The sequence below is a fragment of the Sulfurospirillum halorespirans DSM 13726 genome, assembly GCF_001723605.1.
Classification (GTDB): Bacteria; Campylobacterota; Campylobacteria; order Campylobacterales; family Sulfurospirillaceae; genus Sulfurospirillum; species Sulfurospirillum halorespirans.
On record NZ_CP017111.1, the window covers coordinates 2,928,634 to 2,986,304 of the forward strand.

At 43.1% G+C, this 57,671-nt stretch carries 58 protein-coding genes (2 of these 58 only partly in view); 20 read left to right on the forward strand and 38 right to left on the reverse strand.

Features of this window, described 5'->3' with window-relative positions:
* From SHALO_RS14690 to SHALO_RS14705, 4 genes are all read right to left on the reverse strand, one after another.
* Positions 1–1,165, reverse strand: partial view of a hypothetical protein gene (locus tag SHALO_RS14690; RefSeq protein WP_069479193.1) — the 5' portion only. It extends 113 nt beyond the left edge of the window; 1,165 of the gene's 1,278 nt are visible here — the first part of the coding sequence; it begins with the start codon at positions 1,163–1,165; its stop codon lies off the left edge, out of view.
* A 10-nt stretch (positions 1,166–1,175) separates the two neighbouring features.
* Entirely contained in the window at positions 1,176–3,164 is a 1,989-nt protein-coding gene (locus SHALO_RS14695) for a glycosyltransferase family protein (RefSeq protein ID WP_069479194.1), read from the reverse strand.
* Complete coding sequence (locus tag SHALO_RS14700; RefSeq protein WP_069479195.1) at positions 3,161–5,053, reverse strand: motility associated factor glycosyltransferase family protein; 1,893 nt, start codon at positions 5,051–5,053, stop codon at positions 3,161–3,163. Before SHALO_RS14700 ends, SHALO_RS14695 begins: the two co-directional genes overlap by 4 nt.
* Positions 5,054–5,175: 122 nt before the next feature.
* Positions 5,176–6,639, reverse strand: coding sequence for a flagellin B (locus tag SHALO_RS14705; RefSeq protein WP_069479196.1), 1,464 nt, complete (start codon positions 6,637–6,639; stop codon positions 5,176–5,178).
* Between the two features lie 158 nt (positions 6,640–6,797).
* Between SHALO_RS14705 and topA the strand changes: the two genes are divergently transcribed.
* The 3 genes from topA (at position 6,798) to SHALO_RS14720 (ending at position 11,244) form a co-directional block, all read left to right on the forward strand.
* Positions 6,798–8,870 carry a type I DNA topoisomerase gene (gene topA / locus SHALO_RS14710; RefSeq protein WP_069479197.1) on the forward strand — a complete coding sequence of 691 codons (2,073 nt, stop codon included), beginning with the start codon at positions 6,798–6,800 and terminating at the stop codon, positions 8,868–8,870.
* Between the two features lie 101 nt (positions 8,871–8,971).
* Positions 8,972–9,817, forward strand: coding sequence for a biotin synthase (locus SHALO_RS14715; protein WP_069479198.1), 846 nt, complete (start codon positions 8,972–8,974; stop codon positions 9,815–9,817).
* Positions 9,818–9,957: 140 nt separating this feature from the next.
* A complete protein-coding gene (locus tag SHALO_RS14720; protein WP_069479199.1) occupies positions 9,958–11,244 on the forward strand; it encodes a citrate synthase in 1,287 nt (428 codons plus the stop codon).
* A 46-nt stretch (positions 11,245–11,290) separates the two neighbouring features.
* Here SHALO_RS14720 and SHALO_RS14725 read toward each other — a convergent pair whose 3' ends face one another.
* The 4 genes from SHALO_RS14725 to recA are packed head-to-tail and all read right to left on the reverse strand — an operon-like array spanning position 11,291 to position 14,586.
* Positions 11,291–11,998, reverse strand: coding sequence for an AMIN domain-containing protein (locus SHALO_RS14725; RefSeq protein ID WP_069479200.1), 708 nt, complete (start codon positions 11,996–11,998; stop codon positions 11,291–11,293).
* A gap of 13 nt (positions 11,999–12,011) precedes the next feature.
* A complete protein-coding gene (locus SHALO_RS14730; RefSeq protein ID WP_025346251.1) occupies positions 12,012–12,284 on the reverse strand; it encodes a septum formation initiator in 273 nt (90 codons plus the stop codon).
* Positions 12,281–13,552: a phosphopyruvate hydratase gene (eno, locus tag SHALO_RS14735; RefSeq protein WP_069479201.1), complete on the reverse strand. Its 1,272-nt coding sequence runs from the start codon at positions 13,550–13,552 to the stop codon at positions 12,281–12,283. The genes SHALO_RS14730 and eno overlap by 4 nt, the downstream gene beginning before the upstream one ends.
* Positions 13,549–14,586, reverse strand: a complete 1,038-nt coding sequence (recA, locus tag SHALO_RS14740; RefSeq protein ID WP_025346253.1) for a recombinase RecA — start codon at positions 14,584–14,586, stop codon at positions 13,549–13,551. The genes eno and recA overlap by 4 nt, the downstream gene beginning before the upstream one ends.
* Before the next feature lie 156 nt (positions 14,587–14,742).
* Between recA and SHALO_RS14745 the strand changes: the two genes are divergently transcribed.
* From SHALO_RS14745 to SHALO_RS14755, 3 genes are read left to right on the forward strand one after another with little or no spacing between them, the layout of a single operon-like run.
* Complete coding sequence (locus tag SHALO_RS14745; protein ID WP_069479202.1) at positions 14,743–15,606, forward strand: menaquinone biosynthesis family protein; 864 nt, start codon at positions 14,743–14,745, stop codon at positions 15,604–15,606.
* A 13-nt stretch (positions 15,607–15,619) separates the two neighbouring features.
* Positions 15,620–15,886, forward strand: coding sequence for a flagellar biosynthesis protein FliQ (gene fliQ, locus SHALO_RS14750; protein ID WP_025346255.1), 267 nt, complete (start codon positions 15,620–15,622; stop codon positions 15,884–15,886).
* Positions 15,886–16,659 (forward strand): UDP-N-acetylmuramate dehydrogenase, encoded by a 774-nt coding sequence (locus tag SHALO_RS14755; protein WP_069479203.1) that lies wholly within the window; start codon positions 15,886–15,888, stop codon positions 16,657–16,659. The genes fliQ and SHALO_RS14755 overlap by 1 nt, the downstream gene beginning before the upstream one ends.
* Positions 16,660–16,808: 149 nt before the next feature.
* Here the strand turns inward: SHALO_RS14755 and tsaD are convergent, their stop codons facing one another.
* The 4 genes from tsaD to SHALO_RS14775 are packed head-to-tail and all read right to left on the reverse strand — an operon-like array spanning position 16,809 to position 22,094.
* Complete coding sequence (gene tsaD / locus SHALO_RS14760) at positions 16,809–17,810, reverse strand: tRNA (adenosine(37)-N6)-threonylcarbamoyltransferase complex transferase subunit TsaD (protein WP_069479204.1); 1,002 nt, start codon at positions 17,808–17,810, stop codon at positions 16,809–16,811.
* The gene (locus SHALO_RS14765; protein WP_025346258.1) at positions 17,811–18,557 is read right to left on the reverse strand and encodes a M15 family metallopeptidase; all 747 of its coding nucleotides are present in this window, start codon (positions 18,555–18,557) and stop codon (positions 17,811–17,813) included.
* A gap of 34 nt (positions 18,558–18,591) precedes the next feature.
* Entirely contained in the window at positions 18,592–21,477 is a 2,886-nt protein-coding gene (locus SHALO_RS14770; protein ID WP_069479205.1) for a bifunctional diguanylate cyclase/phosphodiesterase, read from the reverse strand.
* Between the two features lie 23 nt (positions 21,478–21,500).
* Positions 21,501–22,094: a hypothetical protein gene (locus SHALO_RS14775; RefSeq protein WP_069479206.1), complete on the reverse strand. Its 594-nt coding sequence runs from the start codon at positions 22,092–22,094 to the stop codon at positions 21,501–21,503.
* 224 nt (positions 22,095–22,318) lie between these two features.
* Here SHALO_RS14775 and SHALO_RS14780 point away from each other — a divergent pair, with 224 nt between their 5' ends.
* Entirely contained in the window at positions 22,319–22,942 is a 624-nt protein-coding gene (locus SHALO_RS14780; RefSeq protein ID WP_069479207.1) for an SAM-dependent methyltransferase, read from the forward strand.
* On the opposite strand, the gene SHALO_RS14785 is transcribed toward SHALO_RS14780, so the two are convergent.
* The 11 genes from SHALO_RS14785 to SHALO_RS14835 form a co-directional block, all read right to left on the reverse strand.
* Positions 22,921–23,463, reverse strand: a complete 543-nt coding sequence (locus SHALO_RS14785; protein WP_069479208.1) for a hypothetical protein — start codon at positions 23,461–23,463, stop codon at positions 22,921–22,923. The genes SHALO_RS14780 and SHALO_RS14785 overlap by 22 nt on opposite strands.
* On the reverse strand, positions 23,460–24,584 hold the full coding sequence (locus tag SHALO_RS14790; protein WP_069479209.1) for a metallophosphoesterase: 1,125 nt from the start codon (positions 24,582–24,584) through the stop codon (positions 23,460–23,462). Before SHALO_RS14790 ends, SHALO_RS14785 begins: the two co-directional genes overlap by 4 nt.
* A 15-nt stretch (positions 24,585–24,599) precedes the next feature.
* Positions 24,600–25,931: an alanine/glycine:cation symporter family protein gene (locus SHALO_RS14795; RefSeq protein WP_069479210.1), complete on the reverse strand. Its 1,332-nt coding sequence runs from the start codon at positions 25,929–25,931 to the stop codon at positions 24,600–24,602.
* Between the two features lie 9 nt (positions 25,932–25,940).
* A complete protein-coding gene (locus tag SHALO_RS14800) occupies positions 25,941–27,191 on the reverse strand; it encodes a uracil-xanthine permease family protein (protein ID WP_069479211.1) in 1,251 nt (416 codons plus the stop codon).
* Between the two features lie 51 nt (positions 27,192–27,242).
* Positions 27,243–28,313, reverse strand: a complete 1,071-nt coding sequence (gene dxr / locus SHALO_RS14805) for a 1-deoxy-D-xylulose-5-phosphate reductoisomerase (RefSeq protein ID WP_069479212.1) — start codon at positions 28,311–28,313, stop codon at positions 27,243–27,245.
* Positions 28,314–29,078, reverse strand: a complete 765-nt coding sequence (locus SHALO_RS14810) for a phosphatidate cytidylyltransferase (protein ID WP_069479213.1) — start codon at positions 29,076–29,078, stop codon at positions 28,314–28,316.
* 57 nt (positions 29,079–29,135) lie between these two features.
* Entirely contained in the window at positions 29,136–29,471 is a 336-nt protein-coding gene (locus SHALO_RS14815) for a hypothetical protein (RefSeq protein WP_069479214.1), read from the reverse strand.
* Positions 29,472–29,641: 170 nt separating this feature from the next.
* Positions 29,642–30,976 (reverse strand): NFACT RNA binding domain-containing protein, encoded by a 1,335-nt coding sequence (locus SHALO_RS14820; protein ID WP_069479215.1) that lies wholly within the window; start codon positions 30,974–30,976, stop codon positions 29,642–29,644.
* A 132-nt stretch (positions 30,977–31,108) separates the two neighbouring features.
* Positions 31,109–32,254: a glycerate kinase family protein gene (locus tag SHALO_RS14825; RefSeq protein WP_069479216.1), complete on the reverse strand. Its 1,146-nt coding sequence runs from the start codon at positions 32,252–32,254 to the stop codon at positions 31,109–31,111.
* The gene (locus tag SHALO_RS14830; RefSeq protein WP_069479217.1) at positions 32,251–32,706 is read right to left on the reverse strand and encodes a methylated-DNA--[protein]-cysteine S-methyltransferase; all 456 of its coding nucleotides are present in this window, start codon (positions 32,704–32,706) and stop codon (positions 32,251–32,253) included. Before SHALO_RS14830 ends, SHALO_RS14825 begins: the two co-directional genes overlap by 4 nt.
* Position 32,707: 1 nt before the next feature.
* A complete protein-coding gene (locus tag SHALO_RS14835; protein ID WP_069479218.1) occupies positions 32,708–33,160 on the reverse strand; it encodes a GNAT family N-acetyltransferase in 453 nt (150 codons plus the stop codon).
* A 102-nt stretch (positions 33,161–33,262) separates the two neighbouring features.
* On the opposite strand from SHALO_RS14835, the gene SHALO_RS14840 reads away from it, so the two are divergent.
* Positions 33,263–33,664, forward strand: a complete 402-nt coding sequence (locus tag SHALO_RS14840) for a gamma-glutamylcyclotransferase family protein (RefSeq protein ID WP_069479219.1) — start codon at positions 33,263–33,265, stop codon at positions 33,662–33,664.
* A gap of 14 nt (positions 33,665–33,678) precedes the next feature.
* Here the strand turns inward: SHALO_RS14840 and SHALO_RS14845 are convergent, their stop codons facing one another.
* On the reverse strand, positions 33,679–34,212 hold the full coding sequence (locus tag SHALO_RS14845) for an ankyrin repeat domain-containing protein (protein WP_069479220.1): 534 nt from the start codon (positions 34,210–34,212) through the stop codon (positions 33,679–33,681).
* A gap of 1 nt (position 34,213) precedes the next feature.
* Positions 34,214–35,650: a catalase gene (locus SHALO_RS14850; RefSeq protein WP_069479221.1), complete on the reverse strand. Its 1,437-nt coding sequence runs from the start codon at positions 35,648–35,650 to the stop codon at positions 34,214–34,216.
* Positions 35,651–35,847: 197 nt separating this feature from the next.
* Here SHALO_RS14850 and SHALO_RS14855 point away from each other — a divergent pair, with 197 nt between their 5' ends.
* From SHALO_RS14855 to SHALO_RS14875, 5 genes are all read left to right on the forward strand, one after another.
* The gene (locus SHALO_RS14855) at positions 35,848–36,462 is read left to right on the forward strand and encodes a Crp/Fnr family transcriptional regulator (RefSeq protein ID WP_069479222.1); all 615 of its coding nucleotides are present in this window, start codon (positions 35,848–35,850) and stop codon (positions 36,460–36,462) included.
* Positions 36,463–36,538: 76 nt separating this feature from the next.
* The gene (locus SHALO_RS14860) at positions 36,539–36,766 is read left to right on the forward strand and encodes a YgaP family membrane protein (protein WP_069479223.1); all 228 of its coding nucleotides are present in this window, start codon (positions 36,539–36,541) and stop codon (positions 36,764–36,766) included.
* Positions 36,767–36,874: 108 nt separating this feature from the next.
* A complete protein-coding gene (leuC, locus tag SHALO_RS14865) occupies positions 36,875–38,140 on the forward strand; it encodes a 3-isopropylmalate dehydratase large subunit (protein ID WP_069479224.1) in 1,266 nt (421 codons plus the stop codon).
* Positions 38,140–38,715, forward strand: a complete 576-nt coding sequence (gene mobA, locus SHALO_RS14870; protein WP_069479225.1) for a molybdenum cofactor guanylyltransferase — start codon at positions 38,140–38,142, stop codon at positions 38,713–38,715. Before leuC ends, mobA begins: the two co-directional genes overlap by 1 nt.
* On the forward strand, positions 38,712–39,881 hold the full coding sequence (locus SHALO_RS14875; protein WP_069479226.1) for an EAL domain-containing protein: 1,170 nt from the start codon (positions 38,712–38,714) through the stop codon (positions 39,879–39,881). Before mobA ends, SHALO_RS14875 begins: the two co-directional genes overlap by 4 nt.
* Before the next feature lies 1 nt (position 39,882).
* Here SHALO_RS14875 and SHALO_RS14880 read toward each other — a convergent pair whose 3' ends face one another.
* Positions 39,883–41,013, reverse strand: a complete 1,131-nt coding sequence (locus SHALO_RS14880) for a nitrous oxide reductase accessory protein NosL (RefSeq protein WP_069479227.1) — start codon at positions 41,011–41,013, stop codon at positions 39,883–39,885.
* 129 nt (positions 41,014–41,142) lie between these two features.
* On the opposite strand from SHALO_RS14880, the gene SHALO_RS14885 reads away from it, so the two are divergent.
* Positions 41,143–41,433 carry a Dabb family protein gene (locus tag SHALO_RS14885; protein WP_223809734.1) on the forward strand — a complete coding sequence of 97 codons (291 nt, stop codon included), beginning with the start codon at positions 41,143–41,145 and terminating at the stop codon, positions 41,431–41,433.
* On the opposite strand, the gene yddG is transcribed toward SHALO_RS14885, so the two are convergent.
* Positions 41,408–42,313 (reverse strand): aromatic amino acid exporter YddG, encoded by a 906-nt coding sequence (gene yddG / locus SHALO_RS14890; RefSeq protein WP_069479228.1) that lies wholly within the window; start codon positions 42,311–42,313, stop codon positions 41,408–41,410. The two genes, SHALO_RS14885 and yddG, sit on opposite strands and share 26 nt — an antisense overlap.
* Before the next feature lie 50 nt (positions 42,314–42,363).
* Here yddG and SHALO_RS14895 point away from each other — a divergent pair, with 50 nt between their 5' ends.
* Positions 42,364–43,410, forward strand: coding sequence for a phospholipase A (locus tag SHALO_RS14895; protein ID WP_238585258.1), 1,047 nt, complete (start codon positions 42,364–42,366; stop codon positions 43,408–43,410).
* 61 nt (positions 43,411–43,471) lie between these two features.
* On the opposite strand, the gene SHALO_RS14900 is transcribed toward SHALO_RS14895, so the two are convergent.
* Positions 43,472–43,750, reverse strand: coding sequence for an RNA recognition motif domain-containing protein (locus SHALO_RS14900; RefSeq protein ID WP_025346286.1), 279 nt, complete (start codon positions 43,748–43,750; stop codon positions 43,472–43,474).
* A 292-nt stretch (positions 43,751–44,042) separates the two neighbouring features.
* Here SHALO_RS14900 and moaC point away from each other — a divergent pair, with 292 nt between their 5' ends.
* Genes moaC through SHALO_RS14915 form a run of 3 tightly spaced genes read left to right on the forward strand, consistent with a single transcriptional unit; the run spans position 44,043 to position 46,018 of the window.
* Positions 44,043–44,522, forward strand: a complete 480-nt coding sequence (gene moaC / locus SHALO_RS14905) for a cyclic pyranopterin monophosphate synthase MoaC (RefSeq protein WP_069479229.1) — start codon at positions 44,043–44,045, stop codon at positions 44,520–44,522.
* The gene (locus SHALO_RS14910; RefSeq protein WP_025346288.1) at positions 44,494–44,751 is read left to right on the forward strand and encodes an HP0495 family protein; all 258 of its coding nucleotides are present in this window, start codon (positions 44,494–44,496) and stop codon (positions 44,749–44,751) included. Before moaC ends, SHALO_RS14910 begins: the two co-directional genes overlap by 29 nt.
* Positions 44,752–44,764: 13 nt before the next feature.
* Positions 44,765–46,018, forward strand: a complete 1,254-nt coding sequence (locus tag SHALO_RS14915) for a DUF6781 family protein (RefSeq protein ID WP_069479230.1) — start codon at positions 44,765–44,767, stop codon at positions 46,016–46,018.
* A 52-nt stretch (positions 46,019–46,070) separates the two neighbouring features.
* Here the strand turns inward: SHALO_RS14915 and SHALO_RS14920 are convergent, their stop codons facing one another.
* Genes SHALO_RS14920 through SHALO_RS14960 form a run of 9 tightly spaced genes read right to left on the reverse strand, consistent with a single transcriptional unit; the run spans position 46,071 to position 55,076 of the window.
* Complete coding sequence (locus SHALO_RS14920; protein WP_025346294.1) at positions 46,071–46,580, reverse strand: DUF4405 domain-containing protein; 510 nt, start codon at positions 46,578–46,580, stop codon at positions 46,071–46,073.
* Positions 46,581–46,633: 53 nt separating this feature from the next.
* Positions 46,634–46,882, reverse strand: a complete 249-nt coding sequence (locus SHALO_RS14925; protein ID WP_069479231.1) for a DUF3862 domain-containing protein — start codon at positions 46,880–46,882, stop codon at positions 46,634–46,636.
* 48 nt (positions 46,883–46,930) lie between these two features.
* Entirely contained in the window at positions 46,931–47,950 is a 1,020-nt protein-coding gene (locus SHALO_RS14930; RefSeq protein WP_069479232.1) for a 4Fe-4S binding protein, read from the reverse strand.
* Positions 47,944–48,495: a TorD/DmsD family molecular chaperone gene (locus SHALO_RS14935; RefSeq protein ID WP_069479233.1), complete on the reverse strand. Its 552-nt coding sequence runs from the start codon at positions 48,493–48,495 to the stop codon at positions 47,944–47,946. Before SHALO_RS14935 ends, SHALO_RS14930 begins: the two co-directional genes overlap by 7 nt.
* Positions 48,495–48,884, reverse strand: coding sequence for a hypothetical protein (locus tag SHALO_RS14940; RefSeq protein ID WP_069479234.1), 390 nt, complete (start codon positions 48,882–48,884; stop codon positions 48,495–48,497). The genes SHALO_RS14935 and SHALO_RS14940 overlap by 1 nt, the downstream gene beginning before the upstream one ends.
* Positions 48,881–50,065: an ethylbenzene dehydrogenase-related protein gene (locus SHALO_RS14945; RefSeq protein WP_069479235.1), complete on the reverse strand. Its 1,185-nt coding sequence runs from the start codon at positions 50,063–50,065 to the stop codon at positions 48,881–48,883. Before SHALO_RS14945 ends, SHALO_RS14940 begins: the two co-directional genes overlap by 4 nt.
* A complete protein-coding gene (locus tag SHALO_RS14950) occupies positions 50,062–51,165 on the reverse strand; it encodes a 4Fe-4S dicluster domain-containing protein (RefSeq protein ID WP_069479236.1) in 1,104 nt (367 codons plus the stop codon). Before SHALO_RS14950 ends, SHALO_RS14945 begins: the two co-directional genes overlap by 4 nt.
* Positions 51,166–51,168: 3 nt before the next feature.
* Positions 51,169–53,988 (reverse strand): molybdopterin-dependent oxidoreductase, encoded by a 2,820-nt coding sequence (locus SHALO_RS14955; RefSeq protein WP_069479237.1) that lies wholly within the window; start codon positions 53,986–53,988, stop codon positions 51,169–51,171.
* 59 nt (positions 53,989–54,047) lie between these two features.
* Positions 54,048–55,076 carry a sulfurtransferase gene (locus tag SHALO_RS14960; RefSeq protein WP_069479238.1) on the reverse strand — a complete coding sequence of 343 codons (1,029 nt, stop codon included), beginning with the start codon at positions 55,074–55,076 and terminating at the stop codon, positions 54,048–54,050.
* A 225-nt stretch (positions 55,077–55,301) separates the two neighbouring features.
* Here SHALO_RS14960 and SHALO_RS14965 point away from each other — a divergent pair, with 225 nt between their 5' ends.
* Both SHALO_RS14965 and SHALO_RS14970 read left to right on the forward strand, forming a co-directional pair.
* The gene (locus SHALO_RS14965; RefSeq protein ID WP_069479239.1) at positions 55,302–55,667 is read left to right on the forward strand and encodes a hypothetical protein; all 366 of its coding nucleotides are present in this window, start codon (positions 55,302–55,304) and stop codon (positions 55,665–55,667) included.
* The gene (locus tag SHALO_RS14970; protein ID WP_069479240.1) at positions 55,660–56,466 is read left to right on the forward strand and encodes an Mrp/NBP35 family ATP-binding protein; all 807 of its coding nucleotides are present in this window, start codon (positions 55,660–55,662) and stop codon (positions 56,464–56,466) included. The genes SHALO_RS14965 and SHALO_RS14970 overlap by 8 nt, the downstream gene beginning before the upstream one ends.
* A 21-nt stretch (positions 56,467–56,487) precedes the next feature.
* Here the strand turns inward: SHALO_RS14970 and SHALO_RS14975 are convergent, their stop codons facing one another.
* A protein-coding gene (locus SHALO_RS14975; protein ID WP_069479241.1) for a DUF3373 family protein crosses the window boundary here: on the reverse strand, positions 56,488–57,671 show its 3' portion. 256 nt of this gene lie beyond the right edge of the window; only the last 1,184 of its 1,440 coding nucleotides appear in the window; its start codon lies off the right edge, out of view; it ends in the stop codon at positions 56,488–56,490.

The window sequence follows — 57,671 nt, forward strand, 5'->3', positions numbered from 1 at the left end:
CACGTTTTTTAAGGATTGTAGGATCTTGGATAAGTGCAATTATGTTTTCTTTGAGCGTATGAACATTCACATTGACAATAGGCATCTCTTTAAAAAATGGCCCATAAAATGAATAATCTTGAACCAAACAAAAATCAATAAGCCGTTGGTCAATATTGGTTAAAACCACATTGCCTTTTGCCATCGCTTCAAGTGCTCCTGTTCCAAAAACTCCGTTAAAGAGATGCTCTATAAAAATATGTGACTCATCCAAAATAGCCAAAGCTTCTTCACGGCTAACACCATGAATGCTGCGATACTCAATAGCATAACCTTCTCTGATTAGTTCGTTGCATATGGCTTCAATAGCATGAGAGCCCTTACGCTCAGGATGATTGGCATAATGTGCAATAATAATTTTTTGCATATTTTCATTGCAGTGATACGGAAGCTGTTCAAAATCAACGTAAAAATGGGCTAAACTAAAAGTCCCAACACGGGGTAAATATCGAATATCCCCTATCATGGTATCCACGTATTTCGCCCACATATAATTGCGCTTAATGCGCTTAAAATCCATCATAAAATAACGTTTGCGAAAGTGAGAGAGCCCAAATTTAAAGTTGAGATTATCCGCACTTTCAAACAGTGACCATTGATCGGCACCATAGGCTTGCATAACCACTTTTTTTCCAAAGATTGCCAAAATAAAAGGCTCGCATCGCCATAAAATGGTTCTCTCCAAAATAGCACCATCTAAATGCCAATAAAACCCTCGATAGCGTCTTAATGCCCACAGTAAAATAACATACGGTGAAAGCCAATACGCATTTTTGCCAACAAACCAGCGCGGTAAAATATCGGTTGTTTGAAGATCAAAATAAGAAGGCTCTTTAAGCCAATCGATAAATATAAAGATTTCTACTTCATACCCTTTTAACGCTTTTTCTAAAAGTTGTTTATAGTGAATATTACTGACAATAGGATGTGTTCCGACCATAACGCGTTTTTGCTTAGGAGGAGAAATCCTATTGTAGAGATAAAGAAACGGAAGCGTTAAAAGCAAAAAGAGTGCCCCTACACTACCCGTAATGACATTGTTTAAAACATGCCAAAACTCTTCAATAGGATCAACAATAGGCTGATACTGTTTCTCAAACAAGATGATTCCATTTTTAGCTGGCATTGTCTATTTCCTATGTCAATATGTGTATAAAATCCATCGCTACTTTATGATTATCCATTGCATTTTCTCTATCTGCGATCACCCAACGGGCTATCTCTTGAGAGAGAGACGCCATTGCTTCAGGGTGACTGAGCAAATGATTGGCAACGGCGACATAATCTTCAATGCTAAAAGTGTGAATACGTGTTAGGGATGCTAACGTTCCCGCTTTGCTCAATCGCTCATACGTGATGTGTTCTTTAGGCAGTAAAATGACAGGCACGCGCCCTTTTGCAATATATTCATTTAAAGACTCCCCTGAGTGTAAGGGGAAAGTATCAAGATACAGATCAATCACGTAACCATAAAGATGAGGATTTACAAATCCTGTAAAAACAACACGCTCTGGGGTAATACCAAATCGTGTCAATTTTTCTTGAATGGTTGCACTATCTCCCGTACCACACGCTAAATAAATCGTATCAGGATGGGTATCAAGAATTTTGGCTAAAGCGGAAAGATACACTTCACTATCCATTTTCACCAACCGACCAATACTGCCTAAAATGCGTTTCCCTTGAAATAGCTCACGGATTTTTGAAGCTTCACTCTTAAAATGTTCCGCATCCGGATTGGAAAATGTTTCTAAAATAGGAATCGAAAAAACATGATAGGAGAAAGAGGAAGGAAGCAAAAAATGGCTGATGCGGTGATCGATGCCGTCAACATCATACTCAAAATTACCGTGGCTCCAAAAAACCTGTTGCGTCGCACTCCACGTAGAAAAGAGGAAATTGCCAATAGGCATATTATTGGTTGCAACAATCATAATGTCTATTTCGCGTTTTTGCATATCTTCGCGTATTGCAAGCGCTCGCTTTAAATGGCTTTGAAAATTACACTGCAGATCAAGACTTTGCATCGCTACTTCACTGACATCAAAACCCAATTTTTTAATCTCAGAAATCAGTTTAACATCGTCTAAATTTTTTTCGACGGTTGCCATTGAATACACAATCAACTCATAGTTTTGGCAAAAAAGTGGCTCTTTTGCAAGAGCACTTAAAAGGGAAAATTCGACCATATAAGGTGAATTTTTAACAATACGATCTTTAATAAGGGCAATACGTTTTTTTACATGTAAGAAGTTTCGAGTGACGCCAAGAGGTAATGGATAAGAGGCATAAAGTAGGCTCGCTTCGCGTTCTACCTCATCGTTGAAACGTTTGAATTCTTCTTGTGTTTGTGCACGATTGAGAAAAACATGACTCATCACCATATGTAAACTCATCGCTTCATCTATCCATCCATGCTCTTTACATGTAAGAAAAAGTTCTCGAAGTTTTGGATAAATACGATCACTCCACAAGCGATGATTTTCATATCCATTGATCTGCCAAAAAAGTCCAAGTATCCAGATACCAATGCCCATGCGCTCACTATGCGCTGCTTTTAAAAAGCGCTCTTGACTTAAAGCTTGAACCATACCCAAAGATACCACATCAAACGAGATATGACATTGCTCACAAAAGCTTTTCAAAGCTTTGGCTTCAGTGTCCATTTTATTATAACACATGCCATCAAACCAAAGATGTTCACCCAAAAACCAAGCTATGCTTTGCTCTCCTTCACCATTTGCCATCCGTAAAACACAGAGTAAGTGGGCAAAAATATATTTCTCTTTTTGCGCATTACTATAACCATCATAGGCTTTCTCAAATAATGCAATCAATTGCGTGATAGCCGGATCTTTCTCAATGACTGCTTGCGAAAAAAGAAACCATAAATTGACATAGTTGTTTTCGAGTAAATACCCTTGTTTCAAGGCTTCGTAAATCTGAATTCGAAGAGAGTACAAGAGTTTCTCTTTGAGTACTTTTGAACACTGCAAAGAAGTTGCGTGTTGGGTGCGTTTAAAAAGCTCAGGAATACTGGCTCTTAAAAGAGCCTCAAATGTTTGAAAATCAAGAGGCGATGATAGCGCTTGCGTCAATTTTTCAACATAAGGATGATCACTCATGAGGCATTTGCTTTTGTACGCCTTTGGCGTTCATAGTGCGAGCCTTTCCGCTTCATTGCAGTCTGAATAGCATCAATACATCCAGCCAGTCCAAAAAACCACTTTTGATACACCTTCATCCAATCAAGAAGCTTTTGGTACGCCTCCTCTTCCGTGGAGGTACTGCGCACTTCTATCTTAGCAATTTCAATTTCATATGGCATTAGCATAGATTGAGCAATATGCCAGATAGCTTGCTTGAACATCTCTGTCTCGGTTACACTGCGAAAATCATAAATCTGTTTTTGAAGTGCCTGTAGCTCTGATAGATTCATCTTCTCTTGATCAGCTTTTTCGCACACTGTTGCGATCTGGAGAAACAATGACTCAACGCCCTCTCGTTGTTTGGCAATATAGGCAATCATGATCTTAAGCTTTTTTTCGACAAGATCTTTAACGTTTTTTAACTCTTTAGGCTTTATTTTTTTGAGTACGATTGGTTTTTTGACCTTAAATTGATCTACTTTTGTTTTGATAACTTCAGCAAAAGGAAGTTCAAGGGCACCATGAATTCGCGCACCTCCTTCTGTGGCATTAATGGTTAGCATGCTCTCTTTTGTATCACGAATATCTTTTTCGAAAAAGCCACGGAACATATTCCATACCGCTATCGTACGTATTTTTTTACCCCCACCATACGCTTCAACCCAACCGTCATTTTTATTTTGTTTGACTTCATCTTGACCAAATAAGTGCCCTGAAGAGTGACTCATGCCATCTTCACCATACGCCAAATCTTGTCCAATAAGGACACATGTGTGAAAATGGCTGTGATAAATAAGCTCATACGCCATATTGGCGGCACTCATACCCATCCCGATATATCCCCACTCTTGAGGTCCAGGAAGTGTCATATAGCCAAAAGGGCGCATACTCATCTGTATGACACCCCCTTTGATATTATCGATGACTTCAGGATGTTGCAGTGAACTTAAGGCAAAAATCACGCCATCAAATGCCTCCTTGGGAGTATCTTTGAAAAAACGTCCCGTCAGAGGAACCCTTTCCATAGAGACAACAATATCAGGCTTAATTCCATGGCGTGTTAAGACAGGAAAACTCGCATCAACCGCAACGATGGTTACATAAGGAGTTATCTCTTTGAGAAGGGGAAGTTGTTTTGCCAAAGAAGGACCCGTGGATGCCAAAACGGCAATTTCTGTATTTTTAGCTTTTTTAATCAATTCAAAAAGAGAGGGTGTTTGAAGCATCAATGGTAAGTTCATAAAATGATGCTCCATTCCAATGAGTGAGTCTATCGCATCATTGCCAATGCCTGCAATAATTTGCTGAATTCCTTCAATAAAGGCTCTATTGGCTTTCATCATGATGTCATGATACGTTTCATAGTAAGAGCTCATAATATGCAAATCATATAATTTGACATATTTTTGCTCTTCTAATTTGGAGAAAAAACCTGCCATATTAGGTTTACTAATTTGAGACGATGCAACAAGCACCAAGCGACCATTTTTTAATGCTTCAGAAAAATCAATTAAATGAAATACGATATAAACAATTGAAGGATCAGGTTCTATGACAAGAATACGTTTATGTTCTATATTTTGAAGGAGTTCGTACAATAATACCCCATTACCAAAACCAAAAAAATAGAGATACGGATAGGTCTGGTATTGTTTGTACTGATCACGTTGGGTGATAAGAATATCGTGTGGTTTTGCATCATAAAGAGGCTTAAAACTCTGTGTATGAACGAGATTGAGAGTCTCTATATTCTCTTGTTCTATAAAAACTTCATACAATAACGCTTCTTTCGCTTTTTGCATTGCTTCTGCAAAAATTGGGCTTACTTTGTGTAGCTCCGAAAAATTTTTTTCATATAAATCCATTGGCATACACCTTAAAAAAATATCTTTTTCGTTTAAAGCAAAATATATACCGTAATAAAAAAAGGGGAGCTAGCGGATATTCTCCGCTAGCTCCCCTTCGAGTAGCACTACGCTATTTTAAACTATTGAAGTAGTTTAAGTACGTTTTCTTGTGAAGCGTTAGCTTGGCTCAATGCATAACTTCCTGATTGTGAAAGAATGTTATATTTTGAGTAATTTGCTGACTCAGTCGCAAAGTCAACGTCACGGATTTGAGATTCCGCTGATGTAACGTTTACTTGTGTAACAGAGATATTGCTGATGGTTGATTCCAATTGATTTTGAACAGAACCAATATCCGCACGAATACTATCAAGTGTCTCTTGCGCCGTTTGAGCAATGGAGATCATCGCTTGTGCACCCGCATACGTGGTTACACCTGCTGTCAAATCTTCGCCATACCCTGTCGCTGTTGAACTCGTATACGCACCTATTGCATCCGCATCACCAGAAGAAATTTCACCCATCATATCGCTAAGGCTTAAGCTCGCTTCTGCTGCACTGCTTAGACCTGTTGAGCTATAACCCGTTACAACAATATCTGCTGCACCAGAACGTGTGAGTGTTAAACGTCCTGTATAATCACCTGCAGAGATACCTACAGTAGTCAATGATCCACCTGAAAGTTGGATTGCTCTACCATCCGTTGAAGTAAGCTCTAATTTACCTTCAGCGTCAATACTTGCACTAACACCTGTTGTGTCAGAGTATTGATTGATCGCATCGACGACAGTACCGCTACTATCATTTTTTTCTACATCAAGAGATGATGCAATGGTAATACCATTGATAGTAAGATTTGTAATCGTACCAGAAGCAATAGCTGTACTACCTGTTTCAGTTAAGCTCCAGCTCGCCGTGACGCCTGTTGCATCTGTACTTTTATTGATCTCATCTGCTAATGCACCAATACCTGTGCCCGCACTGGTACTAATAACAACAGAAGCAATTTTAACATCCGCACCCGTAGAAGAAGAGAATGTAAGCGTTGCTTCACCAAGAGTTGTTCCCATATCACTGGTTTCAAAACGTGTTTGACCAATTTTATCAGAACTTGTTGATGCAATACTCATACTGACCGTTTGGTTAGAATACGCACCAATTTGGAACTCAGAGTTGGTAAAGTTACCTGAAAGAAGGTTTTTACCATTGTATGAAGTGGTAGACGCGATGTTATCAAGCTCTTCCAACAAAGAAGCGATGTCAGATTGAAGTGCTTGACGTGAACTTGAACTTTGACCATCTTGCGCAGCTTGTACAGCTTTGGTTTTGATGGTATCAAGAATGCTAATTTGCTCATCCATCGCACCATCTGCAATTTGAGCGATAGATACTCCATCGTTCGCATTAGAGATCGCTTGGCTAAGAGAACTAGCTTGTGAACGAAGAGAGTCAGCAATTGACATACCTGATGCATCATCAGCTGCAGAGTTGATTCTCAAACCTGAAGACAATTTGGAGAGCGAGTCGTTCAAACTGTTACTTGTTTTGTTAAGGCTGGTTTGCGCAGTAAGAGCCGCAATGTTCGTGTTAATACGGAAACTCATGATAAATCCTTTTATCTTTGGTATTTCGCAGGCGTCCTTGCCTTTGATGAAAACAAGATCGTCGCCTCAAAAAAAAACTTTAATCCCAAGCGCTATTTTTAAAAAGATTTTTTTTAGATAGAATACACAAAAATGTTTACATGTAAAATGGAAAAGAATTGAAAAATCTCATTATTGTCGAATCCCCGACTAAAGCAAAAACGATTAAGAACTTTTTAGGTAAAGACTACACAGTTGTCGCTTCCAAAGGACATATCCGCGATCTTCCCAAAAGCAGTTTTGGTATCAAGATCGACAACCAAACCTTTACCCCAGAGTACCGCATCCCTAAAGATCATGCGGCGGTGGTGAAAGAGATCAAAGATCTCGCAAAAACGGCTGATCAAGTCTATATCGCGACCGATGAGGACCGCGAGGGTGAAGCTATTGGTTTTCATATCGCTACGGCCATTGGTAAAGACCCACAGTCACTTCCACGTATCGTCTTTCATGAGATTACCAAAACTGCAATCACCCATGCGCTTGAAAATCCTAGGGTTTTAGATGCGAGTAGCATTAACGCGCAACAAGCGAGACGCTTGCTAGATCGAATCGTTGGGTACAAGCTCTCTCCACTCCTCTCATCCAAAATCCAAAAAGGGTTAAGTGCAGGACGGGTTCAATCGTCCAGTCTTAAAATCATCGTGGATCGTGAAAAAGAGATCAAAGCCTTTAAAGAAGAAGAGTTCTGGAGCATCGATGCACTGTTTAACAAAACCATTGAATCCTCTTTGGTCGAGTTTGAAGGTGAAAAAATCGAAAAAATGACGATCACTAACACGGAACGTGCGCATGTGATCAAAGAAAAACTTCTCACAGAAGCTTTTAAAGTAGCCCTTTTAGAGAAAAAAGAGCGCGAAAGCTCTCCAAGTCCTGCGTTTATGACATCCACACTTCAACAAAGTGCGTCTAGTAGCCTAGGCTATTCACCTAAAAAAAGTATGATGATCGCGCAAACCTTGTACGAAGGTGTTAAAACACACCAAGGTGTCATGGGTGTCATCACCTATATGAGAACCGACTCCTTGAATATTTCCAAGGAAGCAATCGAAGCGGCACGTGATCAAATCAAAAAAAACTATGGCGATGCGTATCTGCCTGAAAAACCACGTTTTTATGCCAACAAATCTAAAAGTGCCCAAGAGGCGCACGAAGCGATTCGCCCTACTATCTTAGAATTTACTCCAAATATTGCCAAAGAGTTCCTAAAACCAGATGAACTCAAACTCTATACACTGATCTACAACCGCTTTTTAGCGTCTCAAATGAACAATGCACGTTTTGAATCCCAAACGCTGATGTTTGAAAGCAACAGTGGAAAGTTCAAAGCCAGCGGTCGCAAGCTTCTTTTTGATGGTTTTTATAAAGTGTATGGCGACAATGACAAAGACAAGCTTTTACCTGACCTTGCATTGGGACAAGAGGTCAAACTGACCAAAATTGATGCAAACCAACACTTTACAGAGCCACCATCACGTTACTCAGAAGCGAGCCTCATTAAAAAACTTGAAGGTCTTGGCATTGGTCGTCCATCAACCTATGCACCAACCATCTCGGTTTTAACGGCGCGTGATTACATTACGATTGAGAAAAAACAGATCATTCCTACCGAAATTGCCTTTCAAGTAACCGAGCTTTTAGAAAAGCATTTTCCCCAAATCGTTGACTCCTCGTTTACCTCTACTATGGAAGAGAGACTCGACTTAATCGCTGAAGACAAAGAGGATTGGCAGGCAATTTTATGGGAATTTTATGAGCCTTTTGAAGCACAAGTTGCCAAAGGTAAAACGGACATCGAAAGCCAAAAAGTGGTTGTTTTCACAGGCGAAATATGTCCAGATTGTGGTAAAGAACTTGTCAGACGTAAAGGTCGTTTTGGCGAGTTTATTGCATGCAGTACTTATCCTACATGTAAATACACCCAAAACCTTAAAAAAGTAAGTGAAACAGCGCCTAAGGAGAAAATAACCCTTGCGGTGCCTTGTCCTGAATGTGGAGGACCGATTTTGGAGCGTAGTTCACGTAGAGGTAAATTCTTTGGTTGTGGTAACTACCCAAAATGTAAATTTATCTCTAACCACGAACCGACGGAGAAAAAATGTCCTGAGTGTGACTACATTATGGCAAAACGTGAACTGCGTAAAAAAGAGATTTTTGAATGTATCAAATGCAAACACAAAGAGGACGCTTAAGTCGTTTTGACAGATAAAACCCTACGCACCCTTGGTGCTTGACTGCTTGCAAATCTGAATCTACAAGCAGTCTCAACTTTACATGTAAGGAATCTTCATTGATGAAAAAATCAATCTTTTTATGTTCTATTTGTAATATCTCCAGTGGAAGCTGTGCCGAGGATTGTGGATTTTGTACGCAAAGTGCGCACCATCATGCGGACATTGAACGTTACAAATATAAACCTGTCGATCAAATTGTTTTTGAAGCAAAAAGTGCCGCGAGCAATGGTGCTTTAGGATTTTGCCTTGTTACCTCAGGGCTGGGATTGGATGATAAAAAACTCGCCTTTGTCACCGAAGCGGCGCGCGCAGTGCGTTCAGTTCTTCCTGAGATTCATCTCATTGCCTGTAATGGCATGGCAAATGTTGAGCAACTGCGCGCCCTTAAAGAGGCTGGTGTGAACTCGTACAACCACAACCTTGAGAGCTCCCAAGCGTTTTATAAAACAATCTGCACCACACACACATGGGAAAGTCGTTATGAAACCTGTTTACATGTAAAAGAATCAGGACTCTTCTTGTGCAGTGGTGGCATTTTTGGGTTAGGCGAAAGTAAAGAAGATCGCGCTTCGTTTATCGAAAGTGTCAAATCACTGAACCCTGAGACGATGCCACTGAATTTTTACATTCAAAACCCCGCACTGCCACTCAAAGCAAACCCGTTAAGTGAAGCAGAAGCGTTAGAAATTATTACGCAAGTAAGAGCGGCATTGCCCAATACAAGACTGATGGTCGCGGGTGGACGTGAGATCACATTTGTTAGCCCCAATTGCGATATATTTGCAGCCGGAGCCGATGCCATCGTTATTGGAGACTATCTGACCACCAAAGGTGAACTGCCTAAAAAAGATCGCGAAATGATCACACGTTTAGGATACGACATTGCATCAAGCTGTCACGCGTAGCAGATTTACTGCTACGCTCTACCTAAAACTTTGAAACTAACTTTTATACTATTCTTCTCTCTAATATAATAACGCTTACAATTTATGAAGCATGCAAAACAAAATTTGATATACTATTTTATTACTAATAAAGGATGCCTATGAGTAAAGAGACCGTTACCCTTATCGACAATCGTACGGGCACAGAGTATGAATTTCCGATCCTTAAGTCAACACTAGGACCTGATGTTGTAGATATTTCTACCTTCTATGGTAACACAGGAATGTTTACGCTTGATCGCGGCTTTACCTCTACGGCAAGCTGTAGGTCACGTATTACCTACATTGATGGGGATCTTGGAAAGTTGATGTATCGTGGCTACGACATCGCCTACTTGGCAACTAAAAAGTCGTTTTTAGATACCGCTTTTTTACTTTTACACAAAGAACTCCCGAGCAAAGATGAGTACAAAAACTTTTTGATGGAACTTAAAAAGCGCTCCTTTATTCATGAAAGTATGCGCAAACTCTTCGATGCGTTTCCTGATAATGCGCATCCAATGGCGATTTTATCGGCTGCAGTTTCAGCGCTTTCAACCTTTTATTTCGATCACCTCGATATGGACTCACCAGAGCAAGCCAAAGAGATGGCGCACCGCATCATTGCAAAAATACCAACGATTGCCGCCTTTTCATACCGCTACTCTCAGGGCTTACCGATCATCTATCCTGACTTAGACAAAGGGTTTACAGAGAATTTTTTATACATGATCAGAGGCTATCCTCATCACCATATTGACCTCAAACCGATCGAAGTCAAAGCACTCGACACCATCTTTACCCTGCATGCAGACCACGAGCAAAATGCTTCTACAACAGCGGTTCGTGTCGTTGCCTCCACCCATGCACATCCGTATGCGGCTATTTCAGCGGGTATTGGTGCACTTTGGGGAAGGGCTCATGGAGGAGCAAACGAGTCGGTGATTCGTCAGCTTGAACTCATTGGCAGTGTTGAGAATGTGGATAAATTTATTGAAAAAGCAAAAGATCCAAATGATCCGTTTAGACTGATGGGCTTTGGTCACAGGGTCTATAAAAACTTCGACCCACGTGCAACGATTTTGAAAAATCTTCAAAAACAGTTGGTCAATGATCTTTCGATTGATAGCGAATTGATGGAAGTCGCACACCGAATTGAAGAGATTGCGCTCAATGATGAGTATTTCATTAAACGTAAACTCTACCCCAATATCGACTTCTATTCAGGGCTTATTTTGCAAGCGCTTAAAATCCCTAAAGATATGTTTGCCGTTATCTTCGTGATTGGTCGAACGCCTGGGTGGATTGCGCAATGGCTTGAGCTAAAAGAACAACCCGACATGAAGATTGCACGCCCGCGCCAACACTACCTTGGACCGCTTGAGCGTACGCCTAAATACGATATATAACACCGTTTACATGTAAGGATTTTCCCTTACATGTAAAACCCTTTTCCTACTTCAATTTAACAATATACCCACCATTAAACGCTTGCAAATCATAACGATAATGCCCATCGAGTAAGAGTGCAATACGGTAAAATCCATCATGACTACCTAACGTTGCAGAGACAAAAGGTGCTTTGTTAAACTCTAAGCTTTTCGTTCCGTACGCATTCACTTTTTTAAAATCGATCACAACCTTGTAAGGATCAGCAATGAGAAAATCTCGGATTTTACTCTCTTTGGTAAAAATAGTAATCTCGTTTTGATTGATAAAAAAGGAGAGATCTTCATTTAACTTAAAGGCGTTACTTGCGTTTGCATTAGCCGTTGAGGAGGGTTTTTCCTCTTTGAGAATCGGTGCGGGTGGAAGATCTTTTTTCTCAATTGGTAGTGGTGTTACAACAGGGACACTCGGTATAGGCGCATTGGTTTCTGTTTTTTGACTTAACATAAGTGGTAAATGCCAATCAACATTCTGATCAATTGCAACAATCTCTTCGCTGATAGATCCGTCTAAATTTTGAAACGTTACAGAAGCACTTTTTAAAATACGTGCGCTGCTTGGAAGGGTTAGCGTGGTGCTTTTAAAGTCGGTTAATTCGTCTTTAATTTGTGTGGTTTTCCCCACCGTTTGCGGAGACATACTTGTCTCAAAAGGATTTTCTCTCGCCTCTAATATCACTGCAAGAGATAGAAAAAGCCAAAGAATCTTCTGCATCTGCTCTCCTTAATTATCGATCGGGGTCCAATTGTCGCAATTCAAAGTACTCTTTTTGTAACACAGCATTCTCATCTTTGAGACTTTTGATTTTTGAAGTTAACGTGTCTTTGTCGGCTTGGAGATTTAAAAGCACATCCAGTGAGCTTTTTCCAAATAAAACATCTCCGATATAGAGTCCAAAGCCAACGACCAAAACCACTAACGATAAAATTTTGAGATAAAAGAGAGCAGATCTTCCGCTCTCTTCGGCTTCATCGTCAAATTCGTCTAAAACATCACTCATTTAGTAAAGAGTTGTTTTCCTATGTACTCGCCAAGCTCAAGCTCTTTCTCGATCTCGAGCAAACGGTTGTATTTAGCCGTTCGCTCACCGCGAGCTGTTGCGCCTGTTTTGATCTCACCGGTATTCAACGCTACGGCAAAATCGGCAATAAACGCATCTTCGCTCTCACCACTTCGGTGACTCATCACACATTTGTAGTTGTTGCGTTGTGCAAGGCGAACCGTTCGCATGGTTTCTGTGACAGAGCCAATTTGATTGGGTTTAATCAAAATTGCATTACCAATACCTTTGGCAATGCCCTCGCCTAAGATTTTCTCATTGGTCACAAAAAGATCATCGCCCACAAGTTGAATTTTTGAACCCAATTTCTCGGTCAAAAGTTTCCAGCCATCCCAGTCATCTTCACTCAAACCATCTTCGATCGAAACAATCGGATATTTCGCGCAAAGGTTCTCATAGTATGCTACAAGCTCAGCACTGCTGAGTGTTCTTTTTTCAGAGTCAAGTTTATAACCACCATCACACACAAGCTCACTGCTAGCAACATCCAGAGCAATCGCAATATCAATGCCCGGTTTATAACCTGCTTTTTCAATCGCTTGCATAATCACTTTAATCGGCTCTTCATTGTCTTTCAAATTGGGCGCAAAACCACCCTCGTCACCAAGTGCTGTGCTCTCACCCATGCCTGCGATGATTTTTTTCAACTGATGATAGACTTCAACGCATGATCTGAGTGCCTCAGAAAAATTCTCAAAATTAAGTGGCATGATCATGTATTCTTGAAAATCAACGCTGTTATTGGCATGGCTTCCGCCATTGATGATATTAAACATAGGCGTTGGAAGCGTCATAGCGTTGCTTCCACCAAGGTAACGGTAGAGTGGAATGCCTAGACTCATAGCAGAAGCGCGCGCAACTGCCATAGAGACACCCAAAACTGCGTTTGCGCCTAAGCGTCCATAGTTTTCGGTTCCATCCAATTTTTTCATCGTTTCATCAATCATTGCTTGATTAAACGGGTTAAGACCAATGAGTTCATCTGAAATTTCAGTATTCACATTTTCACACGCTTTGAGCACACCTTTGCCCATATAGCGACTGTCCGCATCTCGTAATTCTAACGCTTCTCGTTTGCCCGTACTTGCGCCACTGGGTACAATCGCACTGGCAACGGTTCCATCGCTAAGGGTTACTTTGGCACGAACCGTTGGATTGCCACGACTATCGAGTACTTCGTCTGCTGCAATATCTTCGATATAGATCATTCATCTTCCTTTATCTCATCGGCACCACATGTCATAACCATCGCATTGCCACCGATTGCTTGTTTGATTTTCTCTTCAATTTCTAACGCTAACGCTGTGTTTTCTTTTAAAAATGCTTTTACATTCTCTCGACCTTGCCCCAATTTTGTCTCATTGTAACTAAACCAAGCGCCACTTTTATCGATGATGTCAAGCTTGACACCATAATCGACCATTTCGCCCTCTTTTGAGATACCTTCGCCGAACATAATATCAAACTCCGCTTGACGAAACGGAGGTGCCACTTTATTTTTAATGACTTTGGCTTTGACTCTGTTACCAATCTGCTCTTCGCCTTGTTTAAGGGTCGCGATTTTACGCACATCAATACGCACGGAAGCGTAAAATTTCAAGGCATTTCCACCCGTTGTCGTTTCAGGGGAACCATAACCCATCGTACCGATTTTCATACGAATTTGGTTGATAAAAATAACGGTGGTATTCATTTTGTGTACCACTGCGGTGAGTTTACGAAGGGCTTGACTCATGAGTCTTGCTTGAACGCCCATGTGCGAATCGCCCATATCGCCTTCAATCTCACTCTTTGGTGTCAGAGCTGCGACCGAGTCAATAACGATCACATCTACTGCGCCACTGCGTGCCAATGTCTCAACGATGTCGAGTGCTTGTTCACCAAAATCGGGTTGCGAAACCAAAAGGTTTTCGATGTCTACGCCCAAATTTCCTGCGTATTTGACATCAAGGGCATGCTCGGCATCGACAAAGGCGCAGACACCGCCTTGGGATTGAGACTCCGCAATGATTTGAAGCGACAATGTCGTTTTTCCCGAACTCTCAGGTCCGTAAATTTCAATCACACGACCTTGAGGAATACCACCGATTCCAAGGGCAAGATCGAGCCCAATGGAACCCGTGCTAATGGATGCAATGGGTTCAACCACTTTATCGCCTAGTCTGACCAGTGCCCCTTTTCCAAACGCTTTGTCGATCTGTTTGATCGCAAGGTCAAGTGCTTTTCTTTTATTTTCGTCGATTTGCATTGTACTACCTCTTTTATAGTGTTATTATTTTATCATTTTGAGCTTGAAAAAGCCCTTTGAAGCAATTCTATACGATTTTTACAAAAGCGGTTCAAAATATTTCAATATGTAATATGTTAGAATAATCCTAACACTTTTGTAAGGATACTTTTGAAAACCTTAACCGTAGCGCATTCACCCGATGCTGATGATATTTTTATGTATTATGCCATTAAATTTGGCTGGGTGAGCACCCCTGAACTTAGCTTTGAAAATCTAGCGCTTGACATAGAAACCTTGAATGTTGAAGCTCTGAAAAACAGTTATGATATTACTGCCATTAGCTTCGCACTCTACCCTAAAATTCGCAGTGAATACGCGCTCTTGCGTACTGCGGTGAGTTTTGGCGAAGGGTATGGGCCTAAGCTTGTGAAGAAACAAGCGTCCAAACTCAAACGCAATTTTAAAGTAGCCCTCAGTGGAACCCATACGACCAATGCACTTTTATTTAAAATCGCTTATCCTGAAGCGCGCATCATCTACAAAAACTTCTTAGAGATCGAGCAAGCCGTGTTGGATGGCGAAGTGGATGCGGGAGTTTTGATTCATGAGAGTATCCTCAATTTTAGCGATGAGCTCGTGGTTGAACGAGAGCTCTGGGACATCTGGAAAGAGTTGTGCAAAGAAGAGCTTCCACTTCCTTTAGGCGGCATGGCGCTTCGTCGCTCGATGCCCATTTCGCGAGCGATTGTTTGCGAAGATGCACTCATTCAAGCCGTCAATGTCGCACATACGCACCAAGGAGTTCTTTCAAAAATGCTGCTTGAGCGAAATCTGGTTCGTGTCGATCAAGCAACGCTGAAAAAATACCTAGGACTTTATGCCAATGAACACTCCATCGAAATGAGCGATCTTCAGTACCAAGCGATTGACACACTCTTTGAAATCGGCTTTAAACATGGCTTTTACGACCAATCCATCAAGGCACGCGACTATCTTATTCCCAAAGAATACGACGCACTGCGCAACAGCTAAAAGGAGCGATTGAATGGAAGCAAAGCTTATCGGTCTTGGCGTTGAAACATTTAAAATAGCCCTTCTTCTCTCCATGCCGATGCTTCTTGCTGGGTTGGTGGCAGGTCTAGCGATTAGTATTTTTCAAGCCGTAACGCAAATCAACGAATCAACCCTGAGCTTTGTGCCCAAAATTCTTATCACCATTGTGGTTGCCATTTTGACAATGCCGTGGATGATGAACATGATGATCGAGTTTACCACTCGCATTATTGATATGATCCCTTCGTTTATCTTTTAATGACGAAAACCGTTAATTTCTCGACCTTCTCCAGCATCAAAATTGGCCCGATCGTCGATGTTTTACTGCTGGATTCTCTGGCACCTCTGCCCGAAAACTACCGTCTGATTGGAGGCGCGAACAACCTTCTTGTAAGCCCCAATCCACCGCCTCTTGCGATGCTGGATAAATGTTTTGACTTCATTCGTTTGGAAGAAAATGTTTTACATGTAGGCGGTGCAACACCGAGTGGAAAGATGCTCTCCTTTGCTAAAAAACACAACCTCTCAGGCTTTGAACTGATGCAAAAACTCCCCGGAACGCTTGGAGGCATGATCGCGATGAATGCAGGACTTAAAGAGTGGGAGATTTTCAACAACCTTAGTGCGATTCGAACCAAACAGGGATGGGTTGAAAAAGCACAGATAAAACACGGCTACCGCTTCGCCAAAATCGAAGGTGTCGTCTATGAAGCAACCTTTACATGTAAAGAAGGTTTTGATGAAAATCTGCTCGCGATGTTCAAACAAATGCGCGATAATCAACCCAAAGAGGCAAGTGCAGGAAGCTGTTTTAAAAACCCTGTGGGTAATTTCGCAGGCAAACTTATTGAAGAGGCTGGCTTTAAAGGCAAACGCGTAGGCGCTATGATGTTTAGCCCTGTTCACGCCAACTTTTTGGTGAATTGTGGTGGGGGAAGCTACGCGCAAGCGATAGAACTAATCGCATCAGTGAAAGAAGAGGTTTTCAAGCGCTTTGGGGTGAAACTGGAAGAAGAGATTATCATCCTTTAGCTTTATAGTTAATAGACGTCTTGCAAAACTAAGTTTGCAAGACGTAAAAAGCACCAAAGGTGCGTGGGCATTCCGCCGAGGAAAACGCAGTGTTAACGTAGTCTTTAGAGCTTTGCTTTAAAGACATGTAAAGAGTTCTGCAAAGAACTCTAATAAAAAATATCTTTCGATGAACTGCGTACTTTCAAATCGGCGACGGCGACAAAAGCGTCTTTGTGGTACGCTTCCACGGCACAACGCCCGATCATAGCGGCATTGTCGGAGCAAAACTCCATTTTAGCCGTGTGCAGTTTGGCTTTTTTGGAGGCGCAAAAAGCTTCGAGTTCACCTCGCAAGTACAAATTGGCGCTTGCTCCACCTACGACTCCAAAATGCTCCACAGAGCGCTCTTTGTACGCTTTTTTGATCTTTTGCATCAGATGGGCAACCGCTACGCGTTGAAACGAAGCGCAGATGTCGCAGATGGTTTGCTCATCAAGATTCCCGTGTGCTTCAATGCAGAGCCTCACTTGATTTTTAAGCCCCGAATAGCTAAACGCCAGCAGTGAGGAAGAGGTACCTTGCAGCGGAATTGTAAAATCAAACCGCTTTGCATTGCCTTTTTTAGCGTATCTTTCGATAATGGCGCCTGCAGGATAAGGCAGTCCGAGCATTTTTCCCACTTTGTCAAAACTTTCACCAAAGCTATCATCCATCGTTGTGGCAAGGAGCTTTATCTCGTCCAAATTCGTTACATGTAAAAGCTGTGTGTGTCCGCCCGAAACCAGTAAAACATCGAGAGGGAAAAGCGTTTCAGCCTCAATAAACAAAGAGCAGATATGCCCTTTGAGATGATTGATACCCAAAAGCGGAAGATTCAGCGCCACACTGAGCGCTTTTGCCATACTCACACCCTCAACCAGTGTCACCGAAAGCCCTGGCTCATTCGTTACCGCAATCGCTTTAAGCTGTGAAAAATAGGATTTTGCCTCTTCCAGTATCTTGGGCAATGTCACCGCGTGTAGACGGGCAGCCAGTTCAGGAACCACGCCACCATACTGAGCATGTTCCGCATCTTGGGAGATTTTTTTATGAAAAAGAAGTTTTTTGTCTTTAAGGCGCGTGATCGCAATCGAGCTATCATCGCAGCTGCTTTCAATGCTTAAAATCATCTACACAATCTTCACGTGCCACGGCTCAAACCTGACGCCATCGCCATTGCCAATGGTGTAGCGTGTTGAGACATAGGAGAGTTTTTGCAGATTCCAAAACTCCTCGGTACGTGCGAAATTTGCTGTAAAATTTTGATGTCCCCAACCACGTTTACCCACATCAAAATCACCCACAGAGTGGTATGAAAATCCTGGAGGCACGAGCGAGCGCGATGCCATAGTGATGTTGCCATTTTCATTTTTTATTTTTTCGAGATGGAGGCTCAGCTGTTTGACCACACTGCGCACGCCTGAGGTTAACACAAGGGTCGGTCCAATATCTTTCATCAAACGAAGTAAAAGCTCTTGGGAGATGTCACGGTAAACATAATGCCCTGTACCATCTATCTTGATCACATCTTTTTCTTGGATCGTATCGCTTAAATGCTCAATCGTCCGCTTCCCGTAAAAGCCATAGATCACAGGGTCGGTGTAAAAAATCTCTTCCATATAGGCAATTTCAGTAGGCGTGAAGGCACCAATTTTAGGGAAATTTTTAGCGATTTTTAGGGTTTCATCAAAGGAGATTAGATTGAAGTTTGCATATCCAACGGTATGTTCTACCTTATCCAGTTTTTGAATGACAGATTCAAAGACGGCTTTGTGTTCATTTTTAATCCAAATATCAGGATGTTTCAGCTCATCGGCTTGTGCTAAACTCCCGATAAGCGTTGCGCCCATCACTCCTAAAAAGTCTCTTCGTATCATTTTCGCCCTATGTGTTGGTCATTATTCTATGTGATTATAACATGTGCGCTTGATTTTTCAATAAGAGCTCCACATCGTGCGCAGGTATGGGTTTGCTAAAGAGATACCCTTGCATCAATTCACACCCACTGCTGTAAATAAACTCTTTTTGCCCTTTCGTCTCCACACCTTCTGCAAGCACCTTAAGCCCAAGCCCACGGCCAAGTTCAATGATGGTGCGTGCAATCGCGCGATCTGCCCCACTCTCTTCCAAATTTTGCACAAAACTTTGATCAATTTTAAGCTTTGTGATCGGAAGCTGCTTCAGGTACGCCAAGGAGGAGTGCCCTGTTCCAAAATCGTCGATGGAAATGTCTACACCCAGTTCTCGAAAACGCTTTAAAAGGGCGATGGATTTGGAGGTGTCTTTCATAATAAACCGCTCCACAATCTCCATCTCAATCCATTCAGGCTTACAGCCGCTCTCCCGTAAACTTTGAATCATAAACGCGACTAACCCCGCAGATTCGAGCTGTTTTCCTGCGATATTGATCGCCGTTTTACCAGGATCAAGGCCCATGTCATACCATGCTTTAATTTGGCGCATGACCTCTTTGATGACCCAATTACCAATCTCAACGATCAGTTCGCTCTCTTCAGCAATGTGAATAAAATACCCTGGTGCGGTAAGGCCTCTGGTCGGATGATTCCACCGTATCAACGCTTCAAATCCCACAATTTTATCGGTCTGAAGGTTAATCTGCGGTTGATAAAAAATAACAAACTCATCATTGGCAAGTGCTTTATTTAAACTTTTTTCTACTTCAAGATGCTCATTCGTCTCTTCGTTCATCTCTTGGTCAAAAAAGACGTAGCGATTGCGCCCTTTGGATTTGGCTTTGTACATGGCAATATCGGCATTTTTAAGCAGTTTACTCGCCGTTTCACCATCATTGGGGTACACACTCACCCCAATACTCATCGTGATTTTAAAGCTCTCATTTCCTAAACAGAAGGGCTCTTGAAAAGCATTGACCAGCTTTTTAATCGCAATAAAAATATCGCTCACATCTTTACACCCATCGAGCAAGACGATAAACTCATCCCCACTCAGACGCGCTACCGTATCGGTCTCACGCACACTGTTTTGCATCCGTCCTGCAATCGTTTTTAAAAGCATATCGCCCGCGTCATGCCCCAAGGAGTCATTGACACTTTTAAATTTATCGACATCCACAAACATCACGCCTAACACTTTGTTATCACGACTCGCTTTTTTGATCGACTGGGTGAGCCTGTCTTGCAGAAGATTGCGGTTGGGAAGCCCCGTGAGCGTATCGTGTTCTACTTGATGAATTAAGAGTTTTTTCTGCTTTTTATTCTCTTCCTCAAGCTCTTTACGCATCGTAATATCTCGTACCGAACAGTGCTGGATGATGCCTTTATCCATGCGAATCGTTGTCATCATCACACTGATCCAAAACAGCGCCCCATCACATGCCCTTGCTTGCCACTCAAACTTATGCACCCCTTGTTGCGACGCTAACGCATTCATCCAGAGCGCTTTTTCATACGAACTTTGATCATCGGGTTGAAATTCAGGAGAGAGATCGGAGAGGGTTACATTGATGAGCTCTTTTTTATCGCTGGCTTTAAACATACGTATGATGGCTTCGTTACAATCAACAAAAATACCCTCTTTGAGTAACCAAATACCATCGGCAGACTTTTGATACAGCGTTTCAAACACCAATTTTTGCTCACGAATCTGTTTATTGCTCAGCAAAAGATGATTTTCGTAGCGAGATAAAACCGATCGAAGCTTCGTTGAGATAAAAAACATAATGCCCATCACTAAAAGCATAATGATAAGGGAAACGGCTAGCATATTGATGATGGTGGATTGCATTTTAGCGCGCAGCAATTGTTCTTGCTCTAAAAGAGCATTGTTCTCCTCAAAAAGATAGGCACCTGTGCCAATAACCCACCTAAATTGGGGGATGGGGCGAATAAAAGAGATCTTGCTGCGATCCTCCGCCGTGGGATGATACGAAGCGACATAGGTCATGAAAAAGCCCTCAAGATTTCGCTTGCCCCCTTCGACAATATCTTTGATCACGGAATGCCCATTGATCACGACATCGAGTCTATTTTTCCCAACCAAAGAGTGATCACCATGGGAGATCGTGTACCCATCATAATCGTACGCAAAGATGTAACCGTATTCACCATACTTGGTATTTAACAGCAGTTTTTGGGTCTCTTTTTTGATGCGCTCTCGCACTTCATCTTCATACCGACCACTAGCGACATAGATGTTTAAAGGAGAAAATTGTCGTACATAGCCTATTTTAGTGCGTACGTTTGTATCTCTAGGGTTTTTCCAAGGGTAAACTAAAGAGAAAGCCTCTTCTGCTTTAAGCCGCTCAATCCCCTCTTTGATAAAAAATCGACCGTTCTCATCTTGCTCATCAAGAAAATTTTTACCCTCTAACTCTTTATTGGCACCGTGCATGACACACGTTCCATCCAACCCAAAAACCACATAATACCCACTCAAATCACTAAAAAAGCGTGTATCTCGAAGTTTGTTTTTGATTTTTTGCAAGATCTGTTCACGGGGAAGATTAGGGTTTTCGGTATAAATATCATTGATAATTTGATACGAAAGATTGACGATATTTTTGATCTCGTCTCTGGCTTCACGCATGATAAATTTCTCATTTTCATTGATGTACTCCACGAGTTTATCAATGCGCTCTTGCGCTTGCGCTTTGGAACGTTTTACATAAGCAATGCGTGTGTTATCAAGGGATTTTTGGTACTCCGCGCGCTCTGCGGTGATCACAATAACCAACGTAATCGAGAAGGTCAGCAAAATGGCAAACGCTGGCAAAAAAACAATCCATTTGGTAATATTTTGTTTCTTTAAGCTCAGCAATGCGCACTCCAGCCTGATAAGGATTATTTTATGGTTATTACTTTATCAAAATTTTCTAAAATTTTGGCTACCCTTTTCTGCCATAGCTCTCTAAAGAGCACTTTTTCTGATTCATCCAAGGTTTTTGTGAGTAGTTTTTGCATCAAAGGCTGTAGGCTAGGGTCTGACTCAATCTTTTGAGGGTCATACGCCACATCCACAAAGGCTTGTGTATCCACGCGCAGCATCCTTACATGTAAAGGAATATCTGCGTTAAAAACCATCAAATCGTTACGTTTATACGCACCACCAATCCCTTTAAATCCCCATGAATCCGTAGCACCCGTGATGAGGGAAAACGCATTGGCGATCACGCCCGTTGTTCCTTCATTTTGGCGCTCTTTAAAAAATACTTTCACCGCACCTCGCTCGGGCAGAGTGTGAGGATAAAGCGCTTTAAGCCCTTCTCTCATCATCAGATACGCTCCTGCCATCGTAGGGCAGCTGTGCCCTGCACTTTTGACCACATCGCCGTAGCTAAACGTGATTTTGCCCTCCTCAAAGGCACCTAACGCTTCAGAAAGTGGGTCATAGAGCGTTATAGATGCTGTTGTATCAAAAAAAGCAGGGTATTTCATAGGTTGCTCCTTGTTATTTAGTAACGATTTTAATACAATTTAAAAACAAAGTCATTGATCTAAATTGTGTGACACGAATGTTCTTGCAAAATTCATTTTGCAAGAAGGTAGAGCACCAAAGGTGCGTGGGCATTCTGCCGAAGAAAACCCAGTGTTAACGTAGTCTTTAGAGCTTTGCTTTAAAGACGTATTAAGAATTCTATATAAAAAGCAAAAGGTGCAGGATGCAAGCATTTTGGAATGCCAAGTTTCAAACGAAAAATCTCATCTACGGGGAAGCGCCCAATAATTTCATCAAAGAAAATGCAGAGCTCTTTTTAAATCTCAAAACCGTGATGTGTCTGGGCGAAGGCGAAGGACGTAATGCCATCTTTCTTGCCGATAAGGGACTTGAAGTCGAGGCCCTTGATATTTCCGATATCGCCTTGCTTAAACTGCGCAGAAGGGCGAAAGAGAGTTATGTTTTTGTTAAAACGCGCCATACGCTTTTGGAGTATTGGGAGCCCGATCAACTCTATGATTCCGTGGTGTGTACCTACCTTCATCTGCCCAAAGAGAACCAAAAAATGCTGTTTGAAAAATCACTCGAAGCGCTGGCTCCACATGGCTATTTTGTTGCGGAACTGTTCAGTGAGAGTCAGATTCATTTTGAAAGTGGCGGGCCTAAAAATATCGCGCTGCTGTATGATCTCAACGATATTTTAGATATCGCAAAAGCGCTTCCGTGCAAAATTCTCAAACTCTCTCAAGAGGTCATCGTCTTAAACGAAGGCGATAAACATGTTGGACGTGCGAGTGTGGTTCGCATTATTTTGCAAAAGCTCGATCACTCTCCAATCGTTCCATAATAACGACTTCGCTCAAGATTTTCAACCCATTTGTACTCAGGATCATCGCCCAATTTTGCCCAGTAAAGCACGCCTGAATTGCGCCATGGATCGATCAAAATACCTGTGCGAAAAGGTTCTCCTTTAGCAACCACAACGACGGAGTTGTGTTCATTAAATTCGCCCTTATTCGCGACACCCCAGCGCAGATCAAAACTTTGGTATTTGAGGTTTTTCAGATGGGTGATCATATCTTCGCTCCACTCATAACAGAGTCCGCGCTCTTTGAGCCCCGTGTTGATCAAAAAATTATGAAATGTTGGCGGATAGACAAGCCCATAACGCTCAGCCAAAATCTGTGGATAAAGCAGTGCTTCATACGCAAACATGCGCGCCTCTTGATAGTCCACCGTGTCGCTTAAATGCGTCAGTTCGGTGGTTAGCGCAGAGACACTATTGGGCGTTACATGTAAAGCGTCTTGCTTGGCACTACAGCCTGCAAAAAGAAGCGAAAATACGAGAAGAAAAAGGAACTGTTTCATACTTTTTTGACTTTGAGAGTAAGTTTGACAATTTCACTTGGAGCTAAAATACGCACCGCTGGTCCCCAATAACCCGCCCCATTGCTAACAAAAATTTGGGTCTGTTTGGAGTGCTGATACAGCCCACTGAGATAAGGCTGATCTAAAAGCACCAAGAGCCCAAAAGGGAAAATTTGCCCACCATGCGTGTGACCGCTTAGGATCAGATCGATCTTTTCATCGTTGATCTCGTTAACAAATTTTGGCTGATGGGCAAGCAAAATCGTCGGCAATTCTGGCTTTACATGTAAAAGCGCTTTGGCAAGATCGGGTGGCTCAAAGTCGAAACGTTTGCCCATCATATCCATGACACCTGCAAGGTTGATCGCATGATTGATGACGATGGAGCGATTGGAGAGCACGTGCACGCCCAAAGAGCGAACATGATCCATAATCGCGTTGACCCCGTAAAAATACTCATGATTCCCCGGCACATAGTACACGCCCAAACGACTCTCGATGGAGCGGAGGGAGTCGAGTTTATCGCCAATTTGATTCACAGGCATATCGACTAAATCGCCTGTAATCACGACAATGTCAGCATCAAGCGCATTGATCTGCTTCACCACAGCATCCATAAAGTCTTTACCAAGGGTTTTACCGATGTGCAAATCGGTGATCTGAACAATACTCAGCTCCGATTTCAGCCCGTCGATATAAACATCCACCTCCTTAACACGAGGCGCTTTCATGCCATTCAGAAACCCTTTGGCGATGTAGGAAAACGCCAAAATAAGCATCGTGACATCAAAAACCATCTTGATAAACAGCCGTCTTGAATAGTCATGAGGGATTTTCGCATAAGGAATTTGAAACAGATCGTAGACAATCGCCACGCAAAAGAGCATAAACGAAACACCGATCATTGCGGAAAAAAGCAGGTATAAAATCGGATCAAGATTGTCTAAACGCAAGACGGCAAAGTAAAAAATTTCGCATAATGTCATGGCAATCATCACCCATTTAATCACGCCTTGAATCTTGCAAAAAATGTCCAAGCGCTTTAAAAAGCGCTTGTAACTGTAAAAATTAATGAGGGAAAGCACCGCAATGGCGGCAAATGCGAACGAGAGGCGAAACATGCTTTTACATTTTCCTTACTTGAGGCTCTCAAAATAGCGCTTACTCTCAGCCGAAATGACTTTAGAGAGAAGCAGAAGCGCTATGAGGTTAGGAATCGCCATCAAACCATTGGTAAGGTCTGAAAAATTCCATACAAATTCGAGTTTCAGCATCGAGCCGACCATGACGCCCGCGATAAATAAAACTCTGTACAAGCGGATGAAACGCTCACCAAAAATATATTCAAATGCTTTTTCACCGTAATAACTCCATCCCAAAATCGTCGAATAGGCAAATAGTACGGTTGAAATAATGACCACAACCCCACCAAAAGAGCCAAGATAGAGCTGAAAACTCTGCATCGTTAGCGCACTCGGGCTTATACCTTGTTGCCAAAATGGAGAGATCAAGATAATCAGTGCTGTCATCGTACAGACAACCAACGTATCAATAAACGTTTGAGTCATGCTGACCAATGCTTGACGCACAGGATCGTTCGTTTTAGCAGCGGCTGCTGCAATAGGAGCAGATCCTAGACCTGATTCGTTGGAAAATACGCCACGCGCGACACCATAACGAATAGCCGCTGCCATCGTAGCACCGACAAATCCGCCACCTGCGGCAATTGGATTGAACGCATGGTAGAAAATCAACTCAAAAGCGCCACCCAATTTATCGAGGTTCATCGCTAAAATAACCAAAGAGACAGAGACATAAATCAAAATCATAAACGGTACCAGAAAGGAGGTAAAGTTTCCGATGGATTTAATGCCACCTAAAATAACCACTGCAGTTAACGTAAGCAGAACCACACCCGTAATCCATGTCGGAATGGCCATTTCCGTGTATAAGATCTGCGCAACCGCATTGGCTTGGGTCATATTGCCAATACCAAATGCCGCAATGGCGGTAAAAATAGCAAATGCCATACCCAATTTTGGCATGTTAAGACCGTAGGTGAGGTAGTACATCGGGCCACCTTTGAAACCATGGTGGTGACTATGTTGACGGTATTTCACTGCGAGTACGGCTTCCGAGTATTTGGTCGCCATCCCCACAAGCCCTGTCATCCACATCCAAAAAACCGCTCCGGGTCCGCCAAGTGTAATTGCCGTAGCAACCCCTACAATGTTACCAATACCCACGGTTGCCGCAAGGGCTGTCATGAGTGCAGCAAAGTGACTGATTTCACCCTCGCCATCAGGCTCTTTGTGAAAAATAAGCTTTAACGCATGCGGCAATGCCCAAAACTGCATCCCTTTTAAAATAATCGTCAAGTAAATTCCCGTACCAACCAACAAAACCAACATAGGAGCACCCCAAACAATACCTGAGAGGATTGCAACCCATTTTTCAATCATTTCCATCTATCTTCCTTACTGTTCACTAATATGATGCCCTTTTGGCAACACCAAATTGAGCACGATGCCCACAATCGCACCTAAACCGATGCCACTAAATGCCACACCACCCATATCAACAACCATACCACCAATGGCTAAAACCAAAATCATCGAGACGATGATCATATTGCGAGGATCGTTCATATCGACTTTCTCTCTCACCATTGTGCCTAAACCAATGGACGCGATAATGCCAAAAAGAAGCAGTAAAATGCCGCCCATAACAGGTACGGGAATCGTCGCCAAAAGACCACCAAGTTTTCCCACAAACGCTAACACAATGGCAAAAATCGCCGCCCATGTCATAATGGCAGGATTGTACGCTTTGGTAATCGTGACGGCACCTGTGACTTCAGAGTAGGTTGTATTGGGAGGGCCACCAAGCATGGAAGCTGCAGTCGTTGCAATCGCATCACCCAAAAGCGTGGTTTTCAAACCTGGCTTTTTCAGATAATCGGTTTTCGTTACATTGCTGATCGTTAAAATACCACCGACATGCTCTACCGCTGGGGCTATCGCAATCGGTAAAATGTAGATGATCGCTTCAAGATTCCATTCGGGTGTCACAAAATTTGGCATTGCAAACCATGCCGCTTTGGCTACTGAGTCAAAACTGACAATGCCTAAGATCAATGAAACCGTATAGCCTGCAATAATACCGCACAAAATAGGCAATAATTTAAGCACACCTTTGCCTAAAAGGGCGACTAAAAGCGTGACAATCAGTGCGGACATCGAAACCATCATCGCTTGATTGAGAGGCACTAAAACAATCGCACCATCGCCTGTTTTTCCCATCGCCATATTGACTGCAACAGGCGAGAGAATCAAACCAATCGTCATAATCACGGGTCCTACAACAACGGCTGGGAAGATTTTATGCAAAAAGTCTGAGCCTTTAACACGTACGAGAACACTGAGAAAAAAGTAGAACAACCCTGCCGCCGCAAGACCACACATGGTGCCTGCGAGTCCCCACGTTTTAAGCCCATAAATAATCGGCGCAATAAACGAAAACGAAGACGCCAAAAAAATCGGAGGAATCTGCTCACGCGTGGTGAGCTGAAACAGAAGCGTTCCAAACCCTGCGGTAAAAAGCGCAACGTTAGGATCAAGCCCTGTCAAAATGGGAACTAAAACCAACGCCCCAAAAGCAACAAATAAGAACTGCAACCCAATAATGCTGTCCCTGAGTCTAAAATTATAATCTGTCTTGTGTAACATCAATCCCTCACTATGGAAATTTTGTGTGTTGAAAACTCTTTACATGTAAAGCTAAAACGATAAGCAGTAACGACGAACTTCACGGTCAATCTCAAAAACCTCATCCAATGTTTTAGGAATCGCATCTTCAAAGTGTCGATACGCTTTAATCGTTCGCTCTGCCAGTTCTAAAATGGTAATCTCTTGGTTGAAAAACTTGGTAATGCCCACTTCATTGGCAGCATTGATCACAACACCGCGCGTTGGATGCGCTAATACGTCGTCTTTAATCTCCCAAATCGGATAGCGTGCTGGCTCAATTTTTTGAAACGAGAATGAGCCAATGGAAGCTAAATCAATGGAAGGTAAGATCGGCTCTTCAACTTCACCTAAAAGGGCAAAAGCGATAGGAAGTTTCATATCGGCTGCGGCTAAATGTGCGGTGGTACTGCCATCTTGAAAATCAACAAAGGCGTGAATCAACGACTTAGGCTCAATGATGGCATCCAGCTTGTCAACGCCAAACAGCCATTTGGCCTCCAAAAGTTCAAAAAGTTTATTGGTCATCGTTGCACTATCGATGGTAATTTTTGCGCCCATACTCCAATTCGGATGTTTGAGGGCATCTTGAAAGGATTTTTGAGCAAGTTCATTGAGTGGTGTGTCACGAAACGCTCCACCGCTTGCCGTAATCGTCATGCCACGAACGGGACGTTTACCTAAAAGATACCACAGTCCAAAATGTTCACTGTCAATGGGCGTAATATGAGAAGTGTCAAGCAGATGCCCTGCAACGACAAGGGATTCTTTATTTGCCAAAGCCAAACGTTTGCCAAGGCGTAGCGCTTCGATACTAGGAGCGAGTCCTGCAAAGCCTACCAACGCATTGACGACCAAAAAACTCTGCGTTTTTTGAAGCAGTTCTAAAATGCCCTCTTTGCCAACAAAAACATTGGGATGATTTACCAAAGGGCGATCTTTTACATCACTAATAGCGACGTATTTGGGTTGGTGCTCTTTTATCTGTTCGTTGAGAAGTGCTATGTTTTTGCCTGCAACCAGTGCTTCCACCGTAATGCCAAAGCGTTTGGCGATCAGGAGCGCGTTAACGCCAATGGAGCCTGTTGAGCCTAGAAGTACCACTTACGCGAGCCCTCGAAGCAGAATGACCATAACGACACCGCCAAAAAGGTAGCCATCAAGTCTGTCTAGCATGCCACCGTGTCCTGGGAAAAGATTGCCACTGTCTTTTAAGCCCGCTTCGCGTTTGAGGTAACTCTCGAAAAGATCGCCAAAAACAGAAGCAATGGATGTCACAAGGGCGATAATGGCAGAGAGCCACAGAGGAATCAAAAACGTGCCATACAGTGCGCCCACAACCGTAGCAATGAGAACGCCACCGATGACACCTTCGAGCGTTTTATTGGGAGAGGTGGGCGAAAAAGATGTTTTACCAATGCTTTTACCTACAAAATAAGCCCCCGTATCGGTGAGTGCGACAACGATAACCAACCATACTAAAACGGACATACCAAAATCGTGGTAGAGCGCGTAGAGAAACAGCATTGAAACGGAAGGGTATAAAAATGGAGCGAGAAGCCTATAATCAACCTTTTTCGTGTACGCCATAACCGCTAAAAAGCCAATGATGGCGAGGTAAATAAGATCATCTGGATTGGGGTAGATAAACGCCGCGAGCCATAACAGCACGGCATACACATACAGTTTGTTGTCTTTGACGTCAAAGAGGTTCATCGCCTCGTAAAAGGCAAACAGATACATGACGCCTAAAATAAGCCATGTTAAAAGTGCGTTGTTTAAAAATGCAACCAATGAGGCAAATGCCGCCATCACTAAGCCCGTGAAAACGCGCTGTTTATTGGATTCGTAGAGTGCTTTCAAGTTCATAGAGACTCTTTTAATGGTGTTGTGTTAAGCAGCAATCATAGCAAAGTCAAGGTGAGGCTAAGCTTTAATGTCCAAATGACCGTTCTGTACCGCAGGAACTTCTTCCTCTTTCGCGTCATGATGCTCAGCAAGCTCCTCTTTTTGCTTCATTTGCTCTTCTGTTGCGCCATTTTCTTCTTCACGTCTTTGATGCTCATGCTCGTGTTCAGGGTCGATTTTATAGGTTTCTTCCGCTGGTCTGACATCTTCAACGATCTCTTCTTTTTCGTTTTGCAGGGCAGAAGCTATGGCACTTTGCATTTGAACGCTGTTTTGGTAGTCCATCTGTTTTCCCGCTTGCACGGTTATCATTTGGTTGGCATAAATCACATTTCCAATTGGTCCTACAGGCATAATACTCTCCTCCTTTTTGGGCAAGTTGGGAAGGCTAAAAAAAGAGCTTTGGCTCTACTCCTTATCTATTTTGATACGCTTCTTAGGCAAAGCCCAAGAACCTACGCTGCACTAGGCGCTAAAGCTTGGCTCTACGAGCCAGAAAACTTCTTAACGAAAAAGTTAAGCGTTTATTCCTTGTAAATTTTAAGCGTTTGATACTCTTCATAAGCAACATTCGCTCCATCAAAAGGCTTCACGTTTTTGCGTTTGGTATAATCGACCAAATAGCCACCTTTTTGAGTGAGGCTAAACTCAACGCACAGTTTTGCGGCAAATATCAAAACCAATTCAGGAACGTTCTGTTTTTCGGTACAAATAATCACATGGGAGGAAGGCATATCTTTTACATGTAACCATATATCGTTCTTTTTTGCCTCTTGCAAGAGTGCTATGTTCCCTTTTTCGTTTTTACCGAGCAAAATTCGATAACCCTCTAGCAAAAAAGTCTCATACAAATTGCTTTCGTCGCCTTTTTGCTTTGATTTGCGCTGTTTTGGCACTAAAATCTGAATCTCTTCAGGATCATGTGCCGCGTTGATGACACCGACCATGCGCTCTAAAAAGAGTCGTTTCTCTTCCAAGTTCTCTTTTTGACGATGCACCGAGAGCGCTTTTTGGCGCAGTTTTTTTGACTTTTTAAACAACAGATTGGCCGCCATTTGAGGCGTTTGCGCTTGGGGTAACACAATGGTAACAGCGTTTCCTTCAAAATCGTGTAATGTCACACTCTCTTGGTAACCCTTAATGACATTCGTGTGTAAATGCGCCAAAACCAACGTCGCCTCTTTTTGCGCTTCATCACTTTTAAGCATCAACTCCGCTTCATTTTCGAGTGCATCAATCGCTTGGATAAGCTTCGTGATCTTTTTCTCCACCTGCGCGATTTTCTGTTTTTTGATCTCTTCGATCTTTACATGTAAACGTTTTTCGTACGAGCCTTTAAGGTACTCCTCAAGGGTTACGTTCAGGTCAAAAGGCTTCTCTTTAAGCTCTTTGGGCGGTAATTTTTCCAGTATTTCATTGACCTTAACACTGCGAAACGAAACACTGGAGTCAATATGTCGCATCGCCTCTAACACCACTTCGTTTTCATCTAAAATGATCGCGTTGGTATTGCGCCCCGTAAACTCCAACTGCAAGGTTGTACGCATCGCTTTGTAACTCGAACTCGCCAACACCCCAATGCGCCAAATGCGATTGCCCTCTTCCACGTCCATCGATTCGATCTTCGCATTAGAAAATCGCTTGGCAAGTAACACATCAAAGGGTGCTGTATAACGCTTCGCTTGTTTAAAGTCCTCTTTAAAAAACATATACGAATCCCCACGCCCAAGGTCAACAAACAACGGCTCTCCCGCTTCAAAAATAATGCGCAAGACACTGTCATCCACACGGTAAATCGAGGAAATTTTACGGTATTGCCTTAAATAGTCATTAATACAAACAAGTTCTGCGTGTTTCATAGGTCTCTTTTTCATTTTAATTGGAGTTCTTAGCAGAACTCTTGACACGCTTTTAAAGCAAAGCTTTAAAAACTACGTTAACACTGGGTAATCCTTGGCAGAATGCCCACGCACCTGTGGTGCTTTTGCCTTTTACGAGGCAGAATTTTTCGCTAATTTTATGAGTCTAAATATCTCTTTCACACTCTGTTTAACAAGTTTTTCAGCCCTCGGTTTTTCCATCGCCTCTTCCAAACTCATCGGGTAGCGCATAATGGAAAACAGTGCGTCCACGCCTTTGTGCTCTTCAAGTTCATCGGCAATGCCACCGCCTAAAGCGATGAGGGGAACACCCGCTTTTTGGGCACGTTTGGAGACGCCACTGAGCACTTTACCCATTAACGACTGCTGATCGATGCGCCCTTCTCCTGTGATGACGAGCGTTGCCTCTTTAAGGTGTGCATCAAAGCCGATCTGATCTAAAATAATCTCAATGCCCGAGCGAAGTGTCGCATCTAAAAAGGCTTGCATCCCGCCACCCATGCCGCCCGCTGCACCTGAGCCTGCATTCATCGCCACATCTTTGCCCAGCGTGTTTTTAAGCACCTGCGTAAACTGCTGCATCCCTGCATCAAGTCGCTCGATCATAGCAGCATCTGCACCTTTTTGCCCTGCATAAATGTGCGCTGAACCACGAGGTCCATACATGACGTTATCTACATCGCACGCGACGGTAAATTCGCATGTTTTAAGCGCTGGTAGTACATGGCTTTCATCCACATGATGCACATCCTCCAAAATCGCTCCACCCAAACCAAGCTCATTGCCCGTTTCATCCAAAAAGCGATACCCAAGCGCTTGAAGCATCCCAAGTGCCGCGTCATTGGTCGCACTGCCACCGATGCCAACGATAAACTTACGACACCCCTTTGCAATGGCATCTTTCACCATCTCACCCACCCCAAAGGTTGTGGTCAAAAGCGGATTACGTTTTTCTTTGGGAACGAGCGGAAGTCCCCCTGCTTGTGCCATTTCAATGACCGCGGTTATGCCATCCTCTAAAATACCATACTGCGCGCTGATCGGATTCATCAACGGGTCATGGACTTTACATGTAACGATTTCTCCACGCACATTTTGCATGATCGCCGCTAACATTCCCTCTCCACCATCGGCGATATAACACGCAGTGACGCTTGCCTCTTGGTAAACCTCTTTAATGCCCTCTTCTATCCACGATGAGAGTTCCTGAGAGCTCGCACACCCTTTAAATGAATCAATGGCTAAAACTACGTTCATCGATATTTCTGCTCCAATGCTAATAAATACTCTTTACGCCACAATCCTCCGCTGTAGCCTCCGATGCCACCATTTTTAGCGATCACGCGGTGGCAGGGAATGATAATAGCGATTTTATTTTTGCCATTCGCGTTCGCAACGGCGCGCGTGGCTTTGGGGTGTTTTAGAAGCTCTGCTTCTTGGCTGTACGAGATGGTTTCACCGTATGGAATGTTTTGAAGCACATTCCACACACCTTGCTGAAAGAAGGTGCCTTTGGGGTGCAACGGCACGCTAAAGGTTTTGAGTTTTCCCGAAAAATAGGCCTCTAACTCTTTTTTTAAGAGCTCAATATGTTGATTTGAATCTTTAAGAATTTCGCCATTATCATCAAAATCCAAAGCGCAAATGCCACGCTCATTCGCTGAGATCAGTAACAATCCAACAGGCGATGAGAAGGAACAATACACCATGTTAACTCCTTAATACTTTGTGCATACAGACGCTGTTTTCCATCCCCATATAAGGTCCATAATTGGGAATGACCGCATACCCCATTTTGGCATAAAGCGCAATCGCTTCAGGTTGCCCTTTACCTGTCTCTAAGCACGCTTCGCTAAAGCCAAGTTCCGCGGCCCAAGACTCTAATGCACCTAAAATCTGTGACGAAAAACCACGTCTGCGATACGTTAGGTGCACAAACATGCGTTTGATCTCCACCGTTTTAGCATCGATCTTTTTAAAACATCCGCACGCCACAGGCAATTCATCTTCATACCCGACCAATGCGGTTTCGATAGGATCGATCACATTGTGTTGATCGTACAGTGCTTGTACTTTGCCATAGCGCGCATTCAGTTCTGTGTCCAAAGCGTGCGTTAGGGCACAAAAATCTTCATGTGTGTTGGATAGTTTACATGTAAACATTGAAAACCTCGGATGATTTCTATTATTATACCTTCATTTGCACAGTTTTTAAGCACCCAAATGGTTACAAAGTAGGTATGATTTTCATCAAGGAGTAGGCACATGACACACCTCTTTACGTATGGATCATTGATGTTTGAAGACGTCTGGAACAGGCTGGTTAAAGGCAATTATCTCTCGCAAAAAGCGACCTTGCAAGGTTATGCCAGACGTTCAGTCAAAGATGATGTTTACCCTGTCATTTTCCAAGCCGATGAGCTTGTTGAGGGGGTCGTTTATTATGATATAAGCGAGGAAGATCGGATCATTCTTGATACTTTTGAAGGCGAGTATTACGAACGCAAAGAGGTGGAGCTTCTGGTTAAAAATGAGCTGATTCGTGCGTGCGTGTATGTTCTAAAAGAGGAACACTTTGATATTATTGACCCCAAACCGTGGAGTGAAGCCCTCTTCGCGACTGAGGGCATCAAGCGTTTTTTAGCCAACTACAAAGGGTTTGCTTAGGCTTTAGGTCTCATTTAGGCGCTACGTGCGCTGAGAATGTTTTTAGGTTTTCCCGTAAAAAGCATCTTTAGAGACAACACGACACGGGCAACAAGACGCAGTGAAACTCCTGAAATCGTTTCATCGCGCCCTTTTCCCCCAACACTTTGCAGATACTCCACAACCGCAACACGCCCAAAGAGTGCTGCAAACATGATGGGCGTTCGTCCGCCGCCATTGTCGGCCTGCACCTTCGCACCTGCTTCAACCAAGACTTTGCAAATCTCCAGATAGCCCTTAAATGAAGCTCCCCCTAGAGGTGTTTGGTCTCGATCATTGCGTTGATCAACGGAAGCGCCATACGCAATAAGCGTTCTGGTGGTATCAAGCTCGCCATTATACGAGGCAAGCATCAAGAGCGTATTGCCTTTGGCATCCGATAGGTTTACATGTAAACCACTTTCTAGCATGGAAGCTAAGATGTCACTCTGCCCTTTGCGTGCAAAATCAAGCGCCATTTCCTGAAGCTCAGCGTAGCGAGCCTCTTCTTCTTGGGAAATTGGTTGCATTTTAGATGCCTAAAGCGTGACGCACACCTGCGCCATAAGCGGGGTCGGCTTGGTCAAACAAAGCAATCTGACGATCCACAATCTCTCGTGGCACGCCATCCATGGCTCTTGCAATGTTGCCAAAGAGTTGTGCTTTTTGATCTTCATTCATCAGTCTAAAAAGCGCTCCTGGCTGTGAAAAATCATCATTTCCAATGCGGTGATCGTACCTATCGCCATCCCCATTGACAGGAAATGCAGGTTCCAAATAGGTCTTGTCCTCTTTGGGACCGCCAAAGCTGTTTGGCTCGTAGTAAGCATCACCAAAATCAGGCACATCTAAACGCATAGAACCATCAGCATGGTAGGTGTTTACCTCTACTTTTGGACGGTTAATTGGCAACATTTCATAGTGCGTTCCCACACGATAACGATGCGCGTCAGCATAGGAAAAGACTCTGGCTTGGAGCATTTTATCGGGCGACCAACTAATGCCTGAAACGACATTGGACGGGCTAAACGAGGATTGTTCCACCTCAGCAAAGTAATTTTGCGGATTGCGATTCAGCTCCATCACACCCACATCGATCAATGGATAATCCCCATGTGGCCACACTTTGGTGAGATCAAAGGGATTGAAAGCACACACTTCTGCTTGCTCTTTGGTCATAATCTGAATTTTAAATTTCCACCGTGGAAACTCTTGGCGCTCAATTGCACTAAAGAGATCTTCTTGAGAACTCTCACGCGATTTTGCTACAACGGCTTCAGCCTCGGCATTGGTATAATTTTCAATCCCCTGTTCTGATTTAAAGTGAAACTTCACCCAAAAACGCTCATTTTCTGCATTAATAAGACTGTAGGTGTGTGAACCAAATCCATGAATGTGACGAAAATCTTTTGGAAGACCCCGATCGGACATTAAAATCGTCACTTGGTGTAAACTCTCAGGCGAAAGTGACCAAAAATCCCACGCTGCTGTGTTGCTTCTTAGATTGGTACGCGGATGACGTTTTTGGGTGTGAATAAAATCAGGAAACTTTTGAGGATCACGGATGAAAAAGACGGGCGTATTATTGCCCACCAAGTCCCAGTTTCCCTCATCGGTGTAAAATTTAATCGCAAAGCCTCTTACATCACGCTCAGCATCCGCAGCACCTCTCTCTCCTGCTACGGTTGAAAAACGTAAAAAGAGATCTGTCACAGCCCCTTTTTGAAGCACTTTGGCTTTGGTATAACGTGAAATGTCCTGTGTAATGGTAAGCGTCCCAAATGCAGCCGAACCCTTGGCATGAACCACACGCTCAGGAATACGCTCACGATTTTGATGCGCCAGTTTTTCAAGGAGTTGATAATCTTGAACTAAAAGCGGTCCACGTGAACCTGCACTCAAAGAATTTTGGTTATCCGCTATGGGATTTCCAGCGGTTGTTGTCATGATTTTTGAGTTTGTTGCCATTGGATGTTCCTTGTTTTAAGATAAATTTACTCTCAATTTTAAATCTAACGAAACAATAACATTTTGATAAATATTTGTCAATAGTAATTTTTATCATTTAGTAAATTAATTGCATTATTATTTTGTCTGCCACTTAATAACGCCTATTTCTTTCTCTTTTTTTTGTACAATAATCTATTTACATGTAAAGGTTTGAGATGCTTGATTTGCACGATTTCGAATTTGCCAAAGTGCTTAATAGTGAAGAGTTTGACTATCTTTCACACCATGCTAAACGCGTGTCGATTCCTAAACATACGATCCTTTTTTACCAAGAAGCGATTTGCAAAGATATTTTGCTTCTTGGTAAAGGTGAAATTGAGCTTTACATGTACGTAAAAAACGACCAAAAAATCCCTCTGTATGCGCTCAAAGAAGGCGAGCAATGCGTCATCAACACCTCAAGTACCATCTCTCAAACGCCTGCGATTGGAACCGCACAAAGTCTTAGCGATGTTGAAGGCTGGATGGTCAGCGAAGAGGTGGTCAAATACCTGATGCACCGCTCGCCCTCGTACCTCAACTATGTTTTTTCACTTTTTACGATCAAACTTGACGCGCTTGCCACACTTATTCAAGACATCAAATTTAAAAAACTCGACAGTCGCATCTTGGAGTGGCTTCACGCACATCCTTCCAAGATTGTTCAAGCCACACATGAAGAGATCGCCGAAGCACTGGGGACATCGCGCGTTGTGATCAGTCGCGTGCTGAAAGACCTTGAAAAACAGAACTTCGTGAAGCTGCACCGCAAAGCGATTGAGATTTTGTAACACTTTTGTAACGTATGTTACTGACAGAACAAGGTGAATTGTCTTATAATGATTCAAATTAGATAAGGAGTTTACGATGAAATGCAATGTAGGAAAAACAGACCGAATGCTTCGTGCAATTGTGGGTGTTGCTGTGATTATTTTAGGGGTTATTTTTAACAGCTGGTTTGGGCTGATTGGTATCGTGTTGCTGGCAACCGCACTGTTTCGTTTCTGCCCAGCGTACCTTCCTTTTTCCCTCGACACCTCTAAAAATGATGACGCAGGTTCTTGCGGTGGTGGCGGTTGCGGCTGCGGTAAATAATCTTTATTAAGAGTCGCCTTTTTTAGGGGACTCCTCTGCTCTTTTTTTTTCTTAAACCTTTTTTCGCTAAAATACCCCTAATTCTTACATGTAAACAAAAGGCATACCATGGGACAAACCATCACTGAAAAGATTTTTAGCGACCACGTGGGTCACGCAGTTAGAGCTGGCGAGATTATCAAAAGTAAAATCGACATGGTCATCGGCAACGACATTACCACGCCTATCTCGATCAGAGCATTTGAGCAGAGTGGCGCGACCAAACTTGCCAATCCCGACGGCTTTAGCATCGTGATGGATCACTATATTCCTGCCAAAGATATTGCCAGTGCGAACCAAGCCAAGATCAGCCGTGAATTTGCGTACAAACACGACCTTAAACACTATTTTGATGAAAAAGATATGGGCATTGAGCACGCACTTTTACCTGAAAAAGGGCTCGTCGTTCCAGGCGATGTCATCATCGGTGCCGATTCACACACCTGTACGCACGGCGCTCTTGGCGCTTTTGCTACGGGCATGGGCTCCACTGACTTAGCGTTTGCGATGATTACGGGTGAGAACTGGTTTAAAGTACCCGAATCCATCAAAGTCGTCTTTAGTGGAAAGCCTAAAAAATACGTTTACGGAAAAGATTTGATCCTTGAAGTGATTCGTATTTTAGGCGTGGATGGCGCATTGTACCGAACGCTCGAATTTACAGGTGACACCATTGGCTATCTCAGTATGGATGATCGTTTCTCCTTGTGTAATATGGCGATTGAAGCGGGTGCCAAAAGCGGTATCGTTGCGGTGGATGACATTACCAAAGCCTTTTTAAACGACAAAAATCTTGCACGCGAGCCAAAATTCTTCTACTCGGATGTTGATGCAACCTACGTGCACGTCCTTCACATCGATGTCGCCAATCTTGAGCCCGTGATTGCGTATCCATTTTTACCATCGAATGGCAAATCAATCAATGAAGCGGTCAAAGATGATTTGAGCATCGATCAAGTCTTTATTGGCAGTTGCACCAACGGTCGTTTGGAAGATTTGCGTATTGCGGCAAGCATCTTAAAAGGTCGTAAAGTCGCACGTAAAACACGCCTTATCATCACCCCAGCAACACAAAAAATCTCCTTGCAAGCGCAAAAAGAGGGCTTGGTGGACATTTTTATAGAAGCAGGAGCGGTCTTTAGTAACCCAACCTGTGGTGCCTGTTTAGGCGGTTATATGGGCATTTTGGGCGAAGGGGAACGTTGTGTCTCCACAACCAATCGTAACTTTGTGGGACGCATGGGAGCGCGCACAAGCGAGATTTACCTTGCCAACTCAGCCGTAGCAGCTGCCAGTGCCGTTATGGGCAAAATCACCGATCCAAGATCACTGTAATGCCTTTGATCCCACTGCCTTTAGTCATCATCGCAGGCGGGAAAAGTTCGCGCATGGGAAGCGATAAAGCCTTGCTTCCCTTTGGCGGTTTTAAAACACTCACCGAGTTCCAACTTCACAGGCTCAAACCTTACTTTCCTCGTTTACATGTAAGCGCTAAAAACAGCGAAAAATTTGCGTTTGAAGCCTCCTTTATCGACGATAATCCCAACTTTACCGACCACTCACCTCTGGTTGCACTGCTCTCCATTTTGGAGCAGTTGCAAACGCCTGTGTGTGTGCTCAGCGTCGATACCCCATTTGTCACGCCTGAGATTTTTGAAACACTGTATGAAAATTTTGAAGAGGGAGATGATGCGATTGTTGCCGCCTCCCCGTGCGCTTCACATCAACTCTGCGCGATTTATGCCCCCTCTATTGCGAAGACAATGCGTGCGCAACTTGCCAAGAATGAGCACAAAATCCGCTCCGTTTTCAGCCAAAGCCGTACCAAATTTATCACTTTTGAATCAGACGAGCCTTTTTTCAACCTTAACCATCCTGATGAATACCAAAAAGCACAGGAGCTTTTATGATCGATTCACTGACTAACGTCTCTTCCCTCAATGCGTTTGAAGCCAAACTGCTTACATGTAAAAGCCCCAAACTCTTTTTGGTCGACATCAAACAGTTCAAAAATATCAATCTGGAGTTTGGCGACGAAGGGGGAAATTTCGTATTGTGCGCGTTTTCGATGACGCTACAAAGCTTTGCAAGAGCCAAAGAGATGGAGCTTTTTCGCATACACGATGATAAATTTGCTCTTTTGCTCGACACTCCTTTTGAACTCTCCAAGATGGAGAACCTCATCTTTGCGCTGTGCGAAGAGATGGAGCGTCTAAGCTTTGCCTATCAAAATAAAAATATCGAGGTCGAAGTTCACATCGGCATCAGTTTTGACCATTTTGAACCTTTGGAAAAAGCACAAAAAGCCCTTTTAGTCGCCAAAGCAGAAAATCAACCCTTTGTCACCTACTCCGAATTTGCCAATGTGTTGATGAGTGAAAACGAAGAAGCGATGGAAGCGATGATGAAAAGTGCGATTGAAAATGGGCAAATCGTGCTCCATTTTCAAGCGATTGTTGATCAAAATGAAGAGCCTTTTTACTACGAAGCGCTCCTTCGCTTAGCCTATCATCAAACCCTCCAATCGCCCAAACTCTTTTTAAAAATTGCCAAAGAACGCAATCTCTACAATGCACTTTTTGAAAGCATCGCACACAAAGTGGCACAACTGTGCGACCAAACAGGGCTGCGCCTTGCACTCAACCTCTCCTCTGAAGATCTGATCAACACCAACCATGTAAGCTTTTTGAAAACGTGTTTTGCAGAAAAATCAATCGTCCTAGAGATTCAATACGATCCAAAAACGCCTCTTGGAAATTTAAAAAAAGCGATGCGAGAACTCAAAGATGCGGGGCTGATGCTTGCGCTGGATAATGTCGATAATGTCGAGCTGATCAACGAGTTTGAAGCAGGGCTCATTGATGTAATCAAAGTGCATGGTGATCTTATTCGAAATCTCGCACTGGGCGCATCTGCACAGCTTACATGTAAAAGCCTTGTCGTGCTAGCGCAGAGTAAAAACATCCAAAGTGTGGCAACACACCTTAACGCAAAAGCCATTGTTGAGGCTGCTCGTGAACTTGAATTTGATCTTTTTCAAGGCTATATCTTCGAGCAACCTCATTCATTAGTCTAACTTACTTGTCCTGCGCGTAAACCAGCGCTTCATCGATCTTAGAAAACTCTACCACCTGTAGGCCTTTATGATCTTTCATAAACGTTTGCGCACTGGTGAGGGTTTTAAAAGGAATAAACTCTTTTCCCATTGGTCCCACAACATCGCTTCCCACAACATAAAATGCTTTCATTCCATCGATCGCATCTCCCGTGTAGTAATCACTGACCAAAATAGTAAGCTCCGCGTCTTTATGTTTCGTATAATTGCCCCATTTTGAAGGCGCGTGATAAAATTTCAACAGATCTTTTACGCCATCAAACGCATGGCTAACGGATTTGCCATTTTCACTGTAATTCATACGTGCCGCCCATTTGGGGTACTTGTAAACAAACATCCCGCATACAGGGCATTTTTCATCTTTTTCGACATGAATCGTTGTTTTATGCTCATGCGCTTCTAGACGTACAATTTCCCAAAGATACAGTGAAACCGCTTGGAGCTCTTGCTCATTCACCTCTCCACACACTTGCGTTTTTTTCAAACCAACTTTGAGCTCCGCAATGGTGTTAAACGCTTCTAGATGAATCTTCTCTTTTTCACATTTGCCATTGTAGATTTTCTCACCCATCGGGTACATACCCTTTTGCTTTTTCTTGATAAACTCATCAACATCATTGGCTAAAGAGGCTTTTGCTTTGGCAAAGGCTGCATCAAAAGTCATCACTTCACCACCGTTTTCTGTCGCAAATGCTTTGGCATCGGCTTCATTAGCAAAGGCAAGTTTACTGACCATACTCATCGTTCCAGGCACGTTAGAACCGACCACATAAAATGCACTCTTCACGTCGATGAGTTTTTCACTTTTGACATCGGTGACCACAATTTTAGAAATGTGTGATTCAATGGCTGGGTAGTCCGCCGCAAGGCATCTGATAGAGCAGTACTGTTTTGCGGTACCATTTTTCAAGATAACCCCATGTGACGTTTTGTAGAACATTTTCAAACTCATCCCACAAATAGGACAATACGCTTTTTCATCCCCTTTTTGAATCAACTCTGGCTCACCCGTCGCCATCTTATTGAACTCATTTGCGTGTAATCCCAATGCGAAAACGATTGCGAAAACGATTCCCCATAGACTTTTTTGCATCCTTTGCTCCTTTTTGGAAAATTGTGTTGAGTCTATCGCCAAAGTGTTAAATTAGTGTTAAATGTCACACGTCATTGCATCATTTCTTTCTCCTTTAGATGTGTTATAATGTCCAAAAATGAAGGAGAAATGATGGTTAAGCATATTGTATTTTTTAAACTGCCTGATAATTCTGAGGCGTCTAAACAAGCGGTGAAAGATCGCATTATGAGTATGCAAGGCAAACTGGATTTTGTGAAGCATCTGGAAGTTGGCATCAATTTTTGCACAGAAGAGCGAGCCTTTGATGTCGCCCTCATCAGTGATTTTGAGACCAAAGAGGATTTGCAAACCTACGCAACGCATCCGATTCATGTCGAAGTGGTGAATTTCATCAAATCACTGAATGCCGTCTCTAAAGTGGTCGATTACGAGTACTAATCTTTGAAAGCAACCCGTTAAAAAAAGGGAGGGAAGAGAGTATCGAACCAAGGACGATCAGGGCACACGCGAGCCAAATTGCGCTGTTGGGAGCTGATCGTCCAAAAAGCACTAACAAGAGTGTTGAAAGAAGCGGTGTCGCATACGAGAGCGAGCCAATTAACTTAATGTCACCTTGTTTCATCCCATAATCCCAGACAAAAAAAGCCACCCCAACGGGACCGAGTCCCAACCCAATTGCCGCGATACACTCTTCCAAAGTAGGCATATACGTCTGCTCAAACACCAAATGCGCACACAAGGAAAGCAGTGCACTCGCACCACAAAATCCTCCAACGCTGAGGGTAGGAATGGAACCAAAATAGCGTGAAAGCACCGAATAACTGCTCCAAATAAACGCACACAAAAGCGCGTACATGTAACCGTGCGTATACTGAGAAGCAAAAGCGATCTCTTTGCCAAATCCTAAAAGAGCTAAAGCTCCCATAAACCCTAAAAGGGCTCCTACGATATGAAACCATCGTAGTTTTTCATGGGGAAGAAAGCTGCTCAAAAGCACAATCAGCAAAGGCCAGAGGTAATTAATCAGATTGGCTTCCAAAGCGGGAGCACTTTTAAGCGCTAAAAAGTAAAAAAAGTGGTAACCAAAAAGACCGTAAATGCCGACCAACCAGACTTTCCACGGCAATCTCAGATGAATCATAATGCCTTTACCCTCTTTGATCCACAATCCAAGCCCAATCATAAATGCCACACTAAATGCCATAAACGTCAGCTGAAACGGGGGAATTTTTTGGGTAAAAACGGTAAAAAGTGCCAACGTTGCCCACAGCAAAATGGCACTAAGCCCTGCAATATTTCCTTTTTGTATACGATTCATTTTATATCCACCATTATTGCGTTATAATTTTATCTTTTGAAAGGTAACGCGTGAAAAAAATATTTTTGTGTGCTATTCTAGCACAAATTCCTTGGGTACTCTTGGCAGGTGAGCTCACTGTTCTTGAGGAGCAAGCCAAACGTGGCGATGCGAAGGCTGCGTATGAGTTAGCCAAACAATACGAGGCACAACACAATAATGAACGTTCATTATACTGGTACAAACAAGCGGCGATTTTAAGTTTTGAAGCCAAAACTTCCCAAAATAAAGAGTTAGAAAACAGCATCGCGCAACAGCATCAAAAAGCAGAACGCACGGAAGCCATCTACGGCTCTTTCTTAACACCGTATGACGATGACGAAGAGACACAAAGTTCAGTACGCCAAATGGTGACCAAAACATTTGACATAGCGCCTTATAAGATGAACTATCTTCTACCCATCACCTATGACACCGTCGATCACGCAAACAGAGACAATCAAGAGACTAAATTCCAAGTCAGTTTTCAAAAAGGCTTGAGTGATAATCTTTTGGGACTCAACGAGAGCTTTGTGGTTGCGTATACCCAAACCTCATGGTGGCAAACGGCGTCGGATTCATCTCCGTTTCGCGAGAGCAATTATGAGCCAGAGCTTTTTATGATTATGCCTCACTTTGATACCGATAGTTTTATCAAAGCCTATCAATTGGGTATTGTGCATCAATCCAACGGACAAGGTGGCGATAAATCGCGCTCATGGAACAGAGTCTATGCTAAAGCCTTTTTCCAAGCAGGCGGACTTGTTATTTCACCTCGTGTCTGGTACCGTTTACCTGAGGATGAAGCAAGTGATGATAATCCCGACATTGATGACTATTTAGGGTATGGAGATTTGGAGCTGATCTATCCGTGGAAAAAACAGACCTTTAAAGTATTGGTGCGCAACAATATGCGTTCAGAAGAGAACAAAGGTGCTGTGCAATTTGACTGGACATTCCCAATGTGGGCAGAGAATTTATTTGGATACATTCAACTCTATAGCGGCTATTCAGAAAGTTTGATTGATTATAATAAACGAACCGATCGTATCGGCATAGGTTTTGCGCTTTCACGTTAAGCAGAGGTAAAAGGGTAAAGAAACCCATGCCAAGAGCGTGGGGATTCTTTACATGTAACGCCTAGTTAAAATCTCTTGGAGATCTTCTTGGGCGCTCTTCACGAGGTCTGGCTTCATTCACTTTTAAAGTTCTTCCACCGATCTCTTTCTCGTTTGTCGCTTCAATTGCAGCTAACGCTTCTGAATCATTTGGCATTTCAACAAAACCGAAACCTTTAGATCGTCCAGTCTCTCTATCACTGATGATTCTTGCACTTGATACTTCACCATACGCTGAGAACATCTCTTTAAGTTGATCTCCCGTCATCTCATACTTTACATTGCCCACGTAAATATTCATCTTGACCATACTCCTCATTTTTGAACCACCCGCGTTACCTTTTGCCCGTAACTACGTTAATTTCAAGGTAACTTGAATGACTTTTCATAATCATTGTAGCATAAAATCAAGATTTCTAGTCTGCAAGTGGGCTGTTTTTCTGAATAATGAGAAAAAATGACACACTCTTATCACACGTGGGACTTAAGAGAAATGGTGTTATAATAGATTTGACTTCTTTTCCAAGCAGCAGGGCAGATTCAATCGCCTAAGTGCCGAAGAGAAGAAACCAAGAAAAACCAAAGAGGGGCGGATGAAACTCACCCATTTAGATGAAAAAGATAGACCAAAGATGGTCGATGTTAGCGATAAAGTTGAGAGTTTTAGGGTTGCGATTGCTAGTGGCATGATCACGATGAGTCAAGTTGCGTTTGATATGATTATCTCTCAGCAAACCAAAAAAGGACCCGTCCTTCAAACCGCGGTTATCGCAGCGATTTTGGGAACAAAACGCACCAGTGATCTTATCCCTATGTGTCACCCTTTGATGCTCACTTCCGTGAATTGTGACGTGGAAGAGCTTCCAGAGCTTCCTGGATTTAAACTCACTGTTACCGCAAAACTCAAAGGGCAAACGGGCGTGGAGATGGAAGCGCTAACGGGGGTGAGCATTGGGCTTTTAACCATTTACGATATGTCCAAAGCTATCGATAAATCGATGGTCATCAGCGACATTCAACTCGAATCTAAAAGTGGAGGCAAAAGTGGAAACTACACCCGAACTTCAGCTTGATTACCCATGTCATTGGGAGTACAAGCTCGTCCTTAGCGTCGAGCACAACGTCACCACCTTAGTTCAGGAGATCTTAGAAGAGCGCATTCATGAGGTTCGCAAATCGCAAAACAGCACGAAAGGCAACTACGCAAGTTATACCCTGCGCGTTCTTGTTCACAATGCGGACGATCGTAAAATGCTTTTTCACCTGCTGAAAAGTCACCAACACATAAAATTTGTACTGTAAAAGAGGTCACACCATGGAATCTACCTATACTATTTTTCTAGCCACACTCAAAGAGAATAAAGGCAATGCGGATCTGTTAAAACTGATCAGTGAGCTTAGCTTTGAACTCTCACGTAAAAAAGTGCAACGTCTCAAAGATGAAGCCAACATTCACAACCGTATCGGCGAGCTTTTTGAGCTTTTCTGCAAAGCACTGCACGATGAAGGGCTCAAATCTCCTCGTGCCATTAGTGCCGTGATCGATGGTCTTTTAAAAGCGATCAGCCATGAAAAAGAGGCATTTTTATACAAATCCATCTACGAAAAAGAGCAGTTAGAGAAGAGCATTTTTGCTCAAAAACAGCAAATTAGATTCGCCGTTGCGGAAGCATTTTGTGTTCTTGAAGCGCATATTTCTCATATGCAACCCGAAACGCAGGAGAGTGCGTTAACCGCCCTGCACGATGCAAAACTGCGCGGAATTGAGATGCTAGGTATTCTCAAAGAGACTACCCAAGAAGCACTGCTGACAACCCTTGAAAATGGCACAGACATCGCTGATACGATTCATGAGATCACCAAAAACCTCAGCTTTCAAACCATCGCCGAGGGCGATCTGACCAAACAGCGCATTATTGATATTTCCAATACGATTATTACAGCAAGTGTCGACATCGCCGATGAAGATCAAGGACATGCGAAAGATATTTTAGATGGCGCGATCAACGGTGTGCGCGAAGGTATTACCAAAGCGATCGATAAATTTAAAAATGATCTCAAATATGCGCCAACTGAGTCCATGGAAGGGCTTTTAGAGACCGATCTTTCGGAGCTTCGCAAAGAGCTTTTGCGTATGGACGAGCAGTTTATAACCCTCTTGGAAGTCACCGCTTCGCACAGTGAGGGCATTTCTGCAAGTCTCATCAAAGAGATGATCAAAGAGATGAACAGCTCAACCGCTAAAATAAAACGTGCTGCCAACGATGCCAAAGAGGTCATTAGCGAGCGCATTGAACAGCTTAAAGCAGAGGCGTCTGTTTTTGAAAAAACCTTTAAAGACAAGGCTGAGAAGAAACTTGAATCGCTTAAAAAAGATGTAAATAACTTTGAGAAAAAGGCATCGGAAAAAGTCGAATCGTTCAAACAATTTGAGTTTGAAAATGAGACCGCCAAACAGATGGCACAGGATGCGAAAAAGCTAGGATTTCGTGCATGGGAAGTGGCAAAAAACATGATGGATGGCGCAGTGAAAGGGGCAAAAGAGGCTCTTAGAAAAGACGAAAAATAACGCTTTAAACCTTTTACATGTAAGGATTTTTCCTTACATGTAAAGCCTCACACTACGGCGCTTTTGGCGCTGAAAATACAATATTTAAAACCTCATCATTACTTTTTTCATTCGCTTTGGCAATTTCTGAAACAGACTGTTTGTGTGATGCTAATATCTGATTGTCGGCTAATTTTTTAACCACCATATCTTCATCCAAATCCACAAATGCCGCTACTTTTGAAATCGGCGCATTGAGCATCGCACTAAAAAGTTGATTTTTAGGGGAGATGCTTTTGGCTTGCGGATTGATCAATGGTAGAATGATAAATGCTGCGGTGACGAGAAGCGCAAAAGCAGCTGACACAAAGGTGGAGCGTTTTTTGAAGTAGGAGAGAAACCCGCTCCAATTTTTGAACAAATGCAAACATCCAACAAGTGCAAAAGCAAACCCTAACCAAATATGCAACGACTGGATGGAAAACATACGAATTTTAAAATACATCAAAACACCGGTAATGGAAACAACCACAAATACGACGGTTAATAATGCACTCAACACATTTCGAGGGATTACCTTCATCTTTAACTCCTTGGAGTGGAATTATAGATGATTTATATTAATCCTTTGTTAATTCATTCAATGCCAACCGAGTGCATAAACATCACTTTATCGGCGACTAATTTGACTTTGATGTAGTGTTTTTCATCGCCCCACGTACAATCACTCACGCCTGCCATCGCATCGCAATTGGTCGCTTTGCCCAAAAGATCGGTTACTTGCGTGTAGCTCATGCCCACTTGAATCTTGTCATAATTCTCTTTGCTTACCTTGGTACATCCTGTAAAGATAAGCAACGCTAAGGCTATCATGATATATCGCATGCGCACTCCTTGATTCGATCTTACGTTAGACTATCATATTTTTTCTTTTTAGTGGCTTTGCGATGCCAAAACAAACATTTGCGCATGTTCATTTTCAAATGTATAACACCGCTCACACACCTTTTCACCGCCTTTGTAGGAAAAAGCACATTTACATGTAAGGCAGACCTGTAGATCGTGGTGCATTAAAACAACCGCTAGATCATAGGCAAAATCCACCAAATCCACCGCTTTGCGCACCTGTCGTATCGCCTCTTTTTTACAAATCGCTTCACAAATACCACACCCGATACACGTGCCCATTTGAAAAAGAAGCTCAGTCTGATCATGGTTGTAACTCAGTGCATGGGTCGGGCAAAACTGCACACACTCTTTGCAGTTATCGCACGTTTGCAAAACCTCTTTCGTATGTACAAAAGAGAAAGGCTCCACCTTCAAACTCGCAGAAAGTGTTGTTTTAAGCACTTTTTTGAGCTCAAACCGCGGTGCTTCTGGTAAGCTTGGAACATATTTAGCAGGTGCGATGAAACGCTCAAAAAAGGCTCTGCGTGTGCTCGCTTTGGGCTTTTGGAAAGAGAAGCTAATGCGTTCATTTTTGTGCAATTTGCCCACAAAATCATTGGCTTCATCAATGCGCGCACGAATCCTTTGCTCAACCGCACCCCCACGGTTATGCTCACACATTGCACACTCCAAAAGATGACATGTAACGTTTTTTCCCTCCAGCAAAAGCGCACACCATTCATCAACGCTAAATGCTCCCAAGCAGGGCATTTCACCTTTACATGTAAAGAGTGGTGAGCTCTCTTTTTTCACATACTCTAACGCTTTTTGCAAGGAAAATCCATACAATGAAAGCGCTTTGGTTGGACACGCTCCCATACATGCGCCGCACTGTGTGCACAAAGAACTCAGGCGCAGTTTGCCTTGCTTGAAAACAAACGCCTCGTGCGCACACGAATCTTGGCAGAGCGTACACGCATTGTTGGCATATTCATTGCGCAAACACGCCAAACGATCCAACGCAAACGCCCCAACGCGGTCGATGTAGCGTGTTCGATCTAACATAGTCCCTCATAATCAGCGATGATAAACTCTGCACCCAACGTGCAAAGCCCCTTGTAAAAAGGTGTTTGCGCCATCTCCATCATGCTTAAAAGATAGATCGGCGCCCAGTTGAGAAGATGCTTTTGCAGAAACGCTCTTTGCGCATCCATCTCTTTTTTCAGGATCAAATTTTGCATAAAGGCACACTCAAAACTAAGATGATCGGGGGCTAAAAGCTCAGATTTGCTCAGGGTGAGCTCGTAGCCATGTTCAAAATAAAACTGCATGACAGGGTTTTGAAGCCCAACCAAAACCTCTTCTTTGTCCTCCAAAATGGATGATTCGATGGGAAGTGAGTGCATCACAAAGAGTGAATTAAAATCGACATTGAGGGCTTCTTCAAGCTCAAGAAGAGGCGTGGTTTCAAACCACTCTTTGTGCTCTTCCATCACAAGCTCTAAAATCGCTTGATCGCTTTGAAGCTCTTTAATAAGCTTTTCATCCAAAGCGGTTGCAAACATTTTGGATAAAAAAGCGTACATCTGGGCACGGTTTTTGGCATTCACTATAAACATCCCTTAAAGAAGCTTTTTTGAGGTGGTGGTGGCGCTTTAAAACCACTCGCGATGATGGTATCACCTCGCAGTTCCCCCATGATCGTCACATCGCTCCTGTTCATCGGCTCATCGAGTTTATAGCGAGAAATTGTACTGTAATCAATCGTATAGATTTTTTGCTCATTGTGAACAAACAACACGAGTTCATCGGTTACGTTATCGCCAAACTCCCAGCTTTTGAAACACTCACCACTGCCACACACAAAGCTTTCCAAACGACAGTCTGAAAAGTAACCATTCTGCGCGCACCATTTACTGGTTAAAAACCCTTTTTTCTCGATACTCTCGGCACATACACTGACCGCCAAAAGCACCAATAACAGTGTCATTTTTTTCATTTTTCGACCTCCACTTTGAGGGTTTTCATAAAGGCAACCAGATCATTCACGCTTTTCTCATCCAAATGCGCAAACGGTGGCATCGTTGATGTACGCACGCCTTTTTCATCGCTTGTGTACCATAAAAAGTTTTTGTGCGCATTCAGGTTGTAGCCAGGAACCACGACCGCACTTGGCTCCATGATGGACTCTTTTAGGTAACTTGCATTGGCGTATCCTCCGATATTGGAGAGATTTGGCGCCATGTAGTTAGGGGCATTTTTCACCGTTTTGTACTGATGACACGCCGAACAGTTCTCCATCATCAGCGTTTCACCATTGCTCGCATCACCTTTGACTTCATCCAAAAGGGCTAACGCTTTGGCTTTAGCATCCAGACTCACACCCACCCAAGCACTTAGGAGTTTTGAGCCATCACGGTTTTTCTTCTCGCCATCCCAGATCGCAAAAGCAACAGGAAAACTGTCCTGAAGGCTTAGGTGCTCACTTTTAAGCGGTCGCACCAAAAGCGCACTCCACATACCTTTGTCGTACTTCATCTCCATCAAAGAGGGCTCAGCGTTATCTCGAATCTGTGTCATAGAACGAAATCCCTCCGCAATAAATGCACGTTGATAATCACCACTCCCCTGCTTTGCAACCTCATTTTTGTACGAAGTAAGCTCTTTTGCAAAGGTGTTTTGGTTGGATGTGTTCACTTGATGGTAAACATCGCCACTGTTATTGGGCTCAAAAATCGTGCCCGTTGCTTTTTGCAAATGCACGATGACCGCTCGGTTCTCACTTCCCATTCCAATATAGGGTAGTTTGTCATTCGCAGTTGAAAATTGCACCGCAAAACCATCGCTGTAGTCGGTAGTGCTTTGCACTGTTTGAAGGCTTTTGGTTTTATCTTTCCATTGAAGTAAAAATGCGACTGATTTTCCATCGCTCAAAGTCTTTACATGTAAGATTTTGGCGAGGTTCGCTTCATTGGCTTTCATAAGCTCCGCATCATTCATCTCTATGGTCGTTTGAGGGTAGACCTCAACACTTTGCCCTTTTGCTTTCTGCCAAAGAGGAGACGTTAAGCTCACTTTAGAAAGATCCTCTTTTACATGTAAAGCGTTCAAACTCTGCGCCATTAAACTATTTAGCCCTAAAAGGCTCATGCACAAAATGAGCGTTTTTACTGTTTTCATGCGTGTGCCCCCTTTGCAAAAAACTTCATCTTAGAGGTGTATTTACCGCTAAGATAGCGCTCATCCACAGGTTTGATAGCGGGTAGTCCTTTTGACTTAGCATACTCAGCGTAATAGTTGTTATCGAGTCTAAACATATCTTCATGTTTGTACGCAATGAGCAAGTCCATCAGTTCACTTTCTCCTGTCTCTTTACGCTTTTTCATCTCAGCCCGAAGCGTCCTAGCTGCTTCATGCACCTCTTTGCCAAAGAGTTTTTCCAATACTTCAGGAGGTATACGGGTACTTCCCTCAATAATTTTTCCACTAGCATCAAATTTTGGTGGTGCTTCGGTTGGTGGTACGTAGTAAACGTTTGATTCAGTGCCATAATCAGGACGCAATGGCAAAGCGACTTTGAACTTTTTCACGAGTTTATAAACTTGCCCCTCTTCATCATCCAAAAAGCCGACAAAACGAATACGCCCAACACACTGTTGCGCACAGGCTGGCGGTAACCCTTTCTCAATGCGTGGAAAACAGAGAATACACTTCTCACTTTTTGAGATGCGTGGATTGAAGTAGATTTTTTTGTACGGACACCCTGCGATACAGTAGCGATACCCTTGGCAACGATCCAAATCCACCAAAACAACACCGTCTTGATCACGCTTAAAGATGGCGTCTCTTGGACAGGCACTGAGACACCCTGGGTTGGTGCAGTGGTTACAAATACGGGGAATGTAAAAGAAGTAGTTATCGTTCGGGAAATCCCCAGCTCCTTCATCTTCATCCCAGTTAGGGCCCCATTTTGGATCCACATGCGGTTTAAATTCCGCCCCGCTCGCAAGCTCGTCATGGTTATAATCCCAAGGTACACCATACTCACCTTGCAAGCTTGGCACAACGCCAGCTTTAAGGTCTCCTGCTTCATCAAACCCACCGCCAAGTTCTTGCCACTTTTTAGGATAGCCTTCGCCTGGGTAGGTCTCCACATTGTTCCAGTACATGTATTCACGCCCATTGCGGTTTGTCCACTGGGTTTTGCAAGAGACGGTACAGGTCTGACAGCCGATACATTTATTAAGATCCATTACCATGGCTAATTGACGTTGTGACATGACTTACCCCCTTGCCTTTTCAAAATTGACCGCGCCATCGTAAGCGTATTGATTTCCATCCCAAAGTCCCCCAAACTTCAAGTGCCCCCAGCCATCTGCCATCTCCAAAAGATTGAGCGCTGTCGGTACGACTTCGTTATGTCCTCGTTTATTTTTGTACATATACGGTTCCCATCCATCTTCTAAAACAATACCATCGGGTGGACACGAAGAGCTCAATTTTGCCATCGCATAAAACTCGCCAATAGCGTTAAAAATGCGAATCGAATCGCCGTCTTTAATCCCCTTCATTTTAGCCACTTCACGATTCACTTGAATCGCAGGAACACCTCTTTGTAAACGAAGCAGGGTACGGCTTGTTTTGTAATTGGAGTGAATACTCCATCTTGCATGCGGTGTTAACATGGCAAACGGATGGGCTTTAGTATCGGGACGAATGCCTTGCATACCGGTGTTGGTTTGTGCTCCCATCTTAATGTACATATCATGATCCACGTAAAAGGTTTGACGACCGCTGAGTGTCTCTAGGCGTTGAAATTTAAAGAGATGATCTTCGTTAGAGTTAAACGGACGATCGGCATAGAGTGGTGAACTTTTCGCCGCTTTTTCGTTAAGCTGTAAAAAACCACCCGTTTTGTACATCTTCTCAATCGTCCACGGCTCATACTGCACACAGTTCGCCAATGCTGCTTCCACCGCTTGCTTGTCAGTGCCTAAGAGTGGCTCCATCTCAGAGCGACTCTCTTCATCGCTGTTCGTAAACTCTTGATGCACGATGCTTAGGTCATGAAAACCCTCTTTGGCATAGCGTTTGTCATCTTTGACTTTGGCTTTTTCTTTGTTCTCAGGCTTGTTGGCGATCTCTTCAAGCTTTTTGGTAATGAGCGAGAACATACTCCACTCATCCATCGATTCACCCACAGGTTTGAGGTTTTTAGCCGGTTGCGCTAAGTTGGTAAAGCGATGATACCCAGGGCTACTTCGTATATCCCACACCTCATAGTGGCTTTTGGCTGGAAGTAAGATGTCGGCATAAACAGCCGCTTCGCTCATACGGGTATCGACATACGCAAAATATTTGGTTTTTTTCAAAAAAGCTTCTTTATAGTCATTACCTTTGTTACGTCTGAATTTTGAATCAGCCACAATAAGTGCTACTTCAGGCGTCCAATGAGGTTTAACCCCTTTTTCTTTGCCGTCTTTGCCTTTTTCAAGCAGCAATGAAACAACCTTCATATACTCCTCTTTGCTCATCCCATTTTGTGCTCGCCTAACATCGGCATCGCTAAAATACTTCTCAAACGTCTTCATGCCATCGCCCAAAATAAACTCACCCACAAAACCTGAACCAAAGCGTGCGGTGTATTTACCACTAAAACCACTCAGCGCTTCCAGACCGCTGAGTTGGAACTCATTTTCGGTATTAAGTCCGCCATACGGTCCCATGCGACCTGTTAAACCGCAGATAGAAGCGATGTTCCAGATAGACATCATGCCATTAAAGTATTTGTTCAAACTAAAGCCTGTGGTGATCTCGACAACTTTGGGAAGGGCGATGTCACGTGCAAGTTGACGTACCGTGTCTGGATGAACTCCCGTCTCTTTTTGAGTCGCTTCGGGACTGAAGTGTGCAGTGCTTCGCTTTAACATCTCAAAAACAGTGGTCACTTTCACTTTTTCACCACTTAAAAGTGTAACTTCAAATTCACCCTCCAAGAGTGGCTCAATGCCAAAGTCGCTTAGACGCAAGGTTTTATGCTCACTCCCTTCACTTCCAGGCATGATGGCAGGCGCATTGGTCTTGGCATTCCATGCGTAAAATTGCTCATCAAAGCTGTGGTGTTCTTTTTCATCTTTGCCTTTTTCCATCTCGGAGCGTCGCAATAGTTTCTTGGTGTCAACTCTCACTAAAAAAGGAAGATCGGTATAGGTTTTTGCAAAAGCGGGTTTGTACATCTTTGCATTTAAAATCTCATAGATAACACTCATCGCAAGAATGTTGTCACTTCCTGCTTTGATGGGTATCCACAAATCTGCTGCACGTGCGCTTGCATTAAACTCAGGGGTAATGACGATGATTTTCGCACCATTGTATTTACCTTCCCATACAAAGTGCGCATCAGGAATACGTGAGACCGAAGGGTTCCCACCCCAAAAGACTGCGGTGTTCACCGTGTACATAAAGTCATACGTGCAGCCAAGATTTCCTTCACCATAGGCAATCGCCGCACCGCTGAACATATCGCCAAGGTAGGACGCTGGATAAATTCGCACGGCTCCTAGTTGCGTTGAGAGACGAAGAGGACCACCACGTCTGCCTTCGGTTAAAAGACCTGTTCCTGCATGTACCATTAACTTCTCAGGACCTTTTTTAGGGTCAACCATCACATCCCAAATCTTTTGTGCGACTTCGCTAGAGGCTTCATCCCAACTGATGCGCTTCCATTTTCCCTCGCCTCTTTTGCCCATACGTTTCATAGGGTAGAGCAATCGGTCTTTTTCATACATGATCTGTGAGTGTTGCACACCCTTATTGCACCCTCTTGGGTTAAAGTCTGGCACTTTTGCATTGATGGATGGATAACGTGAAGATTGGTTTTCACGCGTCACAACGCCGTTATTTGACCAAATTTCCCACGAGCAGTTACCTTGACAGTTCACACAGTGGTAGGCAAAGCCATGCTCCTCTTTTGTACCGTAGGTAAATCCAAACTCATTACGGTACATGGTTTCGGTGTAGCTCGTATTGGGGTAATTCTCTTTTGCATTTTCGATTTTACTCACGCCCGTTTTGGCAAACGCATACCCTTCCCCTGCGATCATCGCCGCAGTGGCACTGGAGATTTTTAAAAAGTCTCTTCGCTTTAGTATATTCTTCTCCTCTATCTTCGTATCGGTAGGTTCATATCATTCGCCCATTCATCCCAACTGCCCGTATACACTTTCACATTAGGATAGCCTAAAAGTTCAAGCGCCGTAATGATGTGTGAGCTTCTTCCTGCACCCACATGACAGTAAGCGTAGATTGTTTTGTCTTTGGTGATGCCATTTTGAGCAAAAAGTGCTTGCATTTTTTCTAACTCTTTGAAGGAGAGTTTTTTATCCATATCGGTGACATTTTTCCACTCAATAAACGTAGCACCTGGTATATGGCCACCACGAGCGACATTGTCCATTTTTCGCTCACCCATTATCTCTTCAAAACCTCGTGCATCAATGATCGCATACGAAGATTTCTGCCCCTTTTGCACCAAATCTTCTACAGCTTTAAGCAGCTCCTCTTTACCTGCAATGTAGGTGTAATTGACTTTTGAAAGATCAATGCTGTACTGTTTTGGCGTCCCTTTAACTTCAACACCTTTTTGCACAATGAGCTTTTTTTCTTGCTCTTTAAGCTGTGCCATTAGCGTTTCAGCCAAAGCTTTATCCTCTTTTGCCGCTTTGATCTGCGCTTTAAGCGCGTCATAGATTTTCTGCTCAGGATCAGCCGCCATCATCGCAGCACGTCCACCATTGAGGATTTTCACCTTCTCATGCCCGTAGCTTTTAAAGTACGCATACACACCCGTAGCATTAGGCCCTTTAAAGTCATCATAGGCAATCACCAATGTGTCGTTCTCGATCCCTTTGCTTCCAATGTAATGCTCCGCCTCCTCCTTGCACATAAAAAGCGGTGCGCACTCCATTTGGCCCGTAATGTTTGAATGATGCAAATGATGCGCATACATCTCGACGGAACCTTTGATGTGCCCCGTAGCATAAATGTCTTCGTCATCGCCCGTGACAAACACCACTTTCTCTTGCCCGATCAACTTCATCGCATCCTCCGCTGAAATCAAGATGTCACTTGATGTAGCAGACAGTGTAGATACGATCAATGAACCCAAGAGAATACCTCGTAACCATCCCATGCAAACTCCTTTTTGTAGCGTTTTTACACATAAAGAAAGGCACAAATAACAGATTAAGACACAATTTTTTGCCATGAAATGCTTTAAAAAGCCCATTAATAGCTGAAGTGTTACTTTATATCCTAGTTATTTACTCGATTTTAGTCTGCCTTTACTTAACGCGATGTAAAATAAAAGAAGTATGATTAATTTGTTACATAATTGTAACTTAACTAAAGGAAATCGATGCAACACCTCCAAGAGCCCTTCGACACGCCCAAACATCTCCTTTCACTCTGGCAGTGTGGATGTTACATTCATACTCAAAATCTCATTACACTGGGTTCGGCGCTGGGCATGGAACTTCCCTTTAAAAAACGCTCTTTCCTCTTGCAAACATTGTTTTTACATGTAAAAGAGACCCACCAAGAACCAGTATTTCTCTCTTTGATGAACGACCTTTTAGACCATAAAGCACAAACGCTGCATGAGAACATCGTGCACTATCCTAAAACAGCACGTTTGATGCAGTCGTGGCTTCAAAAAATAGAAAAAACCAAGCATCTTATAACCAGAGAATTTGCTTTACATGTAAAGGAAGAACATGAATAAGATCAAACGCCCCTATGGCTCTACCCAAACGCCCAATAACCGAGCGCCGTATGCCAAAAAAGTGATCGCCATAAGCAGTGGCAAAGGGGGTGTGGGCAAAAGCACCCTTGCCGCCAATCTCGCCGTTGGGCTCGCGCAAAGTGGTTTACATGTAGGAGTGTTGGATGCCGATATTTATGGGCCTAGCATTCCACGGCTTTTAGGCGTTGAAACTGAAAAACTACGATGGAATGATGACAATCAAATGATTCCCAGTGAAAATTTTGGCATTAAAGTGATGAGTGTGGGTCTTACAACGCCCAAAAGCGATACCCCACTCGTGTGGCGAAGCTCCGTGGCAGTAAGCGCTTTAATGCAGTTTTTAGAAGATGTCGCATGGGGAGAGTTGGATGTTTTGGTGATCGATATGCCTCCAGGAACGGGCGATGTGCAACTTACCATGGCACAAGAACTTCCACTCAGCGGCATGATACTTGTCACAACGCCTCAAATGATCGCAACCGATGATGTCAGCCGCGCCATCGTGATGTTTCAAGACATTCATGTTCCTATTCTCGGACTTGTGGAAAATATGAGCTATTTCATCGCCCCAGATACGGGGAAACGTTACGATATTTTTGGAAGTGGTGGAGCAGTTAAACTGTGCAATACCTATCAAATCCCTCTTTTAGGACAAATCCCGCTTAAAAGCGATATTTTAAACCTAAGCGACCAAGGTAAAATTCCCATGGCTTTGGGTGAAGCAGCAACAAAAGAGATCTATGGAAGTATTGTAAAAAAAGTGAGAGAGGCCATTTGACCTCTCTTCTAAAGCGTTAGATTAGTATCTGTATCGTAAAGAAGCACGAATATTTTGTGCTGTTTTAACTGCACCTGCTGTTGTATCAACATCTTGAGGCGTACCCGTCCATCCAAAGAATGTATCGCTACCTGTGTAGTCATAATCAATGTAGATATAACTCAACTGTGCTGTTAAGTTTTTACCAACGATTGGTAAGATATAGTAAAGCTCATACGCATCACCACGTGCTGCAAGTTTGGAACCAACTAAAGTATCTTCGCCGTAAGTGAAGCTTCTCCAGTATTTGCTACCATGGTTATACTCAACGCCAAGTCTTTGACCTTTCATAATACCTGGAACTTGTACACCTGTGTAAATGGATGAACCTGTTTCGCTATCGCTACTTCCTAACATACCAGTAGCTGGACCTGCCGATGAGCCTATTACATTGTCATTTGGATCTGTTTTGCTATAAGCATAAGAGAGAAAGAAAATACTATCATCCAAGAAGTCACTAATACCATCACCGATACCATTAACTTGAAGCGCTAATGAACCCCCGGTTAAATCGCCAACATCTGAAAAATGATAATCTGTCATTGAGACCATATTAATATCCATCATATTCCAAGCTTGGAAGTAATTTGCCATGACTTTATATTGTCCGTTATCATAAATTTGCCAGATCAATCCCGCAAGATCCATATCTGGGGTCTGATTATCTTCACTATAACTTGGGCTAAAGCCAGTTGCCCCCATAGAATAAGAACCTGTTGTTTCAGAAAAACCTCTACCTAAGCAAAGTTTTAAGTACATTCCTGAGATACCGGTCATTTTATCCATATCAAATTTAAAGCTTGCACCATCAAACTCCATATTGATATTATGGCTAATTGGAGAAGCTGGGCTTTCATTATCATTTCTTAGATTTGCCAAAAATCCATCAACCGATGGACGTCGACCAAAAGAAGCTGCGTAAGGCATATCACCCATATCGCCTGTATAGATAAAATACGCCTCTCGTAATTTGACGGTACTATCGCTTGGCTTCTGCGTTCCATACCAATCAAAACTTTGGAACATTGTTCCATTTGTCGCCATATTACTTTGACCAAATGCTTTATAGGCACCCAAAGATCCTCTAAAGATTAAATTATCTGCAGGTTGTGATGCCATACCTAAAATTAACTTATTCGTCCAAATGCCATTATCTTGATTTTGCA

Bases quoted from the DNA above. Each gene is read 5' to 3' on its own strand.
- SHALO_RS14925 (WP_069479231.1), bottom strand. From the start codon at position 46,882: ATGCGATATATCATGATAGCCTTAGCGTTGCTTATCTTTACAGGATGT.
- SHALO_RS14795 (WP_069479210.1), bottom strand. From the start codon at position 25,931: ATGGAAATGATTGAAAAATGGGTTGCAATCCTCTCAGGTATTGTTTGG.
- SHALO_RS14945 (WP_069479235.1), bottom strand. From the start codon at position 50,065: ATGAAAACAGTAAAAACGCTCATTTTGTGCATGAGCCTTTTAGGGCTA.
- SHALO_RS14940 (WP_069479234.1), bottom strand. From the start codon at position 48,884: ATGAAAAAAATGACACTGTTATTGGTGCTTTTGGCGGTCAGTGTATGT.
- yddG (WP_069479228.1), bottom strand. From the start codon at position 42,313: ATGAATCGTATACAAAAAGGAAATATTGCAGGGCTTAGTGCCATTTTG.
- SHALO_RS14880 (WP_069479227.1), bottom strand. From the start codon at position 41,013: ATGCAAAAAAGTCTATGGGGAATCGTTTTCGCAATCGTTTTCGCATTG.
- fliQ (WP_025346255.1), top strand. From the start codon at position 15,620: ATGGAAGCAAAGCTTATCGGTCTTGGCGTTGAAACATTTAAAATAGCC.
- SHALO_RS14920 (WP_025346294.1), bottom strand. From the start codon at position 46,580: ATGAAGGTAATCCCTCGAAATGTGTTGAGTGCATTATTAACCGTCGTA.
- SHALO_RS14915 (WP_069479230.1), top strand. From the start codon at position 44,765: ATGGAATCTACCTATACTATTTTTCTAGCCACACTCAAAGAGAATAAA.
- SHALO_RS14830 (WP_069479217.1), bottom strand. From the start codon at position 32,706: ATGGTGTATTGTTCCTTCTCATCGCCTGTTGGATTGTTACTGATCTCA.
- SHALO_RS14810 (WP_069479213.1), bottom strand. From the start codon at position 29,078: ATGAACTTGAAAGCACTCTACGAATCCAATAAACAGCGCGTTTTCACG.
- SHALO_RS14855 (WP_069479222.1), top strand. From the start codon at position 35,848: ATGCTTGATTTGCACGATTTCGAATTTGCCAAAGTGCTTAATAGTGAA.
- SHALO_RS14815 (WP_069479214.1), bottom strand. From the start codon at position 29,471: ATGCCTGTAGGACCAATTGGAAATGTGATTTATGCCAACCAAATGATA.
- SHALO_RS14835 (WP_069479218.1), bottom strand. From the start codon at position 33,160: ATGTTTACATGTAAACTATCCAACACACATGAAGATTTTTGTGCCCTA.
- SHALO_RS14950 (WP_069479236.1), bottom strand. From the start codon at position 51,165: ATGTCACAACGTCAATTAGCCATGGTAATGGATCTTAATAAATGTATC.
- SHALO_RS14780 (WP_069479207.1), top strand. From the start codon at position 22,319: ATGCAAGCATTTTGGAATGCCAAGTTTCAAACGAAAAATCTCATCTAC.
- SHALO_RS14825 (WP_069479216.1), bottom strand. From the start codon at position 32,254: ATGAACGTAGTTTTAGCCATTGATTCATTTAAAGGGTGTGCGAGCTCT.
- SHALO_RS14850 (WP_069479221.1), bottom strand. From the start codon at position 35,650: ATGGCAACAAACTCAAAAATCATGACAACAACCGCTGGAAATCCCATA.
- leuC (WP_069479224.1), top strand. From the start codon at position 36,875: ATGGGACAAACCATCACTGAAAAGATTTTTAGCGACCACGTGGGTCAC.
- SHALO_RS14845 (WP_069479220.1), bottom strand. From the start codon at position 34,212: ATGCAACCAATTTCCCAAGAAGAAGAGGCTCGCTACGCTGAGCTTCAG.
- SHALO_RS14700 (WP_069479195.1), bottom strand. From the start codon at position 5,053: ATGGATTTATATGAAAAAAATTTTTCGGAGCTACACAAAGTAAGCCCA.
- moaC (WP_069479229.1), top strand. From the start codon at position 44,043: ATGAAACTCACCCATTTAGATGAAAAAGATAGACCAAAGATGGTCGAT.
- SHALO_RS14705 (WP_069479196.1), bottom strand. From the start codon at position 6,639: ATGAGTTTCCGTATTAACACGAACATTGCGGCTCTTACTGCGCAAACC.
- SHALO_RS14785 (WP_069479208.1), bottom strand. From the start codon at position 23,463: ATGAAACAGTTCCTTTTTCTTCTCGTATTTTCGCTTCTTTTTGCAGGC.
- mobA (WP_069479225.1), top strand. From the start codon at position 38,140: ATGCCTTTGATCCCACTGCCTTTAGTCATCATCGCAGGCGGGAAAAGT.
- SHALO_RS14900 (WP_025346286.1), bottom strand. From the start codon at position 43,750: ATGAATATTTACGTGGGCAATGTAAAGTATGAGATGACGGGAGATCAA.
- tsaD (WP_069479204.1), bottom strand. From the start codon at position 17,810: ATGATTTTAAGCATTGAAAGCAGCTGCGATGATAGCTCGATTGCGATC.
- SHALO_RS14800 (WP_069479211.1), bottom strand. From the start codon at position 27,191: ATGTTACACAAGACAGATTATAATTTTAGACTCAGGGACAGCATTATT.
- SHALO_RS14875 (WP_069479226.1), top strand. From the start codon at position 38,712: ATGATCGATTCACTGACTAACGTCTCTTCCCTCAATGCGTTTGAAGCC.
- SHALO_RS14775 (WP_069479206.1), bottom strand. From the start codon at position 22,094: ATGAAATACCCTGCTTTTTTTGATACAACAGCATCTATAACGCTCTAT.
- SHALO_RS14765 (WP_025346258.1), bottom strand. From the start codon at position 18,557: ATGATACGAAGAGACTTTTTAGGAGTGATGGGCGCAACGCTTATCGGG.
- SHALO_RS14930 (WP_069479232.1), bottom strand. From the start codon at position 47,950: ATGTTAGATCGAACACGCTACATCGACCGCGTTGGGGCGTTTGCGTTG.
- SHALO_RS14885 (WP_223809734.1), top strand. From the start codon at position 41,143: ATGATGGTTAAGCATATTGTATTTTTTAAACTGCCTGATAATTCTGAG.
- SHALO_RS14955 (WP_069479237.1), bottom strand. From the start codon at position 53,988: ATGATCGCAGGGGAAGGGTATGCGTTTGCCAAAACGGGCGTGAGTAAA.
- SHALO_RS14820 (WP_069479215.1), bottom strand. From the start codon at position 30,976: ATGAAACACGCAGAACTTGTTTGTATTAATGACTATTTAAGGCAATAC.
- SHALO_RS14695 (WP_069479194.1), bottom strand. From the start codon at position 3,164: ATGAGTGATCATCCTTATGTTGAAAAATTGACGCAAGCGCTATCATCG.
- SHALO_RS14840 (WP_069479219.1), top strand. From the start codon at position 33,263: ATGACACACCTCTTTACGTATGGATCATTGATGTTTGAAGACGTCTGG.
- SHALO_RS14960 (WP_069479238.1), bottom strand. From the start codon at position 55,076: ATGGGATGGTTACGAGGTATTCTCTTGGGTTCATTGATCGTATCTACA.
- SHALO_RS14860 (WP_069479223.1), top strand. From the start codon at position 36,539: ATGAAATGCAATGTAGGAAAAACAGACCGAATGCTTCGTGCAATTGTG.
- eno (WP_069479201.1), bottom strand. From the start codon at position 13,552: ATGATCTATATCGAAGATATTGCAGCAGACGAAGTACTCGATAGTCGT.
- SHALO_RS14725 (WP_069479200.1), bottom strand. From the start codon at position 11,998: ATGCAGAAGATTCTTTGGCTTTTTCTATCTCTTGCAGTGATATTAGAG.
- SHALO_RS14720 (WP_069479199.1), top strand. From the start codon at position 9,958: ATGAGTAAAGAGACCGTTACCCTTATCGACAATCGTACGGGCACAGAG.
- SHALO_RS14715 (WP_069479198.1), top strand. From the start codon at position 8,972: ATGAAAAAATCAATCTTTTTATGTTCTATTTGTAATATCTCCAGTGGA.
- SHALO_RS14965 (WP_069479239.1), top strand. From the start codon at position 55,302: ATGCAACACCTCCAAGAGCCCTTCGACACGCCCAAACATCTCCTTTCA.
- SHALO_RS14755 (WP_069479203.1), top strand. From the start codon at position 15,886: ATGACGAAAACCGTTAATTTCTCGACCTTCTCCAGCATCAAAATTGGC.
- SHALO_RS14730 (WP_025346251.1), bottom strand. From the start codon at position 12,284: ATGAGTGATGTTTTAGACGAATTTGACGATGAAGCCGAAGAGAGCGGA.
- SHALO_RS14790 (WP_069479209.1), bottom strand. From the start codon at position 24,584: ATGTTTCGCCTCTCGTTCGCATTTGCCGCCATTGCGGTGCTTTCCCTC.
- SHALO_RS14970 (WP_069479240.1), top strand. From the start codon at position 55,660: ATGAATAAGATCAAACGCCCCTATGGCTCTACCCAAACGCCCAATAAC.